The sequence below is a fragment of the Streptomyces niveiscabiei genome (genome assembly GCF_001419795.1).
In the GTDB taxonomy this organism is placed as follows: Bacteria; Actinomycetota; Actinomycetes; order Streptomycetales; family Streptomycetaceae; genus Streptomyces; species Streptomyces niveiscabiei.
In genome coordinates this window covers 1-57671 of sequence record NZ_LIRL01000152.1, presented here as the reverse complement: position 1 = coordinate 57671, position 57671 = coordinate 1, and the positions used below count along the sequence as shown (strand labels likewise).

The 57671-nt window shown below is 67.0% G+C and carries 48 protein-coding genes and 3 pseudogenes (1 of these 51 running past the window's edge); 27 read left to right on the top strand and 24 right to left on the bottom strand.

Features of this window, described 5'->3' with window-relative positions:
• Positions 1–428, bottom strand: partial view of an alcohol dehydrogenase catalytic domain-containing protein gene (locus AOK24_RS08405; RefSeq protein WP_055719417.1) — the 5' portion only. The gene continues 607 nt to the left of window position 1, outside the view; 428 of the gene's 1035 nt are visible here — the first part of the coding sequence; its start codon is at positions 426–428; its stop codon lies off the left edge, out of view.
• Between the two features lie 509 nt (positions 429–937).
• Here AOK24_RS08405 and AOK24_RS08395 point away from each other — a divergent pair.
• Together AOK24_RS08395 and ectB are read left to right on the top strand one after the other, a co-directional pair.
• Positions 938–2875: a primary-amine oxidase gene (locus tag AOK24_RS08395; RefSeq protein ID WP_055719415.1), complete on the top strand. Its 1938-nt coding sequence runs from the start codon at positions 938–940 to the stop codon at positions 2873–2875.
• Positions 2876–3153: 278 nt separating this feature from the next.
• Positions 3154–4464: a diaminobutyrate--2-oxoglutarate transaminase gene (gene ectB, locus AOK24_RS08390; RefSeq protein ID WP_055719414.1), complete on the top strand. Its 1311-nt coding sequence runs from the start codon at positions 3154–3156 to the stop codon at positions 4462–4464.
• Between the two features lie 131 nt (positions 4465–4595).
• Here ectB and AOK24_RS08385 read toward each other — a convergent pair whose 3' ends face one another.
• From AOK24_RS08385 to AOK24_RS08375, 3 genes are read right to left on the bottom strand one after another with little or no spacing between them, the layout of a single operon-like run.
• On the bottom strand, positions 4596–6665 hold the full coding sequence (locus AOK24_RS08385) for an iron ABC transporter permease (protein WP_055719413.1): 2070 nt from the start codon (positions 6663–6665) through the stop codon (positions 4596–4598).
• A gap of 3 nt (positions 6666–6668) precedes the next feature.
• Entirely contained in the window at positions 6669–7667 is a 999-nt protein-coding gene (locus AOK24_RS08380; protein WP_055719412.1) for an ABC transporter substrate-binding protein, read from the bottom strand.
• Positions 7664–8524, bottom strand: coding sequence for an ABC transporter ATP-binding protein (locus AOK24_RS08375; protein ID WP_055719411.1), 861 nt, complete (start codon positions 8522–8524; stop codon positions 7664–7666). Before AOK24_RS08375 ends, AOK24_RS08380 begins: the two co-directional genes overlap by 4 nt.
• Positions 8525–8889: 365 nt before the next feature.
• Here AOK24_RS08375 and AOK24_RS08370 point away from each other — a divergent pair, with 365 nt between their 5' ends.
• The 4 genes from AOK24_RS08370 (at position 8890) to AOK24_RS48370 (ending at position 12929) form a co-directional block, all read left to right on the top strand.
• Positions 8890–9099 carry a hypothetical protein gene (locus AOK24_RS08370; RefSeq protein WP_055719410.1) on the top strand — a complete coding sequence of 70 codons (210 nt, stop codon included), beginning with the start codon at positions 8890–8892 and terminating at the stop codon, positions 9097–9099.
• A 97-nt stretch (positions 9100–9196) separates the two neighbouring features.
• Positions 9197–10693, top strand: a complete 1497-nt coding sequence (locus AOK24_RS08360; RefSeq protein WP_240553739.1) for a pyridoxal phosphate-dependent decarboxylase family protein — start codon at positions 9197–9199, stop codon at positions 10691–10693.
• Positions 10657–12033, top strand: a complete 1377-nt coding sequence (locus tag AOK24_RS08355) for a lysine N(6)-hydroxylase/L-ornithine N(5)-oxygenase family protein (RefSeq protein WP_055719407.1) — start codon at positions 10657–10659, stop codon at positions 12031–12033. The genes AOK24_RS08360 and AOK24_RS08355 overlap by 37 nt, the downstream gene beginning before the upstream one ends.
• Positions 12034–12647: 614 nt before the next feature.
• Complete coding sequence (locus tag AOK24_RS48370; RefSeq protein WP_159051821.1) at positions 12648–12929, top strand: hypothetical protein; 282 nt, start codon at positions 12648–12650, stop codon at positions 12927–12929.
• Here the strand turns inward: AOK24_RS48370 and AOK24_RS08350 are convergent.
• Both AOK24_RS08350 and AOK24_RS08345 read right to left on the bottom strand, forming a co-directional pair.
• The gene (locus AOK24_RS08350; protein WP_079056725.1) at positions 12918–14528 is read right to left on the bottom strand and encodes a pyridoxal phosphate-dependent decarboxylase family protein; all 1611 of its coding nucleotides are present in this window, start codon (positions 14526–14528) and stop codon (positions 12918–12920) included. The two genes, AOK24_RS48370 and AOK24_RS08350, sit on opposite strands and share 12 nt — an antisense overlap.
• An 88-nt stretch (positions 14529–14616) precedes the next feature.
• Entirely contained in the window at positions 14617–16659 is a 2043-nt protein-coding gene (locus tag AOK24_RS08345) for a penicillin acylase family protein (protein WP_055719406.1), read from the bottom strand.
• Positions 16660–17165: 506 nt separating this feature from the next.
• On the opposite strand from AOK24_RS08345, the gene AOK24_RS08340 reads away from it, so the two are divergent.
• The gene (locus AOK24_RS08340; protein ID WP_055719405.1) at positions 17166–17933 is read left to right on the top strand and encodes an IS5/IS1182 family transposase; all 768 of its coding nucleotides are present in this window, start codon (positions 17166–17168) and stop codon (positions 17931–17933) included.
• A 27-nt stretch (positions 17934–17960) separates the two neighbouring features.
• Here AOK24_RS08340 and AOK24_RS52660 read toward each other — a convergent pair.
• Together AOK24_RS52660 and AOK24_RS08330 are read right to left on the bottom strand one after the other, a co-directional pair.
• Positions 17961–18342 (bottom strand): annotated as a pseudogene (locus AOK24_RS52660) (IS701 family transposase); the annotation flags it as partial.
• Positions 18342–19493 (bottom strand): radical SAM protein, encoded by a 1152-nt coding sequence (locus AOK24_RS08330; protein ID WP_240553736.1) that lies wholly within the window; start codon positions 19491–19493, stop codon positions 18342–18344. The pseudogene AOK24_RS52660 and the gene AOK24_RS08330, both read right to left, overlap by 1 nt.
• A 357-nt stretch (positions 19494–19850) precedes the next feature.
• Between AOK24_RS08330 and AOK24_RS08325 the strand changes: the two genes are divergently transcribed.
• The 5 genes from AOK24_RS08325 to AOK24_RS08305 all read left to right on the top strand — a co-directional run bounded on the left by AOK24_RS08325 (position 19851) and on the right by AOK24_RS08305 (position 25277).
• Positions 19851–21008, top strand: a complete 1158-nt coding sequence (locus tag AOK24_RS08325) for an aromatic ring-hydroxylating oxygenase subunit alpha (RefSeq protein WP_055719431.1) — start codon at positions 19851–19853, stop codon at positions 21006–21008.
• A 118-nt stretch (positions 21009–21126) separates the two neighbouring features.
• Positions 21127–21378 carry a phosphopantetheine-binding protein gene (locus tag AOK24_RS08320; protein ID WP_055719402.1) on the top strand — a complete coding sequence of 84 codons (252 nt, stop codon included), beginning with the start codon at positions 21127–21129 and terminating at the stop codon, positions 21376–21378.
• Positions 21379–21397: 19 nt separating this feature from the next.
• A complete protein-coding gene (locus AOK24_RS08315) occupies positions 21398–22141 on the top strand; it encodes an FkbM family methyltransferase (protein ID WP_055719401.1) in 744 nt (247 codons plus the stop codon).
• A 41-nt stretch (positions 22142–22182) separates the two neighbouring features.
• Positions 22183–23877 (top strand): carbamoyltransferase family protein, encoded by a 1695-nt coding sequence (locus tag AOK24_RS08310; RefSeq protein ID WP_055719400.1) that lies wholly within the window; start codon positions 22183–22185, stop codon positions 23875–23877.
• A gap of 206 nt (positions 23878–24083) precedes the next feature.
• Positions 24084–25277: a DegT/DnrJ/EryC1/StrS family aminotransferase gene (locus tag AOK24_RS08305; protein WP_055719399.1), complete on the top strand. Its 1194-nt coding sequence runs from the start codon at positions 24084–24086 to the stop codon at positions 25275–25277.
• Here AOK24_RS08305 and AOK24_RS50360 read toward each other — a convergent pair.
• Positions 25231–25731 (bottom strand): hypothetical protein, encoded by a 501-nt coding sequence (locus tag AOK24_RS50360; RefSeq protein WP_055719398.1) that lies wholly within the window; start codon positions 25729–25731, stop codon positions 25231–25233. The genes AOK24_RS08305 and AOK24_RS50360 overlap by 47 nt on opposite strands.
• 894 nt (positions 25732–26625) lie before the next feature.
• On the opposite strand from AOK24_RS50360, the gene AOK24_RS08290 reads away from it, so the two are divergent.
• The 3 genes from AOK24_RS08290 to AOK24_RS08280 are packed head-to-tail and all read left to right on the top strand — an operon-like array spanning position 26626 to position 30286.
• Entirely contained in the window at positions 26626–27933 is a 1308-nt protein-coding gene (locus AOK24_RS08290; protein WP_055719430.1) for a lysine N(6)-hydroxylase/L-ornithine N(5)-oxygenase family protein, read from the top strand.
• A complete protein-coding gene (locus AOK24_RS08285; protein ID WP_055719396.1) occupies positions 27930–28511 on the top strand; it encodes a GNAT family N-acetyltransferase in 582 nt (193 codons plus the stop codon). Before AOK24_RS08290 ends, AOK24_RS08285 begins: the two co-directional genes overlap by 4 nt.
• A gap of 11 nt (positions 28512–28522) precedes the next feature.
• Positions 28523–30286 (top strand): IucA/IucC family protein, encoded by a 1764-nt coding sequence (locus tag AOK24_RS08280; RefSeq protein WP_055719429.1) that lies wholly within the window; start codon positions 28523–28525, stop codon positions 30284–30286.
• Between the two features lie 350 nt (positions 30287–30636).
• Here the strand turns inward: AOK24_RS08280 and AOK24_RS08275 are convergent, their stop codons facing one another.
• The gene (locus AOK24_RS08275) at positions 30637–31908 is read right to left on the bottom strand and encodes an MFS transporter (protein ID WP_055719395.1); all 1272 of its coding nucleotides are present in this window, start codon (positions 31906–31908) and stop codon (positions 30637–30639) included.
• Positions 31909–31953: 45 nt separating this feature from the next.
• On the bottom strand, positions 31954–33039 hold the full coding sequence (locus tag AOK24_RS45540) for a BtrH N-terminal domain-containing protein (protein WP_079056721.1): 1086 nt from the start codon (positions 33037–33039) through the stop codon (positions 31954–31956).
• 348 nt (positions 33040–33387) lie between these two features.
• Here AOK24_RS45540 and AOK24_RS45535 point away from each other — a divergent pair, with 348 nt between their 5' ends.
• A complete protein-coding gene (locus AOK24_RS45535) occupies positions 33388–34848 on the top strand; it encodes a condensation domain-containing protein (RefSeq protein WP_159051819.1) in 1461 nt (486 codons plus the stop codon).
• Between the two features lie 90 nt (positions 34849–34938).
• Here the strand turns inward: AOK24_RS45535 and AOK24_RS08270 are convergent, their stop codons facing one another.
• The 4 genes from AOK24_RS08270 to AOK24_RS08255 form a co-directional block, all read right to left on the bottom strand.
• Positions 34939–35223 (bottom strand): phosphopantetheine-binding protein, encoded by a 285-nt coding sequence (locus AOK24_RS08270; protein WP_055719394.1) that lies wholly within the window; start codon positions 35221–35223, stop codon positions 34939–34941.
• A gap of 48 nt (positions 35224–35271) precedes the next feature.
• Positions 35272–36696, bottom strand: coding sequence for a condensation domain-containing protein (locus AOK24_RS08265; RefSeq protein WP_055719393.1), 1425 nt, complete (start codon positions 36694–36696; stop codon positions 35272–35274).
• 200 nt (positions 36697–36896) lie between these two features.
• A complete protein-coding gene (locus AOK24_RS08260) occupies positions 36897–37844 on the bottom strand; it encodes a Gfo/Idh/MocA family protein (protein WP_055719392.1) in 948 nt (315 codons plus the stop codon).
• A complete protein-coding gene (locus tag AOK24_RS08255) occupies positions 37841–39586 on the bottom strand; it encodes a B12-binding domain-containing radical SAM protein (protein WP_055719391.1) in 1746 nt (581 codons plus the stop codon). The genes AOK24_RS08260 and AOK24_RS08255 overlap by 4 nt, the downstream gene beginning before the upstream one ends.
• An 835-nt stretch (positions 39587–40421) precedes the next feature.
• Here AOK24_RS08255 and AOK24_RS08250 point away from each other — a divergent pair.
• Positions 40422–41441, top strand: a complete 1020-nt coding sequence (locus AOK24_RS08250; RefSeq protein WP_079056718.1) for a BtrH N-terminal domain-containing protein — start codon at positions 40422–40424, stop codon at positions 41439–41441.
• A 75-nt stretch (positions 41442–41516) separates the two neighbouring features.
• Here the strand turns inward: AOK24_RS08250 and AOK24_RS08245 are convergent, their stop codons facing one another.
• Together AOK24_RS08245 and AOK24_RS08240 are read right to left on the bottom strand one after the other, a co-directional pair.
• On the bottom strand, positions 41517–42212 hold the full coding sequence (locus AOK24_RS08245; RefSeq protein ID WP_055719389.1) for an alpha/beta fold hydrolase: 696 nt from the start codon (positions 42210–42212) through the stop codon (positions 41517–41519).
• A 10-nt stretch (positions 42213–42222) separates the two neighbouring features.
• On the bottom strand, positions 42223–43308 hold the full coding sequence (locus AOK24_RS08240) for a PIG-L deacetylase family protein (protein WP_159051818.1): 1086 nt from the start codon (positions 43306–43308) through the stop codon (positions 42223–42225).
• 91 nt (positions 43309–43399) lie between these two features.
• Here AOK24_RS08240 and AOK24_RS48365 point away from each other — a divergent pair, with 91 nt between their 5' ends.
• A complete protein-coding gene (locus AOK24_RS48365) occupies positions 43400–44044 on the top strand; it encodes a hypothetical protein (RefSeq protein ID WP_159051817.1) in 645 nt (214 codons plus the stop codon).
• A complete protein-coding gene (locus tag AOK24_RS08230) occupies positions 44041–44814 on the top strand; it encodes a 4'-phosphopantetheinyl transferase family protein (protein WP_055719386.1) in 774 nt (257 codons plus the stop codon). Before AOK24_RS48365 ends, AOK24_RS08230 begins: the two co-directional genes overlap by 4 nt.
• A gap of 76 nt (positions 44815–44890) precedes the next feature.
• On the opposite strand, the pseudogene AOK24_RS52655 reads toward AOK24_RS08230, so the two are convergent.
• The 4 genes and pseudogenes from AOK24_RS52655 to AOK24_RS08215 form a co-directional block, all read right to left on the bottom strand.
• Positions 44891–44989: pseudogene (locus tag AOK24_RS52655) on the bottom strand (IS5/IS1182 family transposase); the annotation flags it as partial.
• 94 nt (positions 44990–45083) lie between these two features.
• Positions 45084–46487 carry a class I adenylate-forming enzyme family protein gene (locus tag AOK24_RS08225; RefSeq protein WP_055719385.1) on the bottom strand — a complete coding sequence of 468 codons (1404 nt, stop codon included), beginning with the start codon at positions 46485–46487 and terminating at the stop codon, positions 45084–45086.
• A 47-nt stretch (positions 46488–46534) separates the two neighbouring features.
• Complete coding sequence (locus AOK24_RS08220) at positions 46535–47863, bottom strand: aspartate aminotransferase family protein (RefSeq protein ID WP_055719384.1); 1329 nt, start codon at positions 47861–47863, stop codon at positions 46535–46537.
• A gap of 10 nt (positions 47864–47873) precedes the next feature.
• Positions 47874–48848, bottom strand: a complete 975-nt coding sequence (locus AOK24_RS08215) for a glycosyltransferase (protein WP_079056715.1) — start codon at positions 48846–48848, stop codon at positions 47874–47876.
• A 311-nt stretch (positions 48849–49159) separates the two neighbouring features.
• On the opposite strand from AOK24_RS08215, the pseudogene AOK24_RS52650 reads away from it, so the two are divergent.
• Positions 49160–49309 (top strand): annotated as a pseudogene (locus AOK24_RS52650) (hypothetical protein); the annotation flags it as partial.
• 29 nt (positions 49310–49338) lie between these two features.
• Positions 49339–49539 carry a hypothetical protein gene (locus AOK24_RS08210; RefSeq protein ID WP_420876659.1) on the top strand — a complete coding sequence of 67 codons (201 nt, stop codon included), beginning with the start codon at positions 49339–49341 and terminating at the stop codon, positions 49537–49539.
• Between the two features lie 256 nt (positions 49540–49795).
• On the opposite strand, the gene AOK24_RS08205 is transcribed toward AOK24_RS08210, so the two are convergent.
• Positions 49796–50251 carry a pyridoxamine 5'-phosphate oxidase family protein gene (locus tag AOK24_RS08205; RefSeq protein WP_055719382.1) on the bottom strand — a complete coding sequence of 152 codons (456 nt, stop codon included), beginning with the start codon at positions 50249–50251 and terminating at the stop codon, positions 49796–49798.
• 125 nt (positions 50252–50376) lie between these two features.
• Entirely contained in the window at positions 50377–50718 is a 342-nt protein-coding gene (locus AOK24_RS08200; RefSeq protein ID WP_055719381.1) for a hypothetical protein, read from the bottom strand.
• Positions 50719–50919: 201 nt separating this feature from the next.
• Between AOK24_RS08200 and AOK24_RS08195 the strand changes: the two genes are divergently transcribed.
• Positions 50920–52611 (top strand): GAF domain-containing sensor histidine kinase, encoded by a 1692-nt coding sequence (locus AOK24_RS08195; protein WP_055719380.1) that lies wholly within the window; start codon positions 50920–50922, stop codon positions 52609–52611.
• Positions 52612–52775: 164 nt separating this feature from the next.
• Here the strand turns inward: AOK24_RS08195 and AOK24_RS08190 are convergent, their stop codons facing one another.
• Positions 52776–53477, bottom strand: coding sequence for a CBS domain-containing protein (locus tag AOK24_RS08190; RefSeq protein ID WP_055719379.1), 702 nt, complete (start codon positions 53475–53477; stop codon positions 52776–52778).
• A gap of 210 nt (positions 53478–53687) precedes the next feature.
• Between AOK24_RS08190 and AOK24_RS49165 the strand changes: the two genes are divergently transcribed.
• The 5 genes from AOK24_RS49165 to AOK24_RS52645 all read left to right on the top strand — a co-directional run.
• Positions 53688–53855, top strand: a complete 168-nt coding sequence (locus tag AOK24_RS49165) for a hypothetical protein (protein ID WP_167376817.1) — start codon at positions 53688–53690, stop codon at positions 53853–53855.
• Positions 53856–54190: 335 nt separating this feature from the next.
• Positions 54191–55393, top strand: coding sequence for an NAD(P)/FAD-dependent oxidoreductase (locus AOK24_RS08185; RefSeq protein ID WP_055719378.1), 1203 nt, complete (start codon positions 54191–54193; stop codon positions 55391–55393).
• A 117-nt stretch (positions 55394–55510) separates the two neighbouring features.
• Positions 55511–56578: an ABC transporter permease gene (locus tag AOK24_RS08180; RefSeq protein ID WP_206191161.1), complete on the top strand. Its 1068-nt coding sequence runs from the start codon at positions 55511–55513 to the stop codon at positions 56576–56578.
• A gap of 10 nt (positions 56579–56588) precedes the next feature.
• Positions 56589–57545, top strand: coding sequence for a sigma-70 family RNA polymerase sigma factor (locus tag AOK24_RS08175; protein ID WP_055719427.1), 957 nt, complete (start codon positions 56589–56591; stop codon positions 57543–57545).
• The coding region (locus AOK24_RS52645) for a zinc finger domain-containing protein (protein ID WP_420876657.1) at positions 57481–57671 on the top strand (191 nt) is incomplete at its 3' end. The genes AOK24_RS08175 and AOK24_RS52645, both read left to right, overlap by 65 nt.

The following is a 57671-nucleotide window of genomic DNA, read 5'->3' as shown; positions in this document are numbered from 1 at the left end:
AGGAGCGCGGAGTCGTTCCCTACCGGCAATCTGACCAGGGTTCCCTGTGCGCACGGCACCCGCACGGCCTCGCTCTGCCCACCGTCCACGCCGCCCAGGCCCCACAGGCCACCCTGCGAGCAGGATGTATGCAGACCCTCCATGCAAAAGGAGCAAGTGTTATCCGCGTACATGAATGGCGCGACCACTAGGTCGCCGACCTTCAAACCAGATACCGCTGAGCCTATTTCCTCAATGACCCCGATAAATTCATGTCCTATGCGCATGCCTTCCTCGGAAGGAGGCATCGCAGCGTAGTGCAGGAGATCGGAGCCGCAAATGGCCGAACGCAACACACGCACTACAGCATCGGTGGGGTCCTGCACCCGAGGATCAGCAACGTCCTCGACGCGCACATCGCCAGCGCCGTATATGATTGTCGAGCGCATGAGTATTCCGTTCGCGTTGCTTCGTCGGTGAAGGCGCCAAGAGACCCACTGGGCCTGCGAGCAGCCCCGAAGCTAACATGTGCGCCGGAGTCCGCCCAGGGGGAGTCCCCCCATCTGCTGATAGGCAGTCAAGCCGCAGCTGTGACTGGGAGTTCCCCCTTGACGGCACCATCCGTCACCAAGCAAGGCCCGAAGGACGTGGATGAGGAGCGCACGGACGTGACGTCGACCTTATGCGCGCGTGCGTTCGCAGAAGCGCCGAGAGGCGTCGCAGGTGCAGATGCTCATCAGCTGCGGAGGCACCGAAGGCGCCTTGGAGGCCGTGGCGCTGACGATGGGGCTGGCGCAGGTCAGCGCTGATGGTGCCCGTGTACCGGCGCACCGGTATCACTCAGGCCAAGAAGTCGGCCAGGCGGTCGGCGCTGCTCAGCGATAAACGATCTGGACCTTATGCGGCTCGTCCAACCCACCAACAACGCAGAACCCACTGAAAGGTGCGCCCCCTTCTCATGACTGACCGCGATGTGACCGCAGCGCCACCGTCCCATCCGATAGCCCTGCTCACCGCCGAGGAAGTGCACGCAATGCGTGCCATCCTGGAGGCATCCGGGCGGCTTGGTCCCTCGACGCGTTTCGTCTCCGTCATACCGGAGGAACCGAGCAAGGCGGACCTGTCTGCGTTCGCTCCTGGTTCCACAGTGGACCGTGTCCTCCGCGTACAGCTGCTGGAGCGCTCGGACGGCACTTCTTTCGAAGCCCTCGTCTCCGTCACTCGCGGAATTGTTGTCTCTTTTGAGCAACTGGATACACGACAGGCTCAACTGCCGATTCTGAATGAGGAGTTCCTGACTGTTCAGGAGATCCTGGACGGCGATTCTCAGTGGCAGCAAGCCCTGGCCCGGCGTGGACTTACGGTCGAGACCGTTCTGGCTACGTCCCTCTCAGCGGGGCACTTCGACTTCCCGGGCGAGGAAGGCCACCGCATCGTCCGCGCTTTCGGCCTCGACCAGCCTCACAAGCACGACCTTCCTTGGGGACAGCCCATCGACGGCTTGGTCGCCTATGTCGACCTGACGAAGCGTGAGGTGCGTCAGGTCATCGACCACGCAGTGGTCCCGGTGCCGACGGACCCCGGGAACTTCCACGATCCCGCGTACACCGGACCGCACCGCACTTCGCTGAAGCCCATCGAGATCACGCAGCCTGAAGGGGCCAGCTTCTCCGTCAACGAGAATTTCATCCAGTGGCAGAACTGGTCCCTGCGCATTGGGTACAACGTGCGCGAAGGGCTGACGCTGCACGACATCTCATTTTTCGACAAGGACCGGGACCGGGACCGTTCCGTGGTCCATCGGGCCTCGATCGCCGAAATGGTCGTCCCCTATGCCGATCCGTCTCCGACGCGCTTCTGGCAGAACTACTTCGACGGTGGGGAGTACCTGTTCGGCAGGTACGCCAACCCGCTGGAGTTGGGATGCGACTGTCTGGGAGAAATCCACTACACCGACGTGGTGATCGCCGACGAGATTGGTCGGCCGAAGACCATTCGCAACGCGATATGCATGCACGAAGAGGATTTCGGCGTGCTGTGGAAGCACACTGATCTCCTCGTAGGAGTACGTGAGACCCGTCGTCAGCGACGCTTGGTCATCTCCTTCTTCAGCACTGTCGGCAACTACGACTACGGCTTCTACTGGTATTTGTACCTTGATGGCACGATTGGTTTTGAGGTCAAGGCCACCGGAATCGTTTTCCCTTCTGGCTATCAGAAGGAGCGAGGCGCCTACGCCACCGAGATCGCCCCAGGTTTGGGAGCGCCCTTTCACCAGCATCTCTTCTCCGCACGACTCGATATGGCGGTGGACGGACACCGCAACGCGGTTGACGAGGTCGAGGTCGCACGGTTCCCGATCAGCGAGGAGAACCCGTACGGGAACGCCTTCGGGCGCCAGGCGACCCGGCTGGTGTCCGAGCAGATGGCGAAGCGTGACGCGAATCCGGCTCTCAATCGGGAGTGGCACGTCATCAACCCGGAGGTCACCAACCATCTGGGGCAACCGGTCGCTTATGCGCTGGTCCCCGAGGGGCTGCCCACCCTGCTCGCCGACGAACGGTCATCCATCGCGGCGCGTGCGGCATTCGCGAGGCACCACCTGTGGGTGACCAGTCATTCCGACGACGAACGCTACCCGGCCGGCCAGTTGGTGAACCAGCATCCTGGTGGCGCAGGGCTGCCGGCATGGACCGAGGCGGACCGGAGTATTGACGGCGAGGACATCGTGCTGTGGCACACCTTCGGCCTCACGCACTGGCCCCGTCCGGAGGACTGGCCGATCATGCCCGTGGACAGCGCCGGTTTCACACTGAAACCGGTCGGTTTCTTCGACCGGAACCCGACCCTTGACGTGCCGCCCAGCGGCGGTGGAGGACACTGCCACAGCGGCTGAGGCGGTCAGAGCCCGTCGGCAAGCGGTCCGCAGCAGATCGTCCGGCAGGGGCAGGGGCGGTACGAGTCGGAATGAACCATCCGGCTCAGGCTCCACCGCCCCTCCCCGCGCCACCAGGCGATCCACCGTCAACCGCAGGGCCTCCAGCTTCGACGCCGCCAAGTCCAGGCCGGACCGGCCGACCAACTCAGCCTGAATACGGCCGGTTTCCCTTACACACAGACGACATCAACCGGAGAAGTCCCGTGGCGGCATCCGCTACCCCCACCTCACAGACAATGGCGTCTTCGTCAGCCTCCGGCGTACTGGCCCAGGAATCCGAAGTCCGCAGCTACTGCCGAATGTGGCCCACCGTCTTCGCACGAGCCAAAGGCAGTCGGATAGAGGACGAGAACGGCCGTAGCCATCTCGACTTCTTCGCTGGTGCCGGGGCTCTCAACTACGGGCACAACCATCCCGCGTTGAAGGAGGCCGTGAAGTCCTACCTGGACTCCGACGGCATCACGCACAGCCTGGACATGGCGACGGCGGCGAAGAACGACCTGCTGGCGGCCTTGCATGAGGTCATCCTGCGGCCACGCCATCTCGACTACCGCGTCCAGTTCCCTGGGCCTACTGGCACCAACAGTGTTGAAGCCGCCCTCAAGCTGGCCCGGAAGGTCACCGGTCGCACGACCGTGGTGGCCTTCACGAACGCCTTCCACGGCATGACTCTCGGATCGCTCGCGGTGACCGGCAACGCCGCCAAGCGCGCCGGTGCGGGAATACCACTCGGCCACACGTACCGCATTCCCTACGACGGCTTCAACGACGGCGCGGTCCCGGGACTGGATCTGCTCCAGTCCATGATCGGCAGCACCAGCAGCGGGGTCGACCTGCCCGCCGCGGTCATCGTCGAGACGGTCCAGGGCGAAGGGGGTGTCAACGTCGCCCGGCCGGAGTGGCTCGCCGAGCTCTCGGAGCTGTGCCGCCGCGCGGGGATTCTCCTCATCGTCGACGATGTCCAGATGGGCTGCGGTCGTACCGGCCCCTTCTTCAGCTTCGAAGCCGCCTCCATCACCCCGGACATCGTCTGCCTTTCGAAGTCCATCAGCGGATACGGCCTCCCGATGGCCCTGACACTCTTCCGCCCCGAGCTGGACGTCTGGAGCCCCGGCGAGCACAACGGCACGTTCCGCGGCAACAATCTCGCCTTCGTCACGGCGACCGCGGCCCTCCGGGAGTTCTGGCGCGACGGGAACCTGGAGAAGGAGACTCTCCGTAAGGGCGAAATCGTCGCCTCCGCGCTGGAGGAGCTCGTGGGCCGGTACGCCCACACCGGCGCGACCGTCCGTGGCCGCGGCCTCGTCTGGGGTCTGTGCTTCGACCGCGACACAGAACTCGGCAGCCGCGTCAGTCAAGAGGCATTCTCCCGCGGCCTCTTGGTGGAAACGGCGGGCTCGCACGACGAAGTGGTCAAACTACTCCCTCCCCTGACCATCTCCGACGACGAGCTCGACGAGGGACTGCGCCTCCTGAACGACTCTGTCCAGGCCGTCATTGAAGCCCGCCGTGCACCCGGACTCCCGCATGCACGCGTGGATCACTGACCGGGACTGACTGACCGTGCACCGACTGCCCTCGCAAGCACCGGACCTCGACCCGGTCGAGGGGATCCGGTCCGCAGGGTTCAAGTGCCGCGCGGCGCCCCGCAGTTCGGCCCACCGCCGGCTCCGCACCTCTAGCGGCGGCTGCGTACCAGGAGATAGAGGAAGTACGGTGTGCCGATCACCGCGGTCATCAGACCCGCACCCAGCTGCGCGGGCGCGATGGCAGTGCGGCCCACCACGTCGGCCGTGCAGACGAGGATCGCGCCGAGCAGCACCGAGACCGGCACGACGCGGGCGTGCCGACGGCCGACCAGGGCGCGGGCCGCGTGCGGGGCGACGAGGCCCACGAAGGCGATGGTTCCAGCAGCCGCGACCGCGGTCCCGGTGAGCAGGACGCCGAGGACGAGGAAGCCCAGACGACCCCTGCCCAGGTTGAGTCCGAGCAGTCGCGGGGTGTCCTCGTCGAGTGAGACGAGGTCCAGTTCGGCGCGGCGGGCCACCGACGCGGCCAGGCCGACGGCGAGCACCACCGTGAGGGGCAGGGTGTCGACGAAGGTACGGCCGTAGGTGGAGCCGGAGAGCCAGGTCAGGGCCTTGGTCGCGTTGAAGGGATCAGTGAGGATGATCATCAGGCTGGTCAGTGCGTAGCCTGCGGTCGCCATACCGAAGCCGACAAGCACCACGCGGTTCTGCTGGAAGCCGCCCTTGGCGGAGAGCCCGAAGACGATCACTGCGGTGACCGTCGCACCGGTCAGCGCCGCGGCGGCCACGCCCCACCCGCTGGCTGTCGGCACGGTGGTGATCAGGAGGATCGCGCCGACCGCGGCGCCGTTCGAGACGCCCAAGGTGCCCGGTTCGGCCAGCGGGTTGCGGGTTACGGCCTGGATGAGGGTGCCGGCGAGCGCGAGTGCGCCGCCCGCGAGCAGTGCCGCCGTGACACGCGGCACACGGGTGTCGAGCACGAAGGACACGCTCTGGACGGCCCTTCCCTGGAGCCAGTTGAGAACATCGCCGAGCAGCAGCTTGGCGTCGCCGAGCAGCACGGACACGATCGTCACGCCGACGAGGACGATGACGAGGACGACGCTGGTGGTGACGGCCACGGCCCGGCTGCGGATCCGCAGCCGGTCGGCCGCGACCGAACCGCCCGCGTCCTTGACCCGTGCGGCGAGGACGACCAGAAACACCGCGCCGACCAGGCTGGTGACCACGCCGGTGGGCACCGCGACGGCGGTGTCGGCGGGGAGGAGGGCCCGCAGGGCCACATCGGATCCGAGCACCAGGGCGGCTCCGGCGAGGGCCGAGAACGGCAGGCTCGCCCGGGACTTGTTGAAGGTGCGGAAGCGGCGCGCGAGGAACCGTACGAGCGCGGGGGCGCACAGGCCGACGAAGCCGATGGGGCCTGCGAGGGTGACGGCGGCGGTCGACAGGAGTGCCGCGAGAGTTACGGCCGTGACACGGGTGGAGCGCACCGGCACACCGACCCCGCGGGCGGCGTCGTCGCCGAGCGCCAGGGCGTCGACTCGGCGCGCAAGGAGCATCAGGCCGCTCAGTGCGAGGACGGCGATCGGGAGCATCCGCAGGATGCCGTCGAAGCCGTTCTGCGCGATGCTGCCCTGGTTCCACTGGTTCAGGCCCTCGGTCTCCAGGGGGAAGAGCAGCGACAGGCCTTCGGTGATGGACGTCAGGCCCAGGGTGAGGGCGGTGCCCGCGAGCACCAGTCGTACGGTGCCGGCACCGAGGCCGGACAGGGCGAGGACGACCGCGCCGGCGGCGAGGCCACCGAGGAAGGCGACGCCCGAGGACGCGAAGAACGGCAGCGAGACGCCGGTGGTCGCCGCGATACCGAGTGCGAAGTGCGAACCCGCGTTGACAGCAAGGGTGTCGGGCGAGGCGATCACATTGCGGCTGACGGCCTGCAGGGTGTGACCGGCCATGCCGAGCACGGCGCCGATGAGCAGGCCGGCGGCCATACGGGGCAGCCGGGAGGCGATCACGACGGAGGCATCGGTGGGGTCGGCCTGCCCGGTCAGTGCCTTGAAGACCTCGGCGGCGCCGACTGCGGCGGTGCCCTGGGTGATGTCGAGGACCGCGAACACGGCCACGACAAGGACAAGCAGGGCCGTCACCGCGACCGCACCCGTCCGGGACGGTCCGGCCGTCTGCGGACGGGTCGCAGGGGTGGTTGCGGTGACGGCCATCGGTTACTTGGTCAGCGCCTTGACCAGGTTGTCGACGTACGTGCTCATCGATCCGGTGCCGCCGAACATCCAGATGCCGTCGTCCAGACGGTGCACATTGCCGTCCTTGACGAAGGGGAGCGAGGTCCACACCTTGTCCTTGGCGAGGATGCCGGTGAACGGGGTGCTGGCCTTGTCGCCGTCGTTGCCGATGTAGGCGAAGTGGACGTCCTTGGGCAGCTTGGTGAGGCCCTCGACGTCGGTCTTGCCCAGACCGTAGGCCGGGTCGCCCTTGACGGTCCAGGCGTTCTTGAGGCCGAGCTTCTCGTTGATGCCGCCGATCAGCGAGCCACGGGTAAAGGGGCGGATGGAGGCCTGGTTGGACACGACATAGCCGTCGGCGAACGCGATGTCCACACCCGCGAGATCGGCGTCGGCGAGTGCCTTCCTGCCCTCTTCGATCTTCGCGTCAAAGTCCTTCTCGAGCTGGTCGGCCTTGTCGGTGGTGCCGGTGGCCCGGGCGAGAAGGTCCAGGTTCTCGGTCATCTGGCCGACCGGGTCCGCGGCGTCGGCGGGCTTCAGCGTGATGACCGTACCGACCCCTTTGAGCTGCTTGATCGCGGCCTCGGGAAGGTCCGTGGTCGCCACGATCAGGTCCGGCGAGAGGGCGGCGATGGAGTCCATGCTGGGCTCGCCGCGGGTGCCGACATCCTTGGGGTCGCTCGTGAGCGGGACGGCCTGGTCCCACTGCTTGTAGCCCTTGATGTCGGAGACTCCCACGGGGTCCACACCGAGCTCGATCAGGTGCTCGACCGCATTCCACTCGGTGGCGACGACCTTCTTGGCCGGGCCGTCGAGCTTGACCTGGGCACCGGTGCCGTCGGTGAGGGTGATGGCCGCCGCACTCGACGGGGCTTTCGCGTCCTCGTTCTTCTTGTCGGCGGCGGGCTCGGTCGTTCCGCAGGCGGACAGGGCGAGAGCCGCTGCGGTGGTGACGGCCGCGGCGAGCAGGGTGCGCCTCATGAGCGGGTGGAGAGCCTTTCACTTCGCGAGTGGTGGCGGCCTATCGCGCGGGTGCGCAGCAGGCCGGTGACGGGGTCGGTGTCGATCTCGATACGGATGCCATAGGTGTTGGTGAGCCGCTGTGCGGTCAGTACGTCCCCGGGGCCGCCGTCGGCGATCACCCGGCCCTCGCCGAGCAGCACGATCCGGTCGCCCACGGACGCGGCCTGGTCGAGGTCATGCAGAACGGCACCGACGGCGATGCCGTGGCCGTCCGCCAGGTCCCGCATCAGGTCGAGGAGTTCGACCTGGTAGCGCAGGTCGAGGTGGTTGGTGGGTTCGTCGAGGAGCAGTACGCCCGTCTCCTGGGCGAGGCAGCTGGCGAGCCAGGCCCGCTGCAGCTGACCGCCGGACAGATGCTCGACGCCGCGCTCGGCGAAATCGGTCATGTCCGTCATGGCGAGCGCACGGTCCACCGCGTCCTTGCCTCCAGGGTCGGACCTGCCCCAGCGTCCGCGGTGCGGATAGCGGCCGAACTCGACGACATCGCGCACGGTCAGACCGCTGGGTGTGGGCCGGCCTTGGGTGAGCAGGGCGACGTGACGCGCGAACTCCCGGGCGCTCAGGGCGAGTCCGTCGGTCTGCGCGTCCAGGGTGATGTCCGCGGTGCGGGGCTGCTGAAGCCGGGCGATCGTTCGCAGGAGCGTCGACTTGCCGCTGCCGTTCGGGCCGACGAGCACGGTGACTTCGCCGGGTCGCAGCGTCATCGCGGCGCCATGGATCACATCGACGCCGTCATAGGCCACGGTGACGTCCGTGGCCGACAGCTCATGTCCGCGGGAGCGGCGGGCTTCCGCGCCCCCTTCAGCAACTCGCACCCCGGAAGGTTACCCTAACCATAGTACTGAGCATCCGGGCCTGACCTGCACGAGCAGCGCGCTTTCTCCGCCCCTTCCCGGGACTTGGGCGCCCCCGGACCCAGTGGTAGTTCGTCAAACCGGCGGTGGAGATCAAGGGCTCTTCCGGTGGCGACCGCCGAGGACTTCGAGAGCGGCCACTGCCGGCGGACGGCCGGAACGGCGGGCATGACCGCGAGCCCGCCGAGGATCGCGCCAGCACCAGGATGGCGATTGCCCGGACAAGGCTGGTGAACGCGACCCGAGCTCCGACGAAGTCTGTGCTGTCGCCGGGGGCTACGGATTGCCGGTCGGCACGGTCACCGTGCCGACCGGACTGGCTGAGGGTGATCCAACTACCCTCGTACGCCCCCGACTTCAACCCGGCCGAGGGGATCCGGGCAGAACTGGATCGCGGCATCCTGACCAACCTCGCGGCGCCCACCCTGGGACGACTCGTCACCGCGATGAAGCACGGACTCGAGCAACTGCCGTACCGGCCGGACCTGATCGACGACTGCCTCGCCGGGAACGACCTGCCCCGCCCACCACCGTGACTTCGCGCGTCAAAAATCACTAAGGGTAGTGGATTGAGGTGAATTGCCCCATCGGCATATGACACAGAGACGTTAAGATCGCCTATCTCATTCGACCTTGAAGGGCACTGATGTGAGCTGGAATGACTCCGCCGCGTCGTTGGCCGGCGGTGTCGACGGCCCAGGTCTGCTCCAGGACCTCACCGGGGTCGTGCTCGACGCGTTGGCCGACGGCGCTCGTGATCGTGGCGGACCGTTGCCCCATGGCGGCCCGGATGCTGTCCAAGCCGATGTACGCAAGGTCTGGCCCATGGCCCTGCCCGAGCATGGCACCGGAGCGGACGAGGCACTGCGCACCCTGGTGCACGCCGTTGCCCAAGGCTCCGCCGACCCGGCGGACCCGCACTGCGTGGCCCATCTGCACTGTCCTCCGCTGGCCGTCGCGGCGGTTGCAGACCTGGCCGCCGCAGTGCTCAATCCATCGATGGACTCCTGGGACCAGGCACCCGCCGCCACGGTGATCGAGGAGGGCGTGACCACCGCGCTGGCAGGGCTCGTGTATCCGCGGGCAGTACACGCCGATGCCCTCATCACCAGCGGGGGCACCGAGTCCAATCTCGTAGCGCTGCTGCTGGCCAGGGAACGAGCCCGTGACCGGGGATCCGCGGCACTGCAAGTGGTGTGCGGAGCCAACGCCCACCACAGCGTGGCTCGCGCGGCATGGACTCTGGGGCTGCCCACGCCGTTGGTGGTGCCCTGCTCTGACGGGCGCATGGACCCCGCGGCCCTCGACCGGTTGCTCGCCGTACACGGGCGGACGGCACCCGTCCTCGTCGTGGCCACGGCCGGTACGACCGACCAGGGAGCGATCGATCCGTTGCCTGAACTGGCGGAGGTTGTCGCCGGATATGGCGCGGAACTTCATGTGGACGCGGCCTACGGAGGGATGCTGTTGTTCAGCGACCGCCATACCCACCGCCTCACGGGCCTGGAGTCGGCCGCCTCCGTCACCCTTGACATGCACAAGCTTGGTTGGCAACCCGTCGCAGCGGGAGTCCTCGCCGTACGGGATCGGCGGATGCTGGAGCCTCTCACCCTCCAGGCCGACTACTTGAACGCAGACGACGACACCGAGGCCGGGCTTCCCGATCTGCTGGGGCGCTCGATCCGCACCTCGCGCAGACCCGACGCCTTGAAGATCGCGGTCACACTGCGGGCGCTCGGCCGCAGGGGTCTCGGTGATCTGGTCGACCGGTGCATCAGCCAAGCCGAGGAGTTCGCGCAGGCGGTCGCCGAGCATCCCGGACTCCGCCTGCACCCCGATGGGGTCGGCATCAGTACAGTGCTGTTCCGGCCGCTTGCCGCCGACGACCTACCGGGGAATGAAGGCGATGAACTGGTCGCGGCAGTACGACGCGAGCTGCTCTCGGACGGCCGAGCCGTGCTGGGGAGAGCCCGAAGCGACGGCCCGGAAGGCGACAACCGACTCTGGCTCAAGGCCACTCTGCTGAACCCCCGGACCGGACCGGCCGATGTGGAACGGCTGCTGGGCCTCGTCGCCGACAGTGCGTCCGTCGCATGCAGAACCCCCCACACCTTTGGAGAAGAGCCGTGACCACCACTGACACCGAGGAAGAGCCTCTCGACCTCCTGGGGGTGGGGATCGGTCCCTTCAACCTGTCTCTCGCCGCCCTCGCCGACGGGCTCCCGGAGCTGCGGACCGCCTTCCTCGAGCAGCGCGCGAATTTCAGGTGGCACTGGGGAATGATGATCGAGGAATCGACACTCCAGGTGCCTTTCCTCGCTGATCTGGTCAGCCTGGTCGATCCGACCAGTCCCTGGTCGTTCCTCAACTACATGCGCAGCAGGGAACGGCTCTTCCCGTTCTATTTCGCCGAGCGGTTCCACATACAGCGCTCGGAGTACGACGCGTACTGCCGCTGGGTCAGCGAACGGCTGCCGGGCTGCCGCTTCGGTCATACCGTGGACACGGTGCGCTGGGACGTCGGACGCGGTGCTTTCGAAGTGGACTTCACCTTGGTCCGCGAGGGGGGCGAAGCGAGCGGGGCGGGGCGGCTCTTCGCACGCAATCTCGTTCTGGGTGTGGGAACCACACCCCACGTTCCCAAGCCGCTGACCTCCTTGGTGGAGGACGAGTCAGTACCGGTCTTCCATTCCGCGGACTACCTCGCGCACCGCGAGCGACTGCTCGACGCGGAACACGTCACCGTGATCGGTTCCGGACAGTCCGGCGCGGAGGTTTTCCTCGATCTGCTCCGCCGACGTCCTGTAGGCCGCGAGAAGCTGACCTGGATGACGCGCACCTCCGCGTTTGCGCCCATGGAGTACAGCAAGCTGGGCCTGGAGCACTTCACCCCCGACTACACCCGCTACTTCCACGGTCTCACCGAGTCCGTCCGGGACCAGCTGGTGCCGCAACAGTGGCAGCTCTACAAGGCCGTCAGCGGAGAAACCCTCGGGCAGATCCAGGACGAGCTGTACCAGCGTTCCCTGCACGGTGACTGGCCGGACGCGACGCTGACGCCCGGCGTCGAGCTGCGCTCCATCGAGCGCAGAGGTGATCGACTCGAACTCCAGGTCGCACAGCGGGAGCAGGGGGAGACCCGATTCCTGGCCACGGACGCCGTTGTCTTGGCCACCGGATACGCGGAGCGCCCTGCCGAGGGTCTGATCAAGTCGCTGCTGCCGTACCTTCGCACGGACGGCGCCGGCCGCCCGCAGGTCGACGAGGAGCACCGTCTTGTCCTCGACGAGGCGATCGGCGGCTCCGTCTTCGTACAGAACGCGGAGCGCCACACGCATGGCGTGGGTACCCCAGACCTCGGGCTCGCCGCTTGGCGCAGCGCCGTCATCCTGAACTCGGTGAGCGCCGGATGCGCCTACCGGCTACCGAAACGGACCGCCTTCACCACCTTCGGCCTGAGTAGGCGTTGAGTCCGGTCTTCCTCGGTTCGTGATCGCTCGATCGTGGGACTGATCGCTGTCCGGGCCGCGCGGCACGACATGTGCATGTGGAAATCCGGCGCGTCGGCGGTGTTCGACCGGTGCCCACGAGAACCCGACTGCTCCGGTTCTCTCCGATCTGCCGGTGGCGGCGGACAGTTCGGCTGCCGCACTGGTGGCTCAGCCGAAGGCACCGCCGTCGGTGCTCTCCACTCCTGATCCGCAACCGTCGCAGATATCACGGACATGGCAGATCCCGCTCTGTGAGGTCTTTGCCTCGCTGGACTCAGTTGTCCATGTCCGTCTCGGCATCCCCGGATATCGGTGTGTGCGTGCTGTTGCCGCAGAACAGGAGTAACGACGCATGCCGTCGCCCTTCTCCGTACCAGGGGCCCACTGGCGGGTGCGGTCGCCCAGCATGACCCTGCCCGTGACGGCACAGTGTCGACGACGGTGGGAACGGCCCCGCTGTCCACGGCGCTGGGCTATGTGTTCCAGGGTGCGAACCGTGCGTTGTCGGGCCGGCCGGCGGCACTGACCGGTGTGGTGGTCCTGGCAGTTGCGGGCTGGAGCGTGGCCTCCGGTCGGCAGATCCTCACCCTGACGTGACCGACGTCTACGAGACCACCCATTTCGCCGCCGAGGCCGACGTGTCCGCCACACTCGTACTCCGCGGCAAGGACTCGGGGGGTTGCGCCCGCGCCTTCACCAACCCCGAACTCGGCGTTCAGGAAATCGTGAAGGAGAACGGCGACACGAAGATCGATCTGGGCACCCGGTGTGCGGGTGCCGGTCAGGAAGACGTCGGCCATGGTGTTCCAGTGCCGCAAGGAGCTTGGCCGGCCGGAGCTGCCCCCAGCACCGCGGCTCGTCGATCAGGCGCGTAGCTCCTGGGCTTCTTCGAAGGCACCCCGATCGCGGACGTTCGATGCCAGGCGAGATGGAGCTCCATCCGCCGTGCCGGCGAGGTACTTCTCCGCGTACACGGCGATGAGTTCCAGTACGTACGCAATATCCGCTATGGATGTTTCCGGATTGAGCAAAGTGAACTTGAGGTGGTGACGGCCCTTGACGACAGTCGCGGCGATCACGGCCACGCCTGCGGAGGAAAGCATCTCCCGTGCGTACAGATTGGCCCGGTCCACCGCCTCGGGGCCGGCTTCGCTCCGCGGCTCGTAGCGAAAGACCAGCGTGCTGAGCGTAGGCCGGGTCACAACGTCGAACCGTTGGTCCCTCGCCATGAGCCTCCAGGCATGGTCCGCGCGGTCCACGACCTCGTCGAACAGCTCTCCGATGCCCTCGGCCCCCATGACCCGAAGCGTCATCCACAGCTTGAGCGCATCGAAACGGCGCGTCGTCTGAATGGACTTGTCCACCTGGTTAGGAATGCGCTCCTCAAGACGGTGCGCGGGGTTGAGGTAGTCGGCGTGCAACGTGGCGTACCGGAGCATCTCCCGGTCGCGGACAAGTACCGCGCTGGAACTGACGGGCTGGAAGAGGGACTTGTGGAAATCGACCGTCACCGAGTTCGCTCGTTCCACACCCTCGAGAAGGTGGCGGCGCCTGCCGGATACGAGGAGTCCACAACCGTACGCGGCGTCGACATGCAGCCAGACGCCCCACCGCTCGCACAGCCCGGCGATGGCTGGAAGAGGGTCGATGGAGCCGAAGTCGGTCGTTCCCGCCGTCGCCACCACTGCTGCGGGGACCAGTTGCTCCTGAGCGCACCGCTCAAGCTCCGCGGCCAGCGCCTCTGGCCGCATACGCATGTCACCATCACATGCGACGGTGACAACGGCCTCACGGCCCAGTCCGAGCAATGCCGCCGCCTTGACGACGGAAAAATGGCCGCACTCCGATGTCAGGATACGCAGCCGGGGCAGCACCTCCACGTCGCGCAGGGGTTCTGTGGAGGCTTCCCGCACCTGGCGGCAGGCCTCGTCCCGCGCCATCATCAACGCTTGGAGGTTGGACTGTGTGCCTCCGCTGGTGAACACGCCGTCCGCAAGAGGGCCGAAACCGACCCTTCCGGCGGCCCAGTCGATCAGACGCCGCTCGATGAGGGTGGCGCCGGCGCTCTGGTCCCAGGTGTCCAGCGAGGAGTTGACTGCGGACAGGACCGCCTCCCCGACCACTGCGGGTATCACGACCGGGCAGTTGAGATGAGCGAGGTAACGCGGATGGTGGAAGTAGACGGCGTCCCGGAGGTATATGTCCTCCACCTCGTCGAGTACCTCGGCCAGATCCCCGAGCGGCTGCTCCAAGTCGATGGCCGCGATGTCCGGCTCCAGCTCAGCGGGAGAGATGCCGGTGAAGGGCCGTTCCACCTCCTGGAGCCTGGTCGCGACTCGTTCGACCCCTTCCACGACCGCGTTCCGGTAATCTTCCGCGGCCGCCTGGTTGAGGAGCTGCGCGTACGGCCGTGAGACGCCTGGTGCCGGAGGCGGCAACGGGAACGGTTCGGACTGCTGCAGGAGGGGGTTCATGGGTGCTTTCTTCCGGTCAGTCACTTGGATCTGGCGTGTGCCCTGTCCGGCGCCGAGGCGACCGGCGCGGGTGTCCCGGCCAACGGGTTCAGCTCTCCTTCTTCAACCTGTCCCAGTCCGTGATCACCGGAGCCAGCTCACCTCGCGCCCACAACGGCAGTTGGTCATGGTGATGCGGGCCGACGGCACCTGAGGCCCCGAGCGGAACGATCCACTTGCTGTTCTGACGGTCTGCGAGATCCCAGACGTAACGCGCAGCGGGGCCGCGTACGAGGTGACCCTCGACGTCGGCGATACGGGTGGTGGACAGGACGCACTCGGAGTCACCAGCCAACCCCGGCCAGGAGACCGCCTCCTTGTCGCGCGCCAGCATCGCCCACGGGGAGAACCGGTGTATCTGCCCCCAAGGCTCCGGTTCGGGGCCGGAGGCGGCTTCTTCGAGGGCGGCTCGCACAAGGGCTGTCCGGTCCACAACGAAGGGCGCTTTCCCAGCCAGGAAGTTGTCGAGGCCAGCCGCGACACGGGGGACGAGGAAGAGCCACGGAAGGAAGACGCCCGGGTACGGGGCGGGTTCGGCAAGCGCAGCCAGCTCCGGTTGAGCCGCCAGTCGCCGGACAGCCGCGGACCTGACTCTCGCGAAGAGAGTCGCCTCCGTGCTGTCGGCTGTCATTCGACGGTCCCACCGCAGCAGTCTGTCCCGTACTCCCAGGGCTGGTTCTTCGAGTCCCGTGAGTTCGCCCAGCACATCCAGCAGTGGCGCGGCCGAACCCGCGTAGGTGTCGACATGGATAGCCGCCATGTCGTCGGCGGTCCAGCTCTTTCCCTCGCCCAGGAGGGCGCGGATGCGGTCCGCCCGATAGGACGGTGCGAACTCCACTCCGAGTGGTGCCGCCACGCCACGCTCATTGGCCATCACCGACACACCGTCGACGTCCGCGCGAGGCGGTGAGCGCCAGCCCCGCCACTCGTGACCCCGCTCCCACGCCGGGACGGGTCGGAGAACATTGTCCTGAGCCCGCTCGGGAACGCGACCTGCGACCCGGTGCAGCACTGCGCCGGCGGTGTCTGCGGCCTGCACGACATTGACGGGATCGACCCAGTACTCGAGCGCGGCGTCCACGTCGGCGACGCAGGTTGCTCGCAGCAGTGCGGGCAACGCGTCGAAGCCCGCGTCACCGCCCGCCCTCGGCGCGTACCTCAGGCTCACGGCCTCCGCGTCATCCGGACCACCGACCACGACGGGGCCGCGCGCGGTCTCGACGACCTCGATCTCGACGGGCTCACCACCCGCCACGCTCACGATCTCGACCTGTGCCTCGGCCGGCTCCCAGCCATCCGGCCCCAGCGCCTCCACTCCCTGAGCGCCACGCCTGAGCCGTTCTCGATAGAGGTCCTGGCAGTCGGCCATGGCATTGGTGATGGACCAGGCCGCATGACCGGTGTGGCCGAAGTGCGGAGTGCCCGGAACGCCGGGCACAGCGAAGCCCACGACGTCGAACTCGGGGCATGCGAGACGGATCTGCTGGTACACCCCAGGGACCTCAATGACGCGGTGCGGGTCGCCCGCGAGAATCGGCAGCCCCGAGAGTGTGCGGTCACCGGCCACCAGCCAGCCGTTACTGCCCGCGGTGTCGGTACCGGCCGCGGCCAGCAGCCCGATGTTCTCGAGGCCCAGAGAGCGGGCGACTTCCCCTCGCCACAGCTTGGTCGGGAAGCCGGTGAACAGGATATGAGTGGAGAGCCAGATACCCAATGGCGTCCAGCGCTCCCAGCGCCCGGGACGCAGTCCGACCTCGTCGAACTGAACCGCCCCGTGTATTGCTCCCTCTTGCAGACCGGAGTTCACGCCGTCCACATATGCTTCGATCCAGGCCTGCGTCTCTGGCCGCAGGGCGTCGAAGCAGCGTTTGGCGGTATCCACCAGTCTGGCCCGTCGCGCGAAGATGTCCCACTCGAGCGCGTCGGCCCCGAAGGCAGCGGCCGTCGTGCCCTGGAAGCGATGCCGTCCGACCTCGATCTGCCACCCTCGGTCTACGGCGGCGTTCTGGCCCTGCGCGAAAGCGAGTTCCAGAAAACTGTCGGCGCGTAGATGAGGAATCCCCCACGCGTCCCGGAAAACTTCGCTGCTCACGCCTAGCCTTTCCTGCTCCGAATGGGGGACATGCTAAAGCATTCCGAGCAAGAGAGGCGTAGGGGATGTGTGCCCTGCCTCACGCCGGGGCGAACCCGGTCTCAATGCCCGCTCCGTAAACGGTCCATCGCGCTCATACAGCTCTGCTGAGCCCCGGTTGGCACTGATCCCTGCTGCTTTCCGCCTACCTCACGGTCAACCTAGCTTGGTCACACCTCGGCAACCAAACCACCTTCATTGCCAGGGCACCATGCGGATTCGCCGTCTCCCCCGCTCCGCGTGGTGCCCACCGACGAGCTGGTAGGGCTTGGCCAGGTTGGTGTAACTGAACTTCGCGCACGACTCGGTAGAGGCCCAGGCCGACGCCGTCTCTTTTGGGGAGCGGGTCAGTCGCTGCACCAGCCCGGCCAGGTGCGGCCCTCGAAGTGGGCCAGGCCCAGGGCCTGTTTCATCTCACGGTAGAGGTTGTCCCGTAACTGGTGGGGCAGTTGGTGCGTTGGCTGGGTATGGGTGGGGTGATCTCAGCGGATGATCCGAAGTGGATCGAGCCGTTCTCCGGGCTGACCGAGGCGCAGTTCACCAGGCTGGTGGCTCTGGTGCGGCGTCGTGGTGGTGACGTTCGGCGCGGCCGTCCCTGGCGGCTGCCGCTGGAGGACCGGGTGTTGCTGGTGGCGACGTACTGGCGCACGAACCTCACCTTGCGGCAAGTGGCGCCGCTGTTCGGGGTCTCGAAGTCCGCGGCCGACCGCGTCCTCGACCACCTGGCGCCCCTGCCGGCCACCTCGCCGGCCCGCCGGCCGCGCAAAGACACCGTCTACATCGTCGACGGCACTCTGGTGCCCACCCGCGACCGCAGCGTCGCCGCCTCCAGCAAGAACTACCGCTGCTCGACGAACCTGCAGGTCGTCATCGACGCCAACAGCCGTCTGGTGGCGGCGATCGGCCTTCCGCTGCCCGGCAGCCGCAACGACTGCCGGGCATTCACCGGGTCCGGCGTCGACCGGACCTGCCGCGGCGCACCGACCATCGCCGACGGCGGATACCAGGGCACCGGCCTGCTCGTCCCGCACCGCAAACGACGAGGTCAGAAGCGCCTCAGCCCACACCAGGAGGCGGAGAACGCCGTCCACCGCAGGGCGCGAGCCCGGGTGGAACACGCCCTGTCGCGGTCGAAGAACTGGAAAATCCTGCGGGACTGCCGACTCAAGGGACACGGAGTTCACCAGGCCATGCTGGGCACCGCCCGGCTCCACAACCTGGCTCTCACCGGGTAACCCACGCCCCATACGGGACAACCTCTAGTCGTTCTCGATGCGCCAGCGGAGCTTCACAGTGCGGACCAGGACGGGCAATGGCGTGTTCTCGGGCAGGTTGGAGAGCCAGAACTGCACGGGCTCGTTCTCGGTGACGGGCCATTCGGCCGGCAACCGACGCACCAGCAGCTCCGCACTGGCGGTGGCCTTGCGGATCTCACGTCCGGCGGGCCGGATCCGCAGGGCCGCGAAGCGCGAGTACATGCGCTTGTGCCCGCTGCGGCCACTGCCCGGCCGCGATGACCAGGCTCTTCACCTGCTGGGCCGGCTTGGGGTAGGCCGCAACCGGGCGTCGGCCCCGGCCGCTGCAGTCGGCAGTGTGCGGCCGTGCGTCCTCGGGCTGGGCGGTGGTCGTGGTCGAGACGCCCACTAAGGTCCTGCGACTTCCGCGGTTGCGCCGCACAGAGTCGGACGGAAGCGCTCCTTGAGCTCCTGCAGCCGTGCCTGGGACTTCGGCCCTGAGTAGAGGTGCGTCGATCCGATCTCCTCAAGCGTGAGCCGGTCGAGGAAGTACAGGTTGATCACGTCCGACGGCGTGGCGCACGTCTTGCAGAAGCCGAACCGCGGCCTGTCATGCATGAACAGGTCGTAGTGCTGGTGGGAGCCGTACTGGTCCAGCAGCAGGCGTCGGTCGCCGACCAAATTACCCATCGGCTTGACCCAGGCGTGTGGGCAGGCGGACACGTCGCCCTGACCGAACAGCTGGGCCATGGTCGCGGGCACGAAGCAGCCCAGCGTCCGCACATTGGTCTGCAGCTGCGTGGCCATGTGCTCGACGTACGCCCGCGGCGGCAGCACCGAGGCGAACTCGTCGTACCGGTCCACCAGCGGCATCAGGTGGTCACCAGGAGGGGGGCCCATCCGCTCGGCGGTGTCGCCGCGCACGGGGAAGAAGTAGAGGGTTGTGCGCCCCGCATAGCGGGCGCGCAGGTACTCCGCGAACTCCAGCTGCCCGTGATAGTTGGCGTCGGTGAGCACGGACTGGATGTCGATCTGCAACCCGGCCTCGGCCGCCGCGCCGAGGTTGCGCATGATCACGTCGTGCAGCTTGGCCTGCTTCGGCGGCAGACGGTGGCGATTGAGCTCCAGGGTGTGGCCGTCCAGCGAGATGTTCAGCTGGACGTTCCCCATCGAGGCGAGGGCCTCGATGCGCCGCTCATTGAGGAAAACACCGTTGGTAATAACCTGGACCGTCTCGTAACGCTTGCTGGCCTCCTGCACGAATTCGGTGGAGCCCTTCAGCCAGAAGAACTCGCCGCCGGACAACCGCAGGATGGGCGCGTCCACGTGCTCGTGGTAGAGGTCCAGTATCTCGAGCCAGTCCTGGCTCCGGTCGGTGGTGATCCGCAGCCGCGCGTCCGGCACGTCCATGAGGAGGTTGAATTCCTCGGTGAGGCAGTAGGAGCAGCGCATCTGACACAACTGCTCTTCAATTACCATGTCGTTCACAAGGAATGGCAGTCGCCCGCCTTCGGACACGGCCGTCGTCATTGCGGCACGAAACTGTTCCTTGAGACGCATTTAATTCCTTGGTAGTTGCGGTAGCTTGGATTTCTGGTACACATGCCCTGCATCACGCGTTGACACGTGTTGGAGTCACGCGACACCGCGCAGCGACCTTATCCGCTGGTCAACCCCGTGCACCAGCGGGCTTCCTGACGCCCTGACGCGGACGACGAGTGCTTGGTACCCGCTGGCGAAGGCCGAACCGACGGCAGCAAGTCGGCGTCTTCGATCAACCGCATCAGATCCTGTTCGCACGAGTCGTGCGCGACGAGCCACGCTGGACCATTGAGGTCTCGAGCGTGCGATTGTCTCCCCTCGATGGGGAGAACAGGCATGCTGACATGCACGGATGTGCTGTGCGACCATGTCCGAGTGATCCAACGCACCCAGTCCGTAGCGCTCGCGAAGCGCGCTCTGACACACCTTGAGGCCGGCACTACGGACCAGGCGCCTGACGTGATGCGCATTCCCGTCGAGGACTATGTCGACGCGGACTTGTGGCAGAGAGAGATCGACCTGGTCTTCAAGCGGGTGCCTCTGGCGCTCGCACTGTCCGTCGAGCTTCCGGGGCCGAGGTCCTTCAAGGCCATGGACGTCATGGGTGTCCCGGTGCTGATATCCCGGGGCACGGACGGTTTCGTCCGCGCGTTCCTCAATGTCTGCCGCCACCGAGGCGCGCAGCTGTGCCCCGTGGGTACCGGCACGCGGCACCGTTTCCGCTGCCCCTATCACGCGTGGGTGTACGACGACCGCGGCGATCTCGTCGCAGTTCACAAGCCCGCCACGTTCGGCGAGATCGACACCGCCGAGTTCGGGCTGCGACCGCTGGCTGCCGAGGAACGGCACGGGATCGTCTGGGTCCGGCTGACCGGCGAGGAGCCGCTCGACCTGGAGAGCTGGCTCGGTGAGTACGAGCGGGAGCTGGAGCAACTGGACCTCGCCGACTGGCACGTGTACGAGCGGCACGAGACGTCGGGCCCCGGCTGGAAGGTGGCGCTCGACGGCTACCTCGAGAGCTATCACGTACAGGCGCTGCACCGGGCGACCTTCGCCCCGACGAACACCTCGAACCTGATGGTCGTGGACGACTTCGGACCGCACCAGCGCATCCTCTACCCCGCCAAGTCGATCAAATCGCTGCGCGGTGTACCGGAGGAGGAGTGGGATCCCGCTCCGCACTGCGGCACGGTTTACACTCTCTTCCCGAATGTCTCGCTCGCCGGGACCTGGGACGACTACGCGGTGCTGTCTCAGATCTTCCCCGGCCCCACTCCCGACACGAGCCGAACTGTGCAGACGGTGATGACGCGCGTTCCCCCCAGGACGGAGGAGGCGCGCAAGTTCGCCGAGGAGTTCAGCGAGCTCGTCCGACGGGGTGTTTTCGAGGAGGACTACCGTATCGGTGCCGATGTCCAGTCGGCGTTCGCATCCGGAGCGAATACGCACTTCGTATTCGGCCGCAATGAGCTGGCGCTTCAGCACCACCACCGTTGGCTGAAGCGTGTACTCGCCGAGCACGAAGAAGGTTAGCCGAGTCTGATTTCCCGGCAACTCTGCGTAGTCCACACTCTGTTCATCAGAGATCGAGTGGGCAGTGTTCCGCACGGCCACTAGATCTGCCACCCAATCAAATGACGGAAGGTCAGCAATGCAGCACAAGGAAGTTCAGCAGGAGATACACCAGATCGCCAAGGAGTTCGCGGCCTCCAGCGGTCGTACCGTGAATGAGAACAGCACAAACTTCCTCGAGGCATACGGCTTTACTTCGCTGGACGCCCTGGAGTTCCTCCTCCTCCTTGAAGAGCACTTCGGTGTGACGTTCGAGGACGAGGACCTCACTGAAGAAACGCTGACCTCCGAAGAGCGGCTCGTCGACTATGTCGCCGAACGGCTCGTCTGAGCGCGGGACTATCGACGCGATGACAGTGCTGAAGGCGACGGAGGTGGCAGCAGGCTTCTCCGTTCACGCGGCCAGCCCGCTGGACGCGCGTTTTCTCTACCAGGAGATCTTCGAGCACGGCACGTACGCCGATGTCTCCCTCGGCGAGGAGCCGTTCGTGGTCGATGTCGGCGCGAACATCGGTCTGTTCACCCTCTTCGTCAAGACACGCTGTCCGCAAGCCCACGTCGTCGCTTTCGAACCGCTGCCCGAGCTGGTCTCGGCTCTGCATGCGAACGTCGCGAAGTTCGGCCTTTCCGACGTTGAGGTGCACGAGTTGGCGCTGGGCGGTGAGGAACGGGACGAGGTCACCTTCACCTACTACCCGCTCCTCCCGAGCAGTTCCACGCTGTTTCCCCATGACCAGGAGCGGCTGAAAGGTGTGCTCTCCAAGAGCTTCCCGCCCCGCGTCGTGGAGCGAATGTTCCAAGGGCGCGAGGTGTCGGTGCGGGTCGACCGGCTGTCCCAGTACCTCGCCGGAGGACGCCCGGTCGATCTGCTGAAGATCGACGCGGTGGGGTCCGAGCTGGCCATCCTGCGGGGCATCGACAGGTCACTGTTCCCGCTGCTCCGCAATGTGTTCATCGACGTGCAGGACATCAACGGCCGGGTCGCGGAACTCTGTGTGTTGCTCGAGGAGATGGGCATGAAGCCCGCCGTTCGAGTGCCGCCCATGTCCGATGGTGACGGTCTTAACTATCTTATTCACGCCGTGCAGGCGTGAGGCCGGGTTCCTATCGGTACCCGGAGAGGGGGTATGAAAACATGCTGACGCTTGGTCTCGGCGGTTCCAACCACGACTTTTCAGCGTGCCTGGTATCCGACGGCAGGATCGCCGCGGGCATCGAGGAGGAGAGAGTCCGCCGAGTCAAGTACTCGGTCGGCGTCAACTCACTCTTCAATCAGTCCTGGCGGTACTGCCTGGACATGGTTGAACGCAAATTGGCCGACGTGGACGTGATCGTCGCCGACAACACCCTGCTGGCGCCCGCTTACTTCCCCTTCCGTAAGCGAATACATCTGATCAACCACCACATGGCGCACGCGGCAAGTGCGTTCTACCCCTCACCATTCGAGCGGGCAGCGATCCTTGTCGTCGACGGGGCGGGAAGCCTTCTCGAGGGCAAGGGTGTCGAGACCCTCACCACCGCCATCGGTGACGGCACCGCCATCACCGAGCTGAGCAAGGTATACGGGACGAACTGGTCCACCGACGGCCTCAGCGCGCTCCAGGTCTACCAGGCCGGGGACAGCGACCACTCCCTCGGTTACATGTACAAGGCAGTCAGCAGAGCCATCGGCTTCGTCCTGTACGAGGACCGTCACTGGTACTTGTCGGAGGACGGCAAGACCATGGGACTGGCACCGTATGGCGGCCCGCGCTACTGCGAGACGTTCCGCAAGTACGTGACTCTTCTGCCCGATGGTCGCTTCGAGCTGCACCTGAAGAACGGCGGGCTCCTCGACTTCATCGAGCACGCCCTCGACGGCTACGAGGGCGAGGAGCGCTTCGCCCGTGGCGCCGACCTGGCGTACGCCGCGCAGGACACACTGGAAGAGGTCCTGCTGCACGTGGCCCGCCAGTTGCACGCGGACACCGGCCTCACCGACCTGTGTCTGGCCGGCGGCGTCGCGCTCAACTGCGTGGCCAACGGCCGTATTCTCCGCGAGACGCCCTTCGAGAACGTCTTCGTCCAGCCTGCCGCCGGCGACGGCGGCTGCGCGGTGGGCAACGCGTACTACGGCTACCACGTCATCGGGGAACAGCCGCGCAAGGAGCCCGCGCGCACCGCGCAGCGGCACGCCTACCTGGGCCGTTCGTACAGCGACGCCGAGATCCGTACCGCCCTCGACGCCTCCGGCCTGCCTTACCGCAAGATCGAAAAGCCTGCGGAAACCGGTGCGGAGCTTCTCTCCGGGGGCGCGCTGCTGGGCTGGTTCACCGGCGGGTCGGAGTTCGGACCGCGTGCCCTGGGACACCGGAGCATCCTGGCCGACCCGCGGCGCGCGGAGATGAAGGACATCATCAACATGCGGGTGAAGCACCGGGAGGAGTTCCGGCCGTTCGCGCCGGCCGTGCTCCGGGAGCACGCATCGGAGTACTTCGACCTCGACATCGAGTCGCCCTACATGCTCATCGTCGCGCCGGTCCGGCCAGACAAGCAGCAGGAGGTCCCGGCCATCGTCCACGTGGACGGCACGGCACGGGTACAGACCGTGACCCGCGCCGACAACGGCAGGTACCGGGAGCTCATCGAGCATTTCCACGGACTGACCGGGGTGCCGGTCGTGCTCAACACCTCGTTCAACGACCGGGGTGCCCCGATCGTGGAGACGCCCGAGCAGGCCCTTGACTTCTACGGTGGCAGCCGCCTCGACCACCTGATCATCGAGGACTACCTGGTGGCGCACTCCGTCGAGGACCTGGACTCAGCTCTGCAGAGCGGCTCTGCCAACTGAGCGAAGTCACGGTGGTGTTGTCACTCGACACCGGAGCGCAACGGTATGGACGTTCCGTGCCGCCAAGGACATCCCGGCTGTCGTGGACGCCTGGTACCTTCCGGCAGGCACATGCCTGCCGGCTGGCCCGGGGCGGGCCTGACCACCCCGGCACCTCGCCCCGCGCCGTCCGTCTCATTCCGTCCTCAACCGGAGAAACAGTCTTCATGACGTCGATCACCCTTCCCGTGCGCCCGCGCTATGAGCCCTCGCGAGGGCTGGCGTTGTGGGGCCAGGACGAGAAGCAGGCAGCACTGGAAGTTCTGGAGAGCCGCTCCCTCTTCCGCTACTACGGGCCGGCCTTCCAACGACGCGTCGAGCGGTTCGAGGAGAGCTTCGCTGCCTTCCACCACTCGCCGCACGCCGTCGGGCTGTCCTCCGGTACCGCCGCGCTGACCTGCGCCCTCATCGGTATGGGGATACCCGCCGGCGCCGAGGTGATCGTGCCCTCCGCCACTTTCATCGGCTGTGTCAACGCCGTGGTGGCCGCACGGGGCATTCCCGTCTTCGCGGACATCGATGAGTCGCTGACCCTGGACCCGACGGCCTTTGAACACCTTGTCAACGAGCGCACCTTCGCGGTCATGCCGGTCCATCTGAGCAACGCGGCAGCGGACATGGACCCGATCCTGGAGGTCGCGCGCAAACACGGTCTGCGCGTCCTGGAGGATGCCGCCCAGGCGTGCGGCGTGACGTATCGGGGCCGTCCGGTCGGCACGATCGGCGACGCGGGAGCGTTCAGCTTCCAGCTGGAGAAGAACATCACCGCCGGAGAGGGCGGGGCGGTCATCACCGGCGACCCTGAAATCTTTGACCGGGTCGTGTGTTACCAGGACCAGGGCGGCCAGTTCACCACCTCGCACGGGGCCGAACGGGAAGCGAGGGGCAGCACGTTCCTCGGCGCCAACCTGCGCATGACCGAGATCGCGGGCGCCGTGCTGTCCGTGCAGCTGGAGCGGCTCGCCCCCATGCTGACACGGCTGCGCGACATCGCCCGGCACGTCCGCGAGCAGCTGTCGGACCTGGACCTCGAATGGCGCCGTCTGCCCGACGAGGACGGCAGCGGCGGCGACATCACGCTGCTGTTGGAGAACCGTCTGGCAGCCCGCCGCGTCGTCACCAGTCTCACGGCCGCGGGTATCCCCGCAGGCACGCTGTACCAGGGGCGGCTGGTGCACCAGAACCCAGCCGTCCGTGCCGGGCGCACGGCCTGGGGCACCGAATGGGACGCCAACGGCAGGCTGCGTACCAGCGAGGCGATCCTCGGCCGGTCCGTGACCGTCAGCCTCGGTGCCACGATGACGGACGACGATGTCAGCCACCTGGTCGAGGCCCTGCGCGAGGCCGCAGCGGGAGGGTGATCAGAGAGGCGAGCCGGCTCGACCTGGCCACACGCGAAATCATCGGATACTCGATGGCCTGCCCGCCCCCGCGCCGAACTTGTTGCCGACGTACCCGACATGGCCGCGGACGATGTGCGGCCGGCGCCGGCGTCTGCGGAAGGAGCGGCGGGTCTCCGCGGCGAGTACCGGGGGGCAGGAAGTGCGGTTCGACGTCGTCGAGGTGGGCGGCGAGCCGTTCGGGGAAGCGGCACATCACGTCGGCGGTGAAGCTCTCGGGGAAGACGACGAAGTGCGTCCGGCCCTTGGCGCTGATCGCGGACATCGCGTTCACCGACAACCGGTTGCCGGTCCGCCGCACGACGGGAGTCTTCCCCCCTTGTCTCCCCCGGGCCCGGCCGGTGACCTGGTCGGAGCGGATGCCGGCCTGGCCGGCGAACAGGACCTCGCCCCCGTCCTTCTTCCCCCTTCGCACGGATCGCCGGCCAGGTCTCCTCGTGCCAACGGCGCACGACCCGCTTGTCCGGACGCCGGAAGGACAGCCCCCACTACTTCAGGTACGTGCCCACCCCGGGCCCGGTCAGCCGCAGCCGCAGCCGCAGCCGCAGCCGCAGCGCCTCCAGCACCGACGGCGACAAATACCGCGCGTCCCCCACCAGATCGCTCACACACCAACAACACCCCAGAAACAGAACCATGAGTGCTCACAGGCGCACGGACTGCGCGTCGCGTACCGGTGCTGAGGGCCGGGGCGTTTCGTCTCGCGCCGGCCCACTCGCTGGTGACCGATTCCGGGATACCGCTGCTCGATGAGCCGCGTTCCTCGGTAGCGTCCCCGACAGAGCGTGCCTCGCCGAAACCGTCTGCCGACTCCGAGCCGGGCACACCACGAGGGTCACTACCCGCCGATGGCGAACGTGCGCAGATCACCGGGGATCCGCCCGTCCGGATATTGGTCGGCCTCATCTCTCAGGCCCTCCAGCCAGCAGAGCGAGGCACTCCGGGTGGCACAGATGCCGCCGTCCCGCACGGTCGGCGTGCGCGAGATCAAGCAGCGCGTCGACCACTCGTCGCAGCGCCCTGCCAGACGCCCTTGTATACCGAGAGCGTAGAGTTGCGCTTTCAGGAGCACGCCGGTCGTGCTCGTCGAACTGGAGGTTTCCGGCCCGCTGCTGCGGCTGGCGGTACCTCCTGTTCGTCCTGGCACGGCGAAAAGGTTGTCTGCCCTTTCCAGCACAAAAACCCGACTCGTTCCGCCGACGCGATCGAGGAAGGCCGCTGCGACGTGCCTACGGGCACTGGAAGTGTGCCCGGGGCGACGACGGACCGACATCGCTGTGATGACCGTATGTACCCTGCCCACACCAGTATGCCGAGGGAGAGTCATTTGACCGAGCCTGATGAGATCTACGACGTTGTCGGGATCGGCCTGGGTCCTTTCAACTTGGGGCTCGCCTGCCTGGTCGAGCCGATCGAGGAACTGAGTGCGGTTTTCCTGGATGCCAAGCCGGATTTCTCATGGCACCCCGGGATGTTCCTGGACGGTGCGCATCTCCAGACCCCATTCATGGCCGACCTGGTGAGCCTTGCCGATCCCACATCGCCGTACTCCTTCCTCAATTATCTGAAGGAGTCCGGGCGACTCTACTCGTTCTACATACGCGAGAATTTCTATCCGCTTCGCGTCGAGTACAACAACTACTGCCGCTGGGCCTCCGCGCGACTGACCAATGTGCGTTTCAACTCCAGGGTGGAGAGCATCACCCACGCGGACGGCCATTACACGATCACCACTACTCAGGGGAACTCGTACCGGGCACTGCGAGTCGTCCTGGGCACGGGCACTCCGCCCCATGTCCCCGCGGCCTGCCAGAATTTGGACGGCAACTTCCTCCACAGCTCCCGCTATCTGTACGGAAAGCGTGACATTCAGCGGAAGAAGTCCATCACGCTGGTGGGAAGCGGACAGAGCGCGGCGGAGATCTACCAGGACCTGCTGGCCGAAATCGATGTGCACGGCTACCAGTTGAACTGGATCACTCGCTCACCCCGGTTCTTCCCTCTGGAGTACACCAAGCTCACGCTTGAGATGACCTCCCCGGAGTACGCCGACTACTTCCATGCCCTTCCCGAGGAGACCCGCTACCGGCTGGAGTCCTCACAGAAGAGCCTTTTCAAGGGGATCGACTCCGACCTCATCAACGCTATTTTCGATCTCTTGTACGAGAAAAGCGTTCAAGGCCCAGTCCTCACTCAGCTGTTCACCAACACCAGCCTGCGCACAGCGACGTTCGATCCGTCCAACGGCACCTACACCCTTGGCCTGCACCAGGAGGAACAGCGCCGGGACTTCGGCATTCAGACCGAGGGCCTGATCCTCGCCACCGGCTATGAGTATGAACCGCCCGCTTTCCTCGATCCGGTGCGCGACCGCATCAAATGGGACCGTCATGGCCGCTTCGATGTGGGCCGCAACTACTCGATCGATGTCGCGGGGAGCGAGATCTTCCTCCAGAACGCTGCCGTCCACACCCACAGCGTCACAAGCCCGGACCTTGGCATGGGCCCGTACCGGAACTCCTGCATCATCAGCGAACTCCTCGGCTTCGAGTACTACCCGGTGGAGAAGCGCACCTCCTTCCAGGAGTTCGGAGCACCGGAAGGCACCGTGGCATGACCGAGCACTCTTCCGAGATCCTCTTCACGGCCACTGACCCGGCCCTGGGCCAGTTCTCTCTACGTGCCTTCGATCCCGTGGCCGACGGCCCCTTGCTGCACCGCTGGGTGACCCATCCCAAAGCCAGGTTCTGGATGATGCAGGACGCCTCACTGCAGGACGTTGTACGCGAGTATTCGGCCATCGCGGCCTCACCTCACCACGAGGTCTTCATCGGACTGCATCAAGGGGAGCCCGCATTCCTGGCCGAGCGGTACGACCCCGCCGAGATCGAGCTCAAAGGGCTGTACCCGGCCGTAGCGGGCGATGTCGGCATGCACTTCCTGTGCGCCCCGACCGACACCCGCATTCCTGGATTCACCCGGGCGGTCATCCGTACGGTGATGGAGTTCCTGTTCGCCACTCCGACGACCCGCCGAGTCGTCGTCGAGCCCGATGTACGGAACACAGCGGTACATGCCCTCAACGCGACCGTCGGATTCGTGCCGGAGTATGAGATCGACAAGCCGGAGAAGCGCGCGCTGCTGAGCTGCTGCACACGCGCGCAGTTCTCCGCGACTCAAGGAGTACGAGCGTGAAGAAGACGCCCATGCGCCACCTGACCCCCGAGGCCTGGGCCGTAGCCGGCCGCTCACTCATACGCAAGGCGCTCTCGGAGTTCGCCCATGAGCGCCTCCTCGCCCCCGAGGAACTCGGTGACGGGCACTACCGCGTCAACAGCGACGACGGGCACATCTCCTACCGGTACAAAGCGCGCGTACTGGCGCTGAACCACTGGGACGTCGATACCTCCTCCATCGTCCGTCACGACTCCCTCCTCGACTCAGAACTCCCCCTGGATCCACTGGAGTTCTTTATCGATCTACGTGTGACGCTGGGGCTGAGCGACCAGGTTCTTCCGGTGTACCTCGAGGAGATCTCCTCCACTCTCGCGAGCAGTTGCTACAAGGCATCACGGACCATTCAAAGTGCCGACCAATTGGCCTCGGCCGATTTCCAAGCCATCGAGACTGGAATGTCCGAAGGGCATCCCTGTTTCGTGGCCAACAACGGCCGTCTCGGCTTCGGCTCGGACGATTACGTCGCCTACGCGCCGGAGGCCGGGTCCCCTGTCCGCCTGGTCTGGCTCGCGGCTCACCGCTCACGTGCCGCGTTCACCGCCGGGGCCGGTGTGGACTACGAGTTGCTGCTGCGCGGCGAGCTCGGCGACAGCACCGTAGGCCGCTTCCGCTCTGTGCTGCGCGAACGCGGCCTCGATCCGCATGAATACCTATTCATACCCGTCCACCCCTGGCAGTGGACGAACATACTGTGTGTCACCTTCGCCGCGGAACTGGCCCGTGGGCACCTCGTCCACCTCGGCGAGAGCGATGACGAATACCTCGCCCAGCAGTCCATCCGCACGTTTTTCAACATCACGAACCCAGCCAAGCACTATGTGAAGACGTCTCTGTCCGTCATCAACATGGGTTTTATGCGGGGCCTTTCCGCCGCGTATATGGCGGCCACTCCCGCCATCAATGACTGGGTCGCCGATCTCATCGAGAAGGACGAGATCCTGCGCTCGACCGGACTCACCATCATCCGTGAGCTGGCGGCCGTTGGCTATCGGCACCTGGAGTACGAATCCGCCACCGATCGGACCTCGCCTTACCGCAAGATGCTCGCAGCGCTGTGGCGCGAAAGTCCCGTCCCGTCGCTCAAGCACGGCGAGCGCCTGGCGACCATGGCTTCGCTGCTGCATGTGGACCACCAGGGAAAGTCAGTCGTGGGCGCGCTCATCCGCCGGTCGGGCATGGACCCCGCTACCTGGCTGCGACAATATCTGCGCGCCTATCTCACACCGCTGCTGCACTGCTACTACGCCTATGAACTGGCTTTCATGCCGCATGGCGAGAACGTGATCCTCGTCCTCGACGCGCAAGGAGTCGTCTCCCGGGCAGTCTTCAAGGACATCGCGGAAGAGGTCATCGTGATGGACCAGGAGATGCCGTTGCCTCCTGAGGTCGAACGCATCCGGGTCAACCTGCCCGAGGAACACAAGATCCTGCCGATCTTCACCGACGTCTTCGACGGGTTCTTCCGCTTCCTCTCGGCGATCCTCGACACTGAAGGCGTGATGGAGGAACGGGAGTTCTGGCAGCTGGTCACCGAGTGCGTCGCCGACTACCAGGCGACAGCGCCCGGGCTCCGTGACCAGTTCCGCAAGTACGACTTGTTTGCGCGGGAGTTCCCGCTGTCCTGCCACAACCGGCTCCAGCTCCGCAACAACCGGCAGATGGTGGACCTGGCGGACCCCTCAAGCAGCGTGCAGGTTGCCGGGACCCTCCGTAACCCCATCGTGGTTTCGTAGACGAGAACGGAGCTCCGCCCAGCGATTGAGGCAGGCACCGGTCCAGAGCGCGAGGAGCAACCGCGTTTCGCGGACGACTCGATAGAGGTTCAGGCCGGTGCCGCTCTCTTGGGCACCAGTGCGCTGCTTCCGGTCACCGTACGAAACCGGGGTGCGAAGCACCGGCAATCGTTTCGGCACTCCCTGCTGTTACGTGGACACCGGGCTCACGGATCTCTGCCTGGCTGGTGTAACGCGTCGGAAAGGAGAGGCGAAAGCGACTGGGGTGTCTTCGTGTCCCCGGGGCCTCGTTCTGCTGACGTGTTGTCATCTGCCGCGGAGTTGAGCGGCACTGCTCAATCGGTCATGCCCTACTGGACGCTCGCTGTCTGCCCACTGTGCTCAGCTGACGCGGTGGACTCCGAGCGTGGCCACGGCCGACGGATGTCCGGGATGGCGAGCATCGCGACGGCGCTGAGTACGGTCCACCCCACGCCGAACCACAGAAGCGCCTCGGCTCCGACCCACGCGCCCACCGGTGCCGCCCACCAGTACCCCACCGTGATGGACAACACGGTGGCCACGCCGTCGTATGCGCTGACCCGCGAACGTACATCGGCGGGAACGTCCGCCTGCAAGCTGCTGGTCCACAGAATGTGCAGCAAGGTGAACCCGGCTCCGAACAGCAAGGACCCCACGACCAACACGTACACCGGCGCCCTCAGGGCAAGCACGGCTGCGAACGCACCGAGCCCGAAGGTGCAGAAGACGGACACCAACAGCGGACGACGGAACTCCAGGCGTATGCCCGCGAGCCCTCCTAGGATCGCTCCGGCGCCTTCGGCCGCCATGACGATGCCCCACTGGGATGCTCCGTGCTCACGGCCGCCGACGAGCGTAATGCCGAGCACCATTACGGGCCCCAGGACAACGGTGCACGCCAAGGAGGTGTACACCAGCAGCGACCACAGCCAGGTGCGGGAACTGAACTCATGCCAGCCCTGCCGCAGTTGTCGCCAGAAGGACTCCTTCCCCCTGTCAGCGGCACTGACCGGCGGCGGGACGCGCAGCCTGGACAGCAGCCATGCGCTCAGCAGAAAGGTGAGTGCGTCGATGGTGATCGCCCACGTGGAACCGGCGAACCCGACCAGCACACCACCGACCGCGGGACCGACCAGCGAACCCACCGAGTTGATCGTGGAGCGCAGCGCGTTGGCCTCTTGGAGAAGCTTGCCGGAAACCAGTTCCGGGATGATCCCGTAGGAGGCGGGCCGGAAGAAGGCCGAGGCCACGGCGAGCGCCACGGCGAAGGCCACGAATCCGATGACCGGCAGGCCGGTCGTAAGGAGGAGCGCGACGACGACGATCTCGATCACCGCGCGAATCAGGTCGCTACCGATCATGGTGATCCGGCGTCCCCACCGGTCAGCCAACACGCCGCCGGCCAGGAGGAACACGATGAGTGGCGCGGTCTGCGCGCCGAGCACCAGTCCCACGCCACTCGAGCCGCCACCGCTGTCCAGCACCGCGAACGACAGGGCGATGGGCATCATGCTGCTGCCCAGAACCGATCCGGCCTCGGCGGCGAAGAGCAATCGGAGGTTGCGCTGCCTAAGGAGGCCCAAGGGTATTTGCACTGTCATACCATCTCCCACACGTCCACCCTCTCCGACAAGGGGGAGAACATCTCATCTCATCCGGCGCGCTACGGTAACAGGACCAGGTGAGCACCGGTCAGACGGTTCCGCCTTGTTGAGGTGGGTGGCATGCAGAACGTGCCGCACATCCTCAGACCAGAGAACCTCCAGTTCTGCGGTCTCCTCAAGCCGGTCAGCGATGTGACTGACCGCCTGTGCACCTCTGCGATGCAGGCGCATGTATACGTAAACCTTCTTCATCGTCCAACGCTTGGAGAGTTCCTCCGCTTGCTCCGCGCAGTCCCCCAGCCGCGGCAGCGACAGCGCTTCGCCGGCCGCACGCAAGAACCGAGCGTTCAGTGACCTCTGACTCCCCAACTCGCCGAACCAGCCTGTGACCTCAAGCATTCCCACGGGGCTGAGTTCGGCAAATGAGGAAGGGGCGGACCGTAGTTCTTCGATGCAATCACGCAGTCGTGTGCAGCCTGCCGGTGCGCCCTCTTCCGCACCGCTCAGAAACAAATCAAGATTTCTCTTCAATGCGGAATTGAATACCGCCTTCGTCCACTTTGCGTGGGCGCCCTTCCCAGGGCGCAAGGTAATGGTCCAGTTGCGCCAGTCAGGGTCGCCTCTGCGCTGCTCGGCGAGCTGTTCTGCCGACATGGCAGCGAGAAGATCGGAAAGGTCTATCTGCCCTTCGAAGAGCGACCCCTGATAGCCGTCGAAGACGTCGACAACTGCGCCGGAGTAGCCGGTTATCACAATGCGGTGAGGATGGTGGACGCGAAGGTATTGGCCGCTGTACGGCAAGTGAAACGCATCGACTAGAACGATGACCAGTCTCCCTGCGTCCAGGATTCCACGAGCGGTCTGCCATGCCTGTTGAACAGTGGGGTGGCGCTCTACCTCTATATCCAGGCCGTACCAAGATCGCAACGTATCCGCAATCGGTCGCCGTCTGAGTTCAAGGTGTTCAATCGGCCATTCAGCCTCCACCATTGGTGCGTGGTGATATCCCCAGCACTCTCCGAGTGCAGCCGGGTCATAGCCGAGACTGCGCAGGACGGTGCCGTACGTAGAGGTGATGCAGTCGAGCGACGTGAAGCCGACAGAAGGTTCTTCTTGACGCAATGCCACTTCGGCTCGTTCCTTTCAGCACGCCTCAGGCGTGTGGTTGCAGGGAGCTTCCCTTAATGTGTCGCCCGTTGCCAGCGCGGCATAGCGCGCGCCAAGTCCCTCTGCAGCTACTGGTTATTTGGTGCCTACTCAGTCTACAGAGCCGGCCTGCCGCCAAGTTGACGTTGACAGAGGGTGCTAGGGTGCCCGTGATCTTGTCGCATGCATGGGGGCTGCCTCCCGATCGTGTGGCTGCCATCTCGCGAGACGGATAAATGGCGGCCGTGGGCCGTTTCAGGCTCCGGTGGCTGTTGATCCGCACGCTCCAAAACCAGCATGCGTCGCAGCCAACCAGTAGGAGTCTGGATCGTGGAAACAGGCCATCAACGAGGCGATGACTCGACCGGGGTGGCGCAAGCTGCAGACGAGTCAGGATTCTGGAGCGCAATCCGTTCCGCGCGTCAATCCCGCCGAGAACCGCCGATTCCAGCCAAGGGTCCACGAGAAGAAGCTCCAGCATCTCGTGCACAGGAGCGGCATTTCCATCAGATTGCTGGCGCCCCTGAGATAAATCCCTTCTTTAACGTTGTTGATGCCTACCGGATAAGCGGCAGGCTGGACGTCGCATCCCTGTGCAAGAGCATTGTCGCAGTGACAAAGCGGCATGATGCACTGCGTACCATGCTGGTAGAGGCGCCGCACGGGGTAATCCAGAGGATCGTTCCACCGCAAGCCGAACCCCTGCGGATCGTCGATCTCTCGCATCTTCCCGCAGGTGTGAGGGAGGATGCCGTGGAGCATGCCGTTACGGCTGAGGCAGAGGCTCCTTTCTCCTTCTCCGAGGATGTGTTGGCCCGGTTCACTCTTTTTGGAGCCGGCAACGAAGAGCACATCTTGGTGATCGTTGTTCATCACCTTGTATTTGATGGCTGGTCAAGCGGGATTCTATGCCGCGAGATAGCGTCTTACTACGAGCACCTTTCCGCTGGGTCCCCAAATGAGCTGCAACCGGTCCGGCTTCAGTTCGCTGACTTTGCTGAATGGCAAAGAGAGTGGCTGGAACAGTCTGGCGCCGAAGCCATGCTCGACTACTGGCGCGGCCAACTGGCCGGCTGTCCGGATGGCGTGACTTTTCCCTACGATCACCCTAGGCCTTCAACCGGGCTGCATGCAGCGCAACGCCATACGTTCCATCTGCCCAGGAAACTCAACGATGCGCTGTCTGACGTAGTGCAGCGCGAGGGCGTGACATTCGCCGCAGTGGCACTCCTTGCACTACAGCTATTGATTCACCATGAAACTGGTTCTGAAGACATAGCTGTTGGCAGCTCTATGGCCAACCGTAATCGCATTCCAACTTCGGGCAGTATCGGCTTCTTTACCAATACACATCTTCTTCGCGCACAAATTTCCGGAGAAGCGACGTTGAGAGATCTCCTGAAGCGTACTGCAAACATTCTTGCGGAAGCAGTTGCGCATCAAGATGTCCCGCTGGCCCAGATCATCAATGTCATGAAGTCCGAAGATGCCGAAAGCCTGCCCGGCGTCACGCATCGCATAAACTTCATCTGCCTGAATCAGCCGAGTTTCCCACTTGGACTGCAAGGCCTGAACGTGGAAGCGAAGGAATGGCTCCCGAGCCGACCAACCATTCTTACGGATCTGATACTGAAGGTCACGCAGGAGCAGGCTGGCGTGCGGTGTGATATCGAATACAGCGCCGACCTGTACAAGGGTGAGACCATTTCCGCACTTGCGGAACGATATGAATTGATTTTGCGAAAAATTGTGGAGGATGTCGACACTCGCGCCTGTAGCGTCATCGGCTGATCTCGGAGACTTTCCGAACCTGCACGGGCTGGTGGTCGCAGCTGCGACCACCAGCCCGTTATACAGGGGGCGCGACGGGACCCGTCCGATTCAGATATCCAGGCTCTGTGGTTGAGAAGTCCCGTGCTGTTCGCACAGGTCGGCAATGGTTGACCACAGTGCGGTCGGGGTGGCGAAAGTCTCTGCTTTGATCAAGGCATCGGGGATTTCGATCTCGTATATCTCTTCAATCGACTCCAGCAGCTCAATGGTCGCGAGAGAGTCCAAGCCGGCGGTTGCCAGGTTGAGGTCTGGACGCAGTTCTTGTTCGAGAGGCAGGAAGCGAAGCGATTGACGCATCATGGATTCGAACTGCGGTTCCCAAGCCAGGGTCATGACGCTTTCTCCAAAGTGGATGAGTCGAGCATTACAGGTGCATGCAGCTCACTCACCGAGTCGTGCCGTCCCGATAGCGCGAATGCCTGCGTGGAAGGCGTCCACCACGTGAACAAGCCGCTCCGCATCATGATATTGCTCGTCGAACCAGAGGGAACCGGTGATCGCGCTTCCCGCCAAGTCCACGGTGGCGTAAAGGCTCTGTGCGCTCTGCAGTGCCTGGCGCCTGGTGGCGAATCGCATCCCCCGGTCCGGTGCCTCGTGAGTCACATACCGTGCCGAGAGTCCGGGACCGAACTGCAGCGGTGCATCGGTATTCCTCCTCCTTTGGCCCGCGTCACCGATCGTCCGGAATTCCAGATGCGACAGGCCCGCACGGTAGAACGCCTCGGAGCCGGTCCGTACCGCCGCCTCATCCGCCACAACACTCAGCGGAACGTCGATCGCGCCCCAGGTCTCCAGTATCCGCTCACCCACCTGCCGGGCCAGACCAGAGGGATCCCGGGAGCCGAGATCCAGCGGTACGGGCAGCACATTGCACATGAGGCCGATGGCCTGGCGCGACGCAGGCGTCGTACGGCCGTGCATGTACAGCGAGGCGACGAGCCGGTCCCGCTCGTACACGTCGGCCACGCCTCGGGCGAGCAGAGCCAGCAGGGCGTTGTGCGGGGTGGTGCGTTGCTCACGACACCACTGGTTCAGGTTCTCGGTGTCCGCGGAGGACAGCGTCAGCGGGATACCGGCGAACCGTGAAACGAGGGACATCTCGGCCCCGCCGCGGCCGGGCAGAGGCCGCTCCGCGCCGTGCGCCTGCACAGCACGGGCCAGGTCGGCCGCTCGACTCCGGTGATCAGCGCGAACCTGAGCGGACTGCTCCCGCTGGATCATGTCCACGTAACTGAACGGCACGAGTTTGTCGGCGGAAGGTCCACCGCCCGCGCCGATCCGTGCGGCGTAGGCGGCGGCGAGCTGCTGCTGGAAGAGATCGTGGCTCATGGCGTCGACGGCCAGGTGGTGGAACTGCGTCACCAGGTGATGTTCCCCGTGGGCCGCTGACACCAGCGTGTGACGGATCATACGGTCCGTCAGGTCCAGCCGCTGGGCCACCGTGTGCAGCACCTCGGGCTGCCCATCTTCGGAGCCGGCCGACAGCACATTCAGGTCGCTCGGCGCCGGCAACAGCCGCTGTCCCGGCCAGGTGGCGTCGGCAGCGGCCCCCGCATGACCGGCCAGGCGCATCCGCAGGGCCTCATGTCGCATCTCGATCTCGGCGAGCGCATCCCTGAGAGCCCCGACGTCGAGAGGCCCGCGCAACAGCAAGACGTGCGGAATCTCCAGCGGCGTGGAGTCCTCCGTGTGGCTGCGCATCCAGTGCCAGCACCAGTCCTGCCGCGAGGAGGCCGGCAGAATGCCCGGATCAGCTGTTCTGGTCGAGCCGTGCGTCGCCGCCGCCGCTCGAGAGTACGTGGTCATGGGGTGATGCGTCCTTCCAGGGTGTGCGGTCTCTCCAGATATCGCTCCGGGCTCCCCCCGCCGCTGCGAAAGGGCGCGTGGCGTAGAGGTGTTGGCCCCGACGCACACCAGCCAGGAAGCTGGGGCCGGTAGTCGGCCCGGCCGTCGACGCGACGAGCCGCTCCAGCGCATGACCGCCGTACGGCCAACGCTACGAGCTCTCAGAACGCCAGTTCCTGAACGCACTCCGCGTGACCGTATAGCGACGCGATGGTTTCCTGCAGGTCCAGCGCCTCGGCCGCCGTGACGACACGGCCGTCCGTCCGGCCTGCCGCATGGTCGAGGAATCCCCGGATGGCTGCCAGCTCGGGCTGTCGGCTCTCAGCCACGATCACGCCCGAAGAGGTGCGGACCTCCCCCCGCTTCACGTCGAGGACGACCGACTCGCCGTCGGCGCCGACTGCTTCCAACCGCAGGGCCAGGGCTCGGCTCGCCCGGTCGATCCGTACCGTGGCGGGCGTGCCGGCGAACTCCAGCTTGGCGACCACCCGCTCCTCGGCCCCGAGCCGGTCCACCTGGCAGGCGACGGGCCGTGGCTTGCCGAAGACGGCGGTCAGCAGGTCGAGGGCATGTGACCCAAGGTCCAGAAGTGCCCCACCGCCCGCCCGCGCGGCATCTGTGTACCAGTTCGTCACGGGCCGCCACAGCCGCTGCCCCGCGGTGGTGAAGGTGAGGGTGATCTCATAAGGCCCCTCTGGGAGAGCCTTGACGAATGATGGCACCAACTCGTGGAAGCGGTAGGGCAGGTTGACGGCTAGTCGCCCGTGCGAGTCCGCCCGTGCGAGCCGACGCGCGTCGGTCACGTCAGCCGCCAGCGGCTTCTCACACAGCACCTGGGCCCCGGCCTCCAGCGCCGCCAGCGCGGGCGCCACGTGGGCGTCGTTGGGGCTGCACACCGCCACCAGGTCGGGCCGGCCGACCGTGAGGAACTCCTCCAGGTCCGCGGTGACGAGAACGCCCTCCGCCGCCGCCCCGAGAACGGTGCGGGCACTGTCCACGTCCGGGTCGAAGGCCGCCACCAGAGTGACGTCCTCATCCGCCGTGACGACCGGCAGGTGGTAGCGCTGGAAGACCCGGCCACATCCGACCACTCCGTACCTCAGACTCATCGGCCCGCCCTTCCCGGGACGAGATCAGCAGTCCGGCAGACCTCTTGCACATGGGTGGTGAAGTCCTCGAAGGAGGAGCCGAGATGTTGGGTGTCGTAGTCCGACAGGAGCTTCCTCAGATCGGTCACCAATCGCTGCTCGAAGTTCGGCGGGTTGCCGTCGGCGAGGACCAGGCCGTAGTTGATGAAGGTGAGGAACAGCTCAGGCAGGCCGTTACGCCAGGCACGCAGCCGGCTGAGCAGACCTCGGGGGCTCTCTTGGGTGGTACCGCGCAGGAGACGGGCGGCGAGGGCGATCTTCTGCGCGACGAACGGAAGAACGTTTTCCTTCCGGTCACTGATCTCCTCACCGATCAGGCTCCAGGCAGCCCACAGCGCCTCGACCCGTGGGTCCGGCACCTGGTAGTCACGCCGTGCGGTACGCAGAATTTCGAAGGCCGCGCCTTCCAGGCCTTCGATGTCCGCCGGGATCAGCGGCTCCTCGATCTTGTCGTACATCTCCGTGCCGCGAAGCGCGATGGCTCGGTTGATGAGGAAGAACGGGTTGTCCGTCTTGTGGATGCCGGCGGCGACGATGAACCCCAAGTTCTCCCAGAGTTCGTCGAGGCTCGTCTTCGGCTCGATCATGATCCAGCCGGGGTCGAGGCCCAGTCCCTTGCGCTTGAACATCCGGGCGGCATCGAGGTTGTACGAGACCGTGGTGCCCTTCTTGAAGCGCCGCAGCATTCCGGGCGAGCCCGATTCGATACCCAGAAGCGCCGACGCCAGACCGGCGCGGTGCAGCAGGTCCAGAGCTTCGTGGTCGATGAGCCCCGAGTCGACTCGAAATTCGCAATGGAACTGGAACTTCAGGCCTCGCTGGAGCACCGTCTCGGCAAATTCGACGGCATGCGCAAATCCATTGCTGAACGCTCCGCCGAAGTTGTCGTCGTTGAACCAGATGAATCGGGTGCCGAACTCACGCTGTAGGTACTCGATTTCGTCGACGACGTCGCCGGGCGGGCGCATGCGCCAGAAGCCGTCCACCACTCCGGGCTGGCGGGGCGCGTAGCAGAAGGTGCACTTGGCGTGGCAGCCTCGGCTGGTGAACGTAGAAGCCACCGGCGTCGGGATCCCTGCGGCCCGGTGCGCCTCCAGCAGGTCGCGCGCCGGCCAGACCATTTGGGAGAGATCGGGCAGCACCGGCATGCCACTGGTGCGTATGCGGTCGCCGTCGCGGTAGTAGAGGCCTGGCGTCTGCCGCCAGTCGACCCCGGCCGACAGCCGGTCCATGATGCCGACCAGGGTCAGTTCCCCCTCCCCGAAGGCGACACAGTCGGCCTCGGGTACCTGCTCGGCGATCAGCTTGGCGTTGTATGTGCAGAAGGCTCCGCCGATGGCGACGAGCGCCTCGGGGTGGGCGATCCGCGCGCACCTGATCAGCCGGATCGCATCGATGATGTGCAGGTCGTACATGATGCTGATGCCGATGAAGCGGGGACGTTCCCGGCGAATCAGGTCGATGATGGCCTCATCGCTGGGGGTGCGACCGTGCAGGTTCAGCGACTTGACGGAGTAACCGGCATTGCGGAGATACCCGGTGATGCAAGCGAGCCCCAGGTTCTCCCGCACCTTCTCGTAGAAGATCCGCAGGGCCGGGTCGAGCGTGACGTACTCCTCGTCGGTAATCATCACGTTCTGGTTGTTCAGGCTGGCTGTTCCGGTGGCTATCTCGCGTGGAGTCAGTAGAACAACGTCCGTCATTGAAAGTTCGAACCTTCCCGGAAATTGCCCCGCGTAAAGCGGACTTGGATCGTATGTAGGAGCCGTTCAGCCCGAACGGCCGGGTATTCACTTGGACTTCGTGATCTGAGGGGACGGGCACGGCCGGTGGGGATGACGGAGCATGGGCGAGGCCACCTGCTGATCATGGTGTTGTGACGCATCCAGACCCTCAGGCGGCCTCCGCGGCCAGCATAGATCCCTTGTCGTTCCAGGGGAAGTTCGGCCAGGTCACGGCCGGGTCGGCCCCGGCTTTCCCCCCGCCGCGAGCCTCGCGCGCACCCGTTAGACTACCTGTGCGGCCTGCATGTCCGACCTGCCGCCAATGCTCCCGGAGTGTGCGGGTTTGTTCTCGTTGCTCACGGGCGAGGGAACCCCAAGATCGCTGACAGGGTCGAAGTCGCCTGCTGAGAACGCCTCTTGAGGCCGGCGGAATGTTCATGGCAGAGCGCCGGAAATTCGTCGTGCCGATGACGGTGCCACCCCCTGGCGAGGCCCGTCCTGGAGCGAGTTATCTTGAAGGCGCTCCATGGTGGAGACGGGGGGAGACGGGTGGCGGGCAGTCCCGCAGAGCAGCCATTGCCGGGAATTCCCGGGGAGCGCGATCTCCGTCTGTTCTGCGCTGCTGAGGCCTTTTGCGTCAACTGGTCGACAGTTGGGCGGCGTTCAGATTATGCGCGTGAGTTTCCCCGAATCCGCGGAGCTCCTGTTGGAGTTCCTCCAAGCCCGTCGGATTGGTGTGATGCGGCACCTGTCAGGCGATCTTGGCCTATGTTGATGCCACCCGCGGGTCAAGGGTAGGGAAGGGAAGGGAACCGTGAGTGATCTGTCTGTCCGTAGAGGTGAATTCACCTCGCTGGACTGCATCACGGCTACGTACGGAAACGTATTGGTGACGCTCGGGTATGACCCGAGCGCGCTGGGGGCCGACTGGGGCTACCACCCCGTTGAACTACCGGAAATCGAATGGCCGGTGGAGCGGTTCGCCTTCCATCGGCGGTCGTTCGAGGAGACGCTCCTCGACTGGTACGGAATCAATTCCGAACTCATTCAGCACCAGGACACGAACGCGGTCGAAAAATACCTGCGAGAGCGGCTCGGGCGCAACGAGCCGGTGATCGTCCTCGTGGACGCGTTCCACCTCCCGCACAGCTCCAACTATCGCCTCCAGCACCACGCGCACCGCATCGTCGTCCATTCGGACGAGGGGACGGAATTTGCGATCACTGATCGTTATCGGGGGTCGCTGTTCGAGGGTGTCATCAGCGCCCCGGAGCTGCTGTCGGCCATGTCGTCGGAAGCACTCGCCGAGGGGCGCAGGGGCGATCCGGACTGGCGTAATCGCACGATACGCGTCTCTTCCGGATCCCCCGGCGATCGGCCGTCGTACGCGACCTCAGCCCACGCCGCCATCGTGCAGAACACCGAACCGGCCGCGACGCTCTCCGGCACGACGGCGCTGCGGACGTGTGCCGGGCAGCTGCGCACTGACCCGGAAGCGCACGCCACCCTGAGCCCCGCCGGGATGATCGAGGTCAGCGCCTGGTTCGGGGAGCTCGCCAGTCAACGAGCCCTCAATGCCCGGTTCCTGCGGGCCGCCGCCGCGGCCGGCGTTCCAGGGCTGACCGAAGGCGCCGACGCAGCGGACGACCTGTCCCGCCACTGGGAAAGGACCAGGAACTACTTCTTCCTGCGTTTCCGCACGGGCGTCAGCGCCGTGCTGCGTATATCTGATCTCCTGGAGGAGGCTGCGGTCCTGGAAGCGGACTGGAACGAATCCATCAGGAAAGCCATGGGGCATCAGCAGACGTATCGCCCGAGGAAGTCAGGTCGATGACGTGCTTGCGGCAGCCGCCGTCGACCCAGACCCTGCGGATCGCGGGACGGGTGGCGGCGGACCACAAGGGCTCCGTCACAGCCAGCCAGTCAGCGACCGCAGGAACTCGTCGAGGTGATCCCGGTGGATGGTGTGGCTCGCGCCGCGCACGGTGCGTACCTCGAATCCCCGGCACACCATCTCCTCCCGCATTTCGGAGCTGACGAGCGTGCTGGGATCCGACAGCTGTACGAGAGAGGGGACGAGAGGTGCCTTGGGGGTGTGATCCGTCATGCGGTAAGAGCTCAGTGCGTGCGCGGTCTTCTCGTCCCACGCCTCCAGCGCACGTGTCTCCTCCGTCACGCGCTCGGCGTCCCAGTCCGGCCGGAAACTCCTGACCAGGGACCGGGGGGCACGCTTGAACAAGGCGAAGGCCGCGGGGTCGAGCGTGCCGTGCGGCCCCCCGAGCCGCCACGCGGGCTCGGAATAGACGACGCGTGAGGGCCTCAGCCTCTCCACGGCGAGGGCGAGGGCGAGGGCGCCCAGCGAATGCCCCAGCGCGAGCTCGGCACCTGCGGGCAACGTCTCTGCCAGGTCCTCCGCGAAGAGCTCCGGCGCGTACCCGCCGCGACCGCTGCGTCCGTGCCCTCGTAGGTCGACGGCGACGACGCGGTAGCCTCTGTCCGCCAGTACGGGGCCCACCTCGTGCCAGGTACGGTGGTCGGCCATGAGCCCGTGGACGAGGAGGGCCACTCGCCCCCCGTCTCCCCAAGTCGCCGTGTGCAGGCGCATCCTGTGGACCCTACTCAGCCGGACTGCTGAGATCCTCGCGGGCCGCGGCAGCGAGCTCCCGTACGGCTCTGGCGGAGTCCGCCGATACCCAGACGCGCTCGGCGAACCCGGCCGTCGGATCCGCCTCCATGAGGTTGCGGCCGTAGCGGCCGATGCGGTTCGCCACCGTCTCCAGGACCTGGAGACGGTACGGCCACAACGACTCACGTTTGGCTTCGGCGGACTGGGGTGAGCCCGGAATGAGTACAGGGGTGAGGGCAGGCCCTCCCAGGCGCTCGGACAGCCGGCCGGTGTCGACCACGGCGTCGGTGAACAGGGAGTAGGGCATGTCCTCGTAGAACACCACCCGTTCCGGCTCCACGGACTTGTTCGCCACCAGTTCACAGACTGCCTCGCGAACCAAGAGATGGTCGACGTGACCGCCGACGGCAAGCGGTGCCAGAACGAGGGAGCCGTCGGAAAGTTCGCGGTCCAGGTCGTCCGTGATCCGCTCGAAGAGCTCCGGTTCCGTGCTCCGGACTTCGTCCGCGGCATCCGCGCCCAGCAGGAATCCCTCACGCCACGCAGGGCGGTTGGCGCCGTCCAGGTGCCCCAGCAGGGTGAGGTCCGCACCGAGCACGTGACAGGCCACCCGTTCTTCCTCGATCAGCAGACGGGAGGCGAGCTCCGGACGGTCCTGGTAGTACGGGACGCGTGTCCAGGTCTCGTGGGAGAACACATCGACCACGCGTCCCCCGAAACGGAACACCGTGCTGCCCAGCGCCAGTTGTGCGTCATCCGGATGGGGCGAGACGAACGTCAAGGAGAAGGCGGACGCCGGCCGCGGCGACGGAGCGGCGACCACGAGTCCCGCCGCATGCCAGCGGCCGATCAGCTCACGGTCTGCGGGGCCCCAGGACTCGAGGGGACGGGTGCCGTCGCATCCGGACCACAGGTCCGCCGCGGAGGAGGGAAACGCCGCCGGGTCGACCTCACCGCCGAGGAAGCGCGCAGTCGAGTCGCCGAGTTCCATGTGCGGCAGCCTCGTGGGCCTGTCGGTCAGCGCAAGGGCCTTCGGCAACCGCCTGGACAGGGACATGGCGGGAGGCTGTGACATGGGCAGGAGTATGGCACGACACCCGCATGAAATGATGATCGGAGGAGTGTGGCGTGGCCCTCTCCGGCACATCGGGAAGGGTTGGATCAACATGTACGTACTCGCCTGGGCGCTCACCGAGGACGACCTCGCCTCATTGCGCGAGGCATGTGACCGCACCGGACTGCCGCTGGAGTGCCCTTCGGTGGAGGCCGAGCGGGGAGAGCCACTCGTGCTCCGCGAGGATCTGCTGGGCGCGTTCGTCTCTTCGACCACACCTCTGCCCGAGCCCCTGTCCGCCGAGGACATCAGTCGTACCGGCGCCTATGTCGTGACCGTGCATCACGCGCCCACGCCCGGAGACATGCTGACGGCGTTTCACTCCGGGTCCAGCTTCGCCATGTCCGAACCGCTCGGCACCTCCCGGCTGACCTCCTTCCTGACGTATCTGCGCGATGTCGCAGCCCCGCAGTCGACCCAGGTCCTGGACCTCGACCCGTCCGATGTACTCGCCACGCCGTCCGCCACCGTCCAACTCTCCCCTGCCGAGGGGAAGGCCCTGCGTGCCCTGAGCACCCGCAGGTCGACGATCGTTCCCCGTCCTGAGCTGATGCGTCTTGCCGGCGAGGATCCCCGCGACCTCGTCCAGGCCCTGCAGAAGCGGTTCCGCGAGGTCGGCTCGGGCGCCCAGATCCTCAAGGTGCCGCACATGGGCTTCCGGCTGGTCGGTGAAGTCCGCCTGAAGAGCAATCCGTGACGGAACCCGGCAGCCGTCCGCGCGTCGTAGAGACCTGGTGGGCCCGCCTCGCCGACGGACACGATGGGCTTGTCGGGATGCTCGACCCCGTGGAGCGGGCGAGATACGAGGCCACCCTCGACTCCGGCGACAGACGACGGTTCCTGCTGGGTTGCTCCATGATCCGTATCGGTCTCGGCGACCGGCTCGGTATGCCGCCCGGCGATGTGCCCCTGAAGCGGGTCTGCCCACGCTGTGGAGGGCCGCACGGCAAGGTGGTTCTCGACCTCCCGGCGACCTCCCCCGACACCGACCTCCGCTTCTCCGTCACGCACAGCGGCGACACGGTCGGCGTGGCCTTCGGCCAGGGTGCCGAGGTCGGCCTGGACGTCGAGGAGACCGGCCGCATGCGGAACCTGGAGGTCCTTGCTTCGAGAGTCCTGTCGGAGACCGAACGGGCCGACCTGTTCGGCCGGCCGCCTGCCGAACGACCTCAGGCGTTCCTGCGCTACTGGACGCGCAAGGAGGCCGTGCTGAAGTCCTGGGGTACAGGTCTGCACGTTCCGCTCCACCGCTTGGAGGTCTCCGCCCCCGAGCGGGACCCCGAGGTCCTCGGGTGGCCGGACCAGCCCGACCTGCCCCGCGACCTGCGCCTGATCGATACGCTGGTCGGCGGGCTGCATCCCGCGACGGTCTGTCTCAGCGGAAGCGAAGACGTCATGCTCCTGGAAAGGGACGCAGGCCCTGTCCTGCGTCAGCGCGTTGAGAGTGAGAAGAGGGCCGTGGCATAGGCGGGGGGCTCTGACTCACTCACGGAGCGGCTCTCGTACATTGATCGAGCGGGCCTCAGCGCAGTTCCGCCACCGTCGACACGTGCTCGACGAGTTCGTGCGGGACATCGAGCACGGCTCGATACGGAGCCGACAGGGCCCCTCGGGTTGCCGCTGTGGTGAGTGAGATCACCACGCCGACGATGAGGGGCCCTGTCTCGTCACCAAGCCTTTCGACCAGCCCATTTCATCCTGCGGAGCAGGATGGAAGAGGTTCGGTGAGAGATCCTTTATCCGCTGAGCCGGATGACCTTTCCCATCTCGGTCGTCGCGAGCGTCGATACCGCCTTGAAGACGTGCGGAAGACGAGGTGGCGAGAGCCGCTCGGCACAGTGACGCTCCAGCTCGACCAGGTCGACGGAGTCCGGCGTGACGATCGCGTTTATTCGCTGCCCAAGATATTCATCGGTCACACCGTGCACCAGACAGGAGCGGACTGCGGGAAACCCGAGAATGACCGCCTCGATCTCCTCGGGGCTCACCTTCGCGCCCGCGACGTTGATGCAGTTGGAAACTCTCCCCACCAACACCAGCCCGTCCTGGGTGATCCGGCCGAGGTCTCCGGTAACGAATCCCGGTCCGGTGACGGCGTCGGTATCGAGTCCGGCCCCGTCGGCATACCCCAGCATCGCCATCGGGGAGGAGACCGTGACCAGGCCGGTGTCCGGCGCGGCTGCCGCCCCATCGGCGGACGGGTCCGGCGCCAGCCGGACCGCCACACCCGGCAGTGTCGGGCCGAGTGAGCGAAGCACGACATCCGGCGAGGTAGGTGCGGTCACGCAGATGGGCCCGGTCTCGGTCGTCCCGTAGACCTGTCCCAGCCGGGCCCGCAGTGCCGTGTCCACCATCTCGGCGGTGCGTTGGTCGACCGGCATACCAGCCGTCATCAACCGGGCCTCGCTTGCGCCCGAACGCGCCCTCGACGCCTTGGCGAGCACTCGCAGCATGGGCGGCACCAGCGGCACCAGGCAGGCACCGGCGGCATCCATGTGATTGAGCAGCGAGCGGGGCCGGTCGGCCGGGACGTACCGGACTGGCGTCCCCGACAGTGTTGCGGCGAGGACGCACAACCCGAAGCCGTACGCGTGATGGAGCGGGACCGGGCAGAGGATCGTCTCATCCGGCGTCAGGCCGAGCACGGCTGAGTAGGCTTCTGCCTCCACGGCCAGTGCGTCGGCCGGACGCAGCGCCAGTCGCTGCCGCCCGGTGGTTCCCGACGTGAGCTGCCCGCTGGCCGCGCCGTGGTTGTCCACGACGGTGTGCTGGGCACAGGAACTGAGCCGCCGAGGTCCGATCGAGGCCCGGACCTGGCCCAGACGAAGCGGAGAGTCTTCGGCGGCGGCGAGGTGGGTCAGGCTGGCCACCGCATCCAGGCGGTCCAGCTCCCACGGGCTCACCCGGCGCGGCAGCGGAACCACGACCGCTCCCAGTCCCAGGACCGCGAAGACATCGGTGATGAACTCCAGTGGCGGCCACGCCACGGCGCCGACGCGCTGGGCCTCCTGAACACCCGCCCGCCGGTACGCATCCGTCTTGGACTGTATGAGCGCGGCGACTTCGGCGCCGGTGGCGGCGTGTACGCCGTCGTCGATGAGCATCCGCTCGCCGTGCTGGTCCGCCCGTGCGCACACCATGGCAGCCAGGCGGGCGCCATCCGGTCCGCTGTTGGACGGAGTCGCGTTCACCGGCGCAGGCCCGACAGCGCCAGTCGCAGCGTGGCGACCACCTTGGCGAGGTCGTCGTGAGTGTGCGCGGTGCTCAGGAACCACGGCTCGAGCGGGTTGGGGTGGAAGTAGAGGCCGAGCGTCTGCGCGGCCATCTGCAGCTGGCGGTGACCGTCGAAGTCGATCGCCGCCCTTACCTCCCGCAGTGGGGCGGAAGGATCGACCGGACGGGTCAGCAACGCGACCGACATGAGGCTGCCGGCGCGCTGCACGAGCACGTGCCGGTCCTCGGCGGCGAACGCCTCGTGGATCTGGCCCTGTGCGTACTCTCCGAGGGCTTCGAGGTCCGCATACACCTGCGGCCGCCGGCGAATCTTCTCCAGCGTGCTGACCACCGCGCGGACCGACGCGTGATTGCCCGCGTATACGCCGGCGTGCAGTGCCTTGTTCTCGGCAAGCAGCGCCATCACCTCGCGGCTGCCGCCGAACGCTGCGACCGGTATTCCGCCGCCGAGGACCTTGGACAGGATCGTCAGATCCGGCGTCACCTCGTACCGCTGCTGGGCACCACCGAGTGCCACCCGGAATCCGGTGATGACCTCGTCGAAGATCAGGATGCTGCCATGGCGCCTGGTGATTTCGCGCAGCTGGCCGAGGTAGCCCGGCAGGGGAAGGACCACCCCTGAATTGCCCATGACCGGCTCGGCGATGACGGCGGCGATCCGGTCGCCATGGCTGGCGAAGACCTCTTCCAGGGCGTCGGGGTCGTTCCACGGTATCTGCAGGGTGCTGTTCAGCGCCTCTGGAATCATGCCGAGCGCGCCGGGGGCGGGCGGGCCGTCGCCCTGGCGGGCCGGCTCGGAGCCGAGCTTTCCGGCCCGCAGCACCGTTTCGCTCCACCCGTGGTAGTGCCCCTCGAACGTCAGCAACAGGGGCCGCTCAGTCGTGGCGCGGGCCAGGCGGATGGCCGAAGTGATGGCTTCGGTACCCGAGTTGGCGAATCGGACCTGCTCGATCGACGGCATGAGTTCGGTGATGAGTTCACCGGCCCTGTAGTCGAGCTCATGGGGAAACCCCGTCATATGGCCATTGCGGAACTGCTCGGCGACATCGTCGAGCACCTCGTGATCCGCGTAGCCGAACAAGTGTGGACCGTAGCCCATGTTGAGATCGATGAGCATGTTGCCCTCGACGTCCCACAGCTGACAGCCTTCGGCACGCCGCACCACCAGCGGGCGGGGGATCGCCACCGCGCGCATCGTGCTGCTCACCCCGCCGGCGACCACCGCGGAGATCCTGCGGTAGGTCTCTTCGTTGGTGATTTGCTCGGTTTGGCGGTCGTTCAAAGTGGGCCTCCTATGTACTCAGATGTGCCGCGAGGGTCTCGAGTGGAATGTCTCCGCAGAGGAAGTCGCCGACCATCGCAAGTGGCGGCCGACCCTGGCGCTCGGCAACGGTACGCCAGAACGCAGGCAGCACTTGACTGACGTCTCCCCTGGCCAGCGGCAGGTGGTACGCCGTCGCGTCGATCGACGTGAACTGGGCGCCGGCCGCCATGAGGCGCAGCCCGAGCTCGAGGTCTTCGCCACCCCATCGACGGTCGTAGTGCGTGTCGAAGCCATTCACTTTCTCGAACAGTGCCCGCGGCATGCTGGTGTTGGTGCCGATGCACAGCAGCCAGCGCAGCGACTCGTACCGATCGTCGGCCACCACGGCCTGTGCGGTCCGCTCGATGAATGATCGGCGTGGACCCAGCCGTCGCGCCGCGAGTGGGAGGTTTCCGAGATCTTCCAGCTCGAGATGCCTGTCCCGCAGGCCGGTCAGGCGGCGGGCCGGTGGCACTGGCTCTGCGGCGGAGGTGAAGGCAGTGAGGTCGATGACGACTCCGTGCGCGACGGTGACCTCGTTCCGGCTATGGGCCAGTATGTGCCGTTCGATCACGAGATCGTCGGCCACGGTGTCGTCGTCGAGGAAGAGAAGGAGCTGTCCGCGCGCCGCTCGCGCTCCGGCGTTACGCGCGCTCGCCGCCCCCAATCCGCCGGTGTGGATGGTGCGCAGGGGAAGTGGCCGGTCGAGCGAATCCGTCACATCGGCGATGGTGCGGCGGTCGGCGCTGTCGTCCACAACTATGACCTCGAACTGATCCGAGGTTATCTGCCGGCACAGCGCGGACAGGGTGAGGAAGAGGCGGGTGGGGCGGCCGACGCTGGGTACCACGACACTGACTGCCGGTTTGTCAGTCGATGTCACTATGTCAACCCCGATGCGACAAGCATTAGCTGCACCCCATGTCAGAAGATCGGCATTACTGTATACCGCGCCTCTCTCCATCAGCCACCGGTGATGCCCCTGACCTTGCCTTTTGAGGGGCTGTTGGCTTTCCGGGCTCGAGGGCCGCGGTGGAGGCCCTGCAGTTGACGGTGACTCGCCTGCCGGCGCGGGGATGGGCGGTGGAGCCGGGACGGTTCATTCATCCACCGCTCGGGCGGCGGTGCGGTCCCCGGGTCAACCCACTCAACTCCGCGGCAGATAGCAATACTTCGACAGCACGAAGCCCCGGAGACACGAAAACACCCCAGCCACTTTCACCTCTCCTTTCCGACGCGGCACACCAGGTTCCTCAACTCTCATATTGATCCGAAATGGTTCGGGTTCTGGGGCGTTGTTGGTGTGTGAGCGATCTGGTGGGGGACGCGCGGTATCTGTCGCCGTCGGTGCAGGAGGCTCTGCGGTTGCGGGTGGTGGCCGCGTTGGTGGCGGGGCGGGAGCGTGAGGAGGTGGCGGCAGTCTTCGGGGTGTCACTGAAGGCCATCGACGGGTGGTGGGCAAAGTGGCAGGCCGGCGGCGGGAGGCGCTGGTCGTGCAGCCGCGTGGCAAGCCGGGCGGGGTGCATCAGGTGCTCGGGGAGGCCGGGCAGGCCGCTGTGCGGCAGGCGGTCCTCGATCACCGGCCCTGCGACATGGGTTTGAGCGGGCAGTTGTGGACGCGGCGGCGTCCGGACAAGCGGGCCGGGCTCACCTGACCGCAGCCGGGATCGAACAGCCCCTTCGCTCTGAGACTCAGAGACCTACGCATTACGAGACCATGAGCGATCATGTTGCGGGGTGCCTCATTGTGCTGCATGGTGACGTTTTGCCTGATCAGAGCACATCCGACAGGTTGACCCGTGCCACCCCGTGATGCACCGTCCAAAGGCGTCTGTCCACCGGCTGTCCACCGGGGCTCGCCTCGTCAGCATGAACCGTTCCCCGCAAGCCACCGTCATGCCGCATGGCCGATCACAGGTCGTCGGCCACGAGGCGGACCCCCGTCACCAGCGCCGGAAGGATGCGTACCGCGTGTTCCATGGTCCGGTCGGCCCAGGGACGCAACAGCGTGTCGTACAGGGCGAGTTCGGACGGGTCCGTGACGAGGTGGGCGTAGCCGGTGACGACGACGCTCCAGCCGAGGTGGGTGCGGGGGTCGATGTCGTCGGCCTCGTAGGCGACGACGACGCCGTTGGCGTCGGTGTGGGTGGCGTGCAGGGTGAGGGCGGCGTGTTCGTGGGTGCGGATGACGAGGGCGCCGTCGACGACGACGTGGTTGACCGGCCGGATGGTCGGCAGGGCCTGCCGGGTGAAGACGACGCGTCCGAGGGAGACGCTGCCCAGCAGCCGCAGCGCCTCGGCGCTGTCGAGTTCGACGCTTCTGCGCGCGGGGACCGGGGTCGGGGTGTGGGTGGGGTCGTCGGTCATGGTGAGTTTCTGTGCGGCGGTGGCGGTGTTCGGTCGTACGGGCGGAGCGGCACCACGGGGGCGGGTGCCGCTCCTGTCTCCACTGTCCCGCCGGAAAGGTCCCGGCTCGGGGACCGGTCGGCCCTTCATGTCCCGGGGGCCGTGCGCCAGGGCGGTGGCGTGTGCGTCCGGCGGTGGGCGGCCTGTCCGGCGCGCGCGAGGACCCGGTCCTCCAGCCGGTCGGCGAGTTCCCGCGCGGTGGCCTCCTCCGCGTGGACGACGAGGACCGTGCCGTGCACCAGGAGCCGGGCCGTGGCGCACCAGGGCCGCCGGATGTGGCGGGCCTGTGCCCTGACCACGGTCAGCGCGCCCTCGGCGGCCAGACCGAGACGTCCGCAGGCCGCGTCGAGCTTGGCGAGGAGCCGGGTGACCTCGTCCTCGCCGACCTCGCCCTGCGCTCTGACCCGTACGGCCCCGTGTGCCGCCATGTGCCTCACGTCCTTCCGCTCGTGCGACGGGTCCAGCCTCGTACGGCGGGTGTGCGCGCGGCAGGTGCTGTCCGGTCCCGATCCGAGGGCCGGTCGGCCCTGGCGGAGGACTTGGCCCGTTCTCGGTGTCCGGGCCCTGTCCCGGCCGCTACTTTGGGCCTCACCGGAAAGGCCGGGACGCGGAGTTGCCGAGGAGTGCGGGTGGGAAGTGCCGAGGAGGCCCGGGTACGGCTGCCTCAGCTGCGGCTGGACGAACTGCTGGACGAGTTGCAGGTGCGGCTGGACGCGGCGAGGGGGACCCGGGACCGGGTGCACAGCCTGCTGGAGGCGGTGCTGTCGGTCGGCCGGGAGCTGGATCTGGAGCAGGCGTTGCGGAGCATCGTGGAGGCGGCGGCGGTGCTGGTGGACGCCGAGTACGCCGCGCTCGGCGTGATCGGTCCCGACGGCAAGCGGCTGTCGGCGTTCCACACAGTGGGCATCAGTGCCGAGCAGATCGCGGAGATCGGCCCGTACCCGGAGGGGCACGGCATCCTGGGTGAGCTGATCCGCCACCCCGAGCCGCTGCGGCTGGCGAAGATCTCCGATCATCCGGCGTCGTACGGCTTCCCGCCGCACCACCCGCCGATGAACACGTTCCTCGGCGTCCCGATCCGGGTGCGCGACCAGGTGTTCGGCAACCTGTACCTCACGGAGAAGCGCGGCGGGGTCCTGTTCGACGAGGAGGACGTCTCGGTGACGGCGACCCTCGCGGTCGCGGCGGGGGTGGCGATCGACAACGCCCGCCTGTACGCGGAGTCGCGGCTTCGGGAGCGGTGGCTGGGCGCGAACACGGAGATCACGCACCGGCTGATGTCGGGCGACGGCCGGACGGCGGTGCTGGGTCTGATCGCCGAGCGGGCGAGGGACATCACGGGTGCGGCGCTGGCCGTCGTCGCGATGCCGATGGAGGACACCGGGTCGTTCACGGTGGAGCTGGCGATCGGTCAGGAGGCGGACGCGCTGCGCGGTCTGGTGCTGTCCACCGAGGGGGGCCTGGTCGGTACGGCGTTCACTCGTAGGAGTGCCGTCACGAGCGACGAGCGGCTGTCTCTCGTGCCCTCCCTCGGTCCGTCCGTGGCCGTGCCGGTCGGGACCGGCGACGACGGGGTGCGCGGTGTGCTGCTGCTGGTGCGCGAGGCGGGACGGGTGCCGTTCACCGGGAAGGAGATCGAGCCGCTCCAGGTGTTCGCCGCGCAGGCGGCCATCGCGATGGAGCTGGCGGAGCGGCGCCGGGACGCCGAGGAGATCGCGGTGCTCAAGGACCGTGACCGCATCGCCCGTGACCTCCACGACCTGGCGATCCAGCGGCTGTTCGCGACGGGGATGACGTTGCAGAGCGCGGGTCGCTTCATCGAGCACTCGGAGGCGTCCGAGCGGGTGCTGCGCGCGGTGGACGACCTCGACGAGACCATCAAGATCATCCGTTCGACGATCTTCGGGCTGCGGGCGCGGGAGGGCGTCTCCGGTACCGGACTGCGGGCCCGCGCGGTCCGCGTCGTCGGCGAGGCGGCCCTCTCGCTCGGGTTCGCGCCGAGTTTCCGCATGGAGGGTCTCATCGACACGGACGTACCGAAGGAGATCGCCGACCATGTCGTCGCGGTTCTCTCCGAGGCCCTGACGAACGTCGCCCGGCACGCCCACGCGGATGCGGCGGAGGTGACCCTCACGACGGACGGCCGCGAGCTGACCCTGACCGTCCATGACGACGGCGACGGCATCCCGGCCGAGGGACGGCGCAGCGGGTTGCTCAACATGGAGGAGCGTGCGCTGGAGCTGGGCGGCCGGCTGGAGTGGGACTGTCCCGACGGAGGCGGTACGACGCTGGTGTGGCGGGTGCCGGTGGCCGCTCCGTAGCGCGCCGGGGCCGACCGGCTCACTGCTTCTCCAACTCTCGCGCGTCACCCTGAAGTTGACAGCCACAGAGAGGAGGAAACGCATGCGCACGGCATCCGCGTCAAGGAACACCTGGCGGACGGCGCGTACGTGCTGCGCGCCGAGGGACACCGTACGGAGTTCCGCTACGGCACGTTCGCGCGCAGCGTCCGGCTGCCCCTCGGAGCGAGAGGATCACCACAGCCGCACGGGTGCGCGGCCGGTTCGAGGCGGCAGCGGACGTCGACCACGCCCTCGACGGTCCGCGCCAGCCGTCCGGCCGCGTCCAGCGAGGTGCTGTCGGCGGCGCTCCCGGTCAGGGTGACGACGCCGTCGACGGCCTCGACCCCGATCCGGTCGCCGGCGATCTCGGCGATCGACTGCCTTACCTCCGCGGCGAGTTCGCGGTCTTCCCGCAGGAACACCTTCAGCAGGTCGGCGCGGCTGACGACGCCTTCGAGGTAGCCCTCGGCGTCGATGACGTACAGCCGCTTGACCTGGCGGCGGGCCATGATGCGCGCGGCCTCCGGCACGGTGGCGTCGGCGTGCACGGTCACGGCGGGCGCGCTCATCGACTCCCCGGCGGTCAGCGCGCCGGCCTTCGCCAGGTCGGTGAGCCGCTCTCGCCGGACAGCGCGGTCGGGGACGCGGTCGCGGAACTCCTCCTTGGGCAGCAGGTCGGCTTCGGAGACGACACCGATGACCCTGCCGTCGCCCTCCAGGACGGGGACGGCGTCGACCTGCCACCGCTCCATCAGCGTGACGACGTCCTTGAAGAGGGTCTCCCGGCCGACGGCGACCACCGTGCGGGTCATCACGTCGCGAACGGTGTACGGGCCGGTGTCCATGGGGTCCTCCGCGGTCGTGACCTGTCCTGTCGCCTCCAGCGTGGGGGCGGGCGTCTCGCGCGGGCCACGGGCCGCTCGGTCCCGGCGACGGGCCGTACGGCCCTGCCCGGCGGGGCCGGTGCGCGGGCCGTTCGCCCCCTGCGCCGGGCACGGCGCGGACGTTGACTGGAAGCACAGGGGGAAGGGACCCGCCGAGGAAGGGTGAGGACAGTGGGCACGAGTCTCACACCGGAGTTCTGGGAGCGCTTCGCGATCCTGCTGGCCATGGCGATCGTGGTGACGGTCGTGCTGAGCGCGGCACTGGATGCGCTCGTCGTCCGGCTGCGCCACCGGCCCCCGCGGCGGCCTCGGCTCCCCCGTACTCCCGCACACCGCTGACACCCCGGTCCGAGCGCCCTCGTCCCTGTGCAGGACGGGTTGTACGGCGATGCCGACGCGTTCGCCGAGTGTCTTGAGGAGGCTGTCCTCAAGGACGCGTGCAGCAGACGGGCCTGCCCGGCCGCCCGGTACAGGGCGGCCGGGGACTCCTCCGAACCGTCGACGCCCACCACGGCCGCGAACCAGGGCCGGCCTGGGGCCGGTTGTCGTCGTGTCGCGCGCCCGCACATCTGCCGGCACCGCTCCGTGACCCACGTCACATCTGGCTCCTGTCAGGAATCGGGTCGCTGTCCCGCTCAAGTCACCAGAGGCAAGCGAACCGACAGGAGCGAGACATGAAGCACCGCATCGTCGTCCTCGGCGCCGGCTACGCCGGGGCCTACGTGGCCGGGACCCTGGCCCGTCGGCTGTCGCCCGCGGACACCGAGATCACCGTGGTCAACGCCGAGCCGGACTTCGTCCAGCGGCTGCGGCTGCACCAGCTCGCGGCCGGCCAGGACATCGAGGCCCCGCAGCTCGCCGACGTCTTCGCGGGCACAGCGGTACGGCTGCGCCGGGCCCGTGTCACCGCCGTCGACCCCGAGCGCCAGGTCGTCGCCGTGGCCGATACCGACGGCGGCGGCGAGCTCGGCTACGACACGCTCCTCTACGCGCTCGGCAGTCACGGCGCGGACCACAACGTCCCTGGCGTGGCCGAGCACGCCTTCGACGTCGCCACCCGGCCCTCCGCGCTGCGCCTGCGCGAGCGCCTGGACAGCCTGAGCAGGCGGGACGCAGGTGGGAGCGTCCTGGTCGTCGGCGACGGGCTGACCGGCATCGAGACCGCCACCGAGATCGCCGAATCCCGGCCCGGCCTGTCGGTGACACTGGTCGCACGCGGCGAGCTGGGCGCCCCGCTCTCCGCCGGAGCCCGCGGCCACCTGCGCCGGACCTGCGACCGGCTGCGCATCACCGTCTTGGAACACACCAGCGTCGAAGCCGTCGAAACGGCGCGGGTGCTGTGCGCCGACGGCACCGCCCTGGCCTCCGACGCCACCGTGTGGACGGCCGGGTTCGCGGTCAGCCCCATCGCCACCGCGAGCGGACTGGAGGTCACCGAGGACGGCCGGATCGTCGTCGACCGCACCATGCGGTCGGTCTCGCACCCGAACGTCTACGCCGCCGGCGACAGCACCTACGCCATCGGCGACAACGGCCGGCCGCTGCCGATGTCCTGCGCCTCGGCCGGGTACACCGGCCGTCAGGCCACGGACGCGATCGTGGGACGCCTGACCGGGCGCGAGATCGCCAACTCCAAGCTGGAGTACGTCGGGAACCACATCAGCCTCGGGCGGCGGGACGGGATCCTCCAGATGGTCGACGAGCAGGGGCAGGCGAAGCCCACGTACATGGGTGGCCGGAAGGCCGCACGGATCAAGGCGGGCATCGTCAGGATGTCCCTGTGGGCCACCGAGCACCCGACCTTCGGCCTGCCCAAGCGCAAGCACCACCTGGCCGCCGCGCCGGACGCGTCCCCCGCCGAGAAGGCGATCGCGTAGCCGCGCCCTCCACCCCCTTGGTCAATACGGCAATCCACCGGGGCTCGGGCCGTGTTCCGGCGTCGGATCCGAAACCCCGCTCCCCGGTGCTGAACTCCCTCCTCCGAAGGAGAAGCCATGTCCGCTCAGGCCGCGACCGCAGCCGACGCGCCGCCCTCCCCCTGGCCAGCGGTGGTCGGGGCGGTCGCCTTGCTCACGGTGACCATCAGCCTGCTGCTCACCGCCTTCGCCTGGCCGTCGGTACGCTCATCGGTGCATGACGTGCCGATCGCTGTCGCCGGGCCCGCTGCCGCCGTCAAGCGGATCACTCCCGTACTCGACCGACGGTCTCCCGGCGGCTTCAAGGTCACCGAGGTCGCCGACACCGCCGCCGCCGAACAGTTGATCCGCGACCGCAAGGTGTACGGGGCGATCGACCTGAGCTCCGGCACCCCACAGATCATCACCGCATCGGCCGGAAGCACCGCCGTCGCCCAGACCCTGAACACCCTCGCGACCGGCCTCAGCCAGGCCCAGGGATCCGGCACCGCTGCCGCCGCCCGCGACCTCGTACCGCTGCCGGCCGACGACCCGCGCGGCGCCGGACTGGCCGCCGGAGCCCTCCCGCTGGTCATGGGCGGCCTGCTCGCCGTCCTGCTGCTGACCAGGCTCGTCCACGGCAGCGTCCACCGCGTCACCGGAGCACTCTCCTTCGCTCTCACCGGCGGACTTGCCGCAGCAGCGATCCTGCAGTTCTGGCTCGGCTCACTCGACGGTCCCTACTGGGCCAACTCCGGCGCCGTCGCCCTGACCATCGCGGCCACCTCACTGACCGTCATGGGGCTCGAGTCACTGCTCGGGTACACCGGCTTCGGCCTCGGCGCCGCCGCCATGATGCTCATGGGCAACCCCCTCTCGGGCACCGCGACCGCACCCGAGATGCTGCCCGGCTGGTCCGGCGCCCTCGGCCAACTGCTACCGCCCGGGGCCGGCGTCCGGCTGCTGCGCTCCACCGCCTTCTTCGACGGCCACGGCGCCGGCGCCGCCGTCACCGTCCTGGCGACGTGGTTCGCGCTCGGCACGGTGCTGTGCCTGGCCGGCAGCCTCCGCCGCCGTTCCACCGCCACGGCCGCGGACCCCGCAGCACGGCCGGCGCAGTTGCCGACTGCCAGAGGTGTCCGCACCACGGGAAACGGAGCGTCCTAGGGTGGCCCGCATGGACAGCACCGCCGCGGATCTCTTCGACACCAGTCGGTTCGAGGCCAGCCGCGGCCGGCTGGCCTCGCTGGCGTACCGGCTGCTGGGCTCCGCCACCGACGCCGAAGACGCGGTGCAGGACGCGTTCTTGCACTGGCAGGCCGCGGACCGGCAGCGGATCAAGGTACCGGAGGCGTGGCTGACCAAGGTCGTCACCAACCTGTGCCTGGACCGGCTTCGCTCGGCACAGGCCCGCCGCGAACGCATCGCCGGTGCCTGGCTGCCCGAACCGCTCCTCGACGGCGACCCGATGCTCGGCCCGGCCGACACGTTCGAGCAGCGGGAATCGGTCTCCCTTGCCCTGCTGACGCTCATGGAGCGCCTGTCCCCCGTCGAACGGGCCGTCTACGTCCTGCGCGAGGCGTTCGCCTACGGCCACGCCGAGGTCGCCGAGATCCTCGACATCACCGAGTCCGCGAGCCAGCAGCACCTCCACCGGGCCCGGCGCCGCATCACCGCCGTCCGCAGCGGCGGTACCGAAACCGACCCCGCATCCGCCCGCAGAATCGTCGAGGAGTTCCTCGCCGCCGCCACCTCAGGCCGCACCGAACGGCTGGTGGCACTGCTCACCGACGACGCGACCGCGGTCTCCGACGGCGCCGGCGGCCTGGCCACGACGCTGCTGCGGTACGACACTCCGCAGCGCATCGCCGCCGTCGTACGGGCCGGCTTGAAACCCACAGAAGCGAAGCGGCGGATGGTTGGTGGCACGCCGGCCATCCACTACGCGCTCGTCAACGGTGCCCCGGCCATTCTCTTCGTGCTCGGCGAGCAGGTCGTCGGCTCCACGATGTTCGACATCATCCACGGCAAGATCGCAACCATGCACGGCATCGCCGCCCCCCACCGCCTTGCCCGTCTCGCTGAAGCCTGGCGGCAGCAGGAACCGGAGGCGCCGCTCATCTCCCAGTGGTGACCCGGCCGCCCCCGCGGGCTCCCCGTGCCGGACCGGCAAGGGCAAGGTGGCCATCCAGTACCGCACCGCCCGCTTCCGCCTCGTGCCCCACCTCGCCAAGGCGCTCAGCATGCCGGGCCCGGCATG

What these genes read in the sequence shown, in the direction of transcription:
- AOK24_RS08245 (WP_055719389.1), bottom strand. Translation starts at nt 42,212, where the DNA reads ATGCGCCTGCACACGGCGACTTGGGGAGACGGGGGGCGAGTGGCCCTC.
- AOK24_RS08285 (WP_055719396.1), top strand. Translation starts at nt 27,930, where the DNA reads ATGACCGAGCACTCTTCCGAGATCCTCTTCACGGCCACTGACCCGGCC.
- AOK24_RS08320 (WP_055719402.1), top strand. Translation starts at nt 21,127, where the DNA reads ATGCAGCACAAGGAAGTTCAGCAGGAGATACACCAGATCGCCAAGGAG.
- AOK24_RS08315 (WP_055719401.1), top strand. Translation starts at nt 21,398, where the DNA reads ATGACAGTGCTGAAGGCGACGGAGGTGGCAGCAGGCTTCTCCGTTCAC.
- AOK24_RS08395 (WP_055719415.1), top strand. Translation starts at nt 938, where the DNA reads ATGACTGACCGCGATGTGACCGCAGCGCCACCGTCCCATCCGATAGCC.
- AOK24_RS08310 (WP_055719400.1), top strand. Translation starts at nt 22,183, where the DNA reads ATGCTGACGCTTGGTCTCGGCGGTTCCAACCACGACTTTTCAGCGTGC.
- AOK24_RS08190 (WP_055719379.1), bottom strand. Translation starts at nt 53,477, where the DNA reads ATGGACACCGGCCCGTACACCGTTCGCGACGTGATGACCCGCACGGTG.
- AOK24_RS08200 (WP_055719381.1), bottom strand. Translation starts at nt 50,718, where the DNA reads ATGGCGGCACACGGGGCCGTACGGGTCAGAGCGCAGGGCGAGGTCGGC.
- AOK24_RS08180 (WP_206191161.1), top strand. Translation starts at nt 55,511, where the DNA reads ATGTCCGCTCAGGCCGCGACCGCAGCCGACGCGCCGCCCTCCCCCTGG.
- AOK24_RS08385 (WP_055719413.1), bottom strand. Translation starts at nt 6,665, where the DNA reads ATGGCCGTCACCGCAACCACCCCTGCGACCCGTCCGCAGACGGCCGGA.
- AOK24_RS08265 (WP_055719393.1), bottom strand. Translation starts at nt 36,696, where the DNA reads ATGACCACGTACTCTCGAGCGGCGGCGGCGACGCACGGCTCGACCAGA.
- AOK24_RS08350 (WP_079056725.1), bottom strand. Translation starts at nt 14,528, where the DNA reads ATGAACCCCCTCCTGCAGCAGTCCGAACCGTTCCCGTTGCCGCCTCCG.
- AOK24_RS08280 (WP_055719429.1), top strand. Translation starts at nt 28,523, where the DNA reads ATGCGCCACCTGACCCCCGAGGCCTGGGCCGTAGCCGGCCGCTCACTC.
- AOK24_RS08185 (WP_055719378.1), top strand. Translation starts at nt 54,191, where the DNA reads ATGAAGCACCGCATCGTCGTCCTCGGCGCCGGCTACGCCGGGGCCTAC.
- AOK24_RS08175 (WP_055719427.1), top strand. Translation starts at nt 56,589, where the DNA reads ATGGACAGCACCGCCGCGGATCTCTTCGACACCAGTCGGTTCGAGGCC.
- AOK24_RS08215 (WP_079056715.1), bottom strand. Translation starts at nt 48,848, where the DNA reads ATGGAGAGAGGCGCGGTATACAGTAATGCCGATCTTCTGACATGGGGT.
- AOK24_RS08260 (WP_055719392.1), bottom strand. Translation starts at nt 37,844, where the DNA reads ATGAGTCTGAGGTACGGAGTGGTCGGATGTGGCCGGGTCTTCCAGCGC.
- AOK24_RS48365 (WP_159051817.1), top strand. Translation starts at nt 43,400, where the DNA reads ATGTACGTACTCGCCTGGGCGCTCACCGAGGACGACCTCGCCTCATTG.
- AOK24_RS08330 (WP_240553736.1), bottom strand. Translation starts at nt 19,493, where the DNA reads ATGCGTCTCAAGGAACAGTTTCGTGCCGCAATGACGACGGCCGTGTCC.
- AOK24_RS08290 (WP_055719430.1), top strand. Translation starts at nt 26,626, where the DNA reads ATGCCGAGGGAGAGTCATTTGACCGAGCCTGATGAGATCTACGACGTT.
- AOK24_RS08380 (WP_055719412.1), bottom strand. Translation starts at nt 7,667, where the DNA reads ATGAGGCGCACCCTGCTCGCCGCGGCCGTCACCACCGCAGCGGCTCTC.
- AOK24_RS08240 (WP_159051818.1), bottom strand. Translation starts at nt 43,308, where the DNA reads ATGTCACAGCCTCCCGCCATGTCCCTGTCCAGGCGGTTGCCGAAGGCC.
- AOK24_RS08205 (WP_055719382.1), bottom strand. Translation starts at nt 50,251, where the DNA reads ATGACCGACGACCCCACCCACACCCCGACCCCGGTCCCCGCGCGCAGA.
- AOK24_RS08255 (WP_055719391.1), bottom strand. Translation starts at nt 39,586, where the DNA reads ATGACGGACGTTGTTCTACTGACTCCACGCGAGATAGCCACCGGAACA.
- AOK24_RS08275 (WP_055719395.1), bottom strand. Translation starts at nt 31,908, where the DNA reads ATGACAGTGCAAATACCCTTGGGCCTCCTTAGGCAGCGCAACCTCCGA.
- AOK24_RS08355 (WP_055719407.1), top strand. Translation starts at nt 10,657, where the DNA reads ATGCAGAACCCCCCACACCTTTGGAGAAGAGCCGTGACCACCACTGAC.
- AOK24_RS08270 (WP_055719394.1), bottom strand. Translation starts at nt 35,223, where the DNA reads ATGACCCTGGCTTGGGAACCGCAGTTCGAATCCATGATGCGTCAATCG.
- AOK24_RS08225 (WP_055719385.1), bottom strand. Translation starts at nt 46,487, where the DNA reads ATGGTGTGCGCACGGGCGGACCAGCACGGCGAGCGGATGCTCATCGAC.
- ectB (WP_055719414.1), top strand. Translation starts at nt 3,154, where the DNA reads ATGGCGTCTTCGTCAGCCTCCGGCGTACTGGCCCAGGAATCCGAAGTC.
- AOK24_RS08305 (WP_055719399.1), top strand. Translation starts at nt 24,084, where the DNA reads ATGACGTCGATCACCCTTCCCGTGCGCCCGCGCTATGAGCCCTCGCGA.
- AOK24_RS08340 (WP_055719405.1), top strand. Translation starts at nt 17,166, where the DNA reads ATGGGTGGGGTGATCTCAGCGGATGATCCGAAGTGGATCGAGCCGTTC.